General features: G+C 62.5%; 54 protein-coding genes (1 of these 54 cut by a window edge). 19 read left to right on the forward strand and 35 right to left on the reverse strand.

What is annotated here, in order from left to right:
• Positions 1–149 precede the first annotated feature (149 nt).
• Entirely contained in the window at positions 150–668 is a 519-nt protein-coding gene (locus GGD53_RS09100) for a glycosyl transferase (protein ID WP_184455150.1), read from the reverse strand.
• Between the two features lie 139 nt (positions 669–807).
• Here GGD53_RS09100 and GGD53_RS09105 point away from each other — a divergent pair, with 139 nt between their 5' ends.
• On the forward strand, positions 808–1,965 hold the full coding sequence (locus tag GGD53_RS09105) for a PA0069 family radical SAM protein (protein ID WP_184455152.1): 1,158 nt from the start codon (positions 808–810) through the stop codon (positions 1,963–1,965).
• A 167-nt stretch (positions 1,966–2,132) separates the two neighbouring features.
• On the forward strand, positions 2,133–2,822 hold the full coding sequence (locus GGD53_RS09110; RefSeq protein ID WP_184455153.1) for a ribonuclease HII: 690 nt from the start codon (positions 2,133–2,135) through the stop codon (positions 2,820–2,822).
• A gap of 355 nt (positions 2,823–3,177) precedes the next feature.
• Here GGD53_RS09110 and GGD53_RS09115 read toward each other — a convergent pair whose 3' ends face one another.
• From GGD53_RS09115 to GGD53_RS09165, 11 genes are all read right to left on the reverse strand, one after another.
• Positions 3,178–3,669, reverse strand: a complete 492-nt coding sequence (locus GGD53_RS09115; protein ID WP_085777143.1) for a F0F1 ATP synthase subunit B — start codon at positions 3,667–3,669, stop codon at positions 3,178–3,180.
• 3 nt (positions 3,670–3,672) lie between these two features.
• Positions 3,673–4,296, reverse strand: a complete 624-nt coding sequence (locus tag GGD53_RS09120; protein WP_184455155.1) for a F0F1 ATP synthase subunit B — start codon at positions 4,294–4,296, stop codon at positions 3,673–3,675.
• A gap of 77 nt (positions 4,297–4,373) precedes the next feature.
• Positions 4,374–4,601, reverse strand: a complete 228-nt coding sequence (locus tag GGD53_RS09125; RefSeq protein WP_003588243.1) for a F0F1 ATP synthase subunit C — start codon at positions 4,599–4,601, stop codon at positions 4,374–4,376.
• A gap of 68 nt (positions 4,602–4,669) precedes the next feature.
• Positions 4,670–5,422 carry a F0F1 ATP synthase subunit A gene (locus GGD53_RS09130; RefSeq protein WP_064800844.1) on the reverse strand — a complete coding sequence of 251 codons (753 nt, stop codon included), beginning with the start codon at positions 5,420–5,422 and terminating at the stop codon, positions 4,670–4,672.
• A gap of 61 nt (positions 5,423–5,483) precedes the next feature.
• On the reverse strand, positions 5,484–5,819 hold the full coding sequence (locus GGD53_RS09135) for an AtpZ/AtpI family protein (protein ID WP_184455156.1): 336 nt from the start codon (positions 5,817–5,819) through the stop codon (positions 5,484–5,486).
• 272 nt (positions 5,820–6,091) lie between these two features.
• Positions 6,092–7,303, reverse strand: coding sequence for a cell wall hydrolase (locus GGD53_RS09140; RefSeq protein ID WP_184455157.1), 1,212 nt, complete (start codon positions 7,301–7,303; stop codon positions 6,092–6,094).
• 283 nt (positions 7,304–7,586) lie between these two features.
• Positions 7,587–9,488, reverse strand: a complete 1,902-nt coding sequence (locus GGD53_RS09145; RefSeq protein ID WP_184455158.1) for a potassium transporter Kup — start codon at positions 9,486–9,488, stop codon at positions 7,587–7,589.
• 18 nt (positions 9,489–9,506) lie between these two features.
• Positions 9,507–10,481 carry a CorA family divalent cation transporter gene (locus GGD53_RS09150; protein ID WP_184455159.1) on the reverse strand — a complete coding sequence of 325 codons (975 nt, stop codon included), beginning with the start codon at positions 10,479–10,481 and terminating at the stop codon, positions 9,507–9,509.
• 450 nt (positions 10,482–10,931) lie between these two features.
• Entirely contained in the window at positions 10,932–12,116 is a 1,185-nt protein-coding gene (locus GGD53_RS09155) for an Mrp/NBP35 family ATP-binding protein (RefSeq protein WP_184455160.1), read from the reverse strand.
• A gap of 614 nt (positions 12,117–12,730) precedes the next feature.
• The gene (locus GGD53_RS09160) at positions 12,731–13,465 is read right to left on the reverse strand and encodes a LuxR family transcriptional regulator (protein ID WP_184455675.1); all 735 of its coding nucleotides are present in this window, start codon (positions 13,463–13,465) and stop codon (positions 12,731–12,733) included.
• Positions 13,466–13,683: 218 nt separating this feature from the next.
• Complete coding sequence (locus GGD53_RS09165) at positions 13,684–14,478, reverse strand: IclR family transcriptional regulator (protein WP_184455161.1); 795 nt, start codon at positions 14,476–14,478, stop codon at positions 13,684–13,686.
• A gap of 104 nt (positions 14,479–14,582) precedes the next feature.
• Between GGD53_RS09165 and GGD53_RS09170 the strand changes: the two genes are divergently transcribed.
• From GGD53_RS09170 to GGD53_RS09190, 5 genes are all read left to right on the forward strand, one after another.
• Positions 14,583–15,380: an SDR family NAD(P)-dependent oxidoreductase gene (locus tag GGD53_RS09170; RefSeq protein ID WP_184455163.1), complete on the forward strand. Its 798-nt coding sequence runs from the start codon at positions 14,583–14,585 to the stop codon at positions 15,378–15,380.
• Positions 15,380–16,297, forward strand: coding sequence for a 2-dehydro-3-deoxygalactonokinase (locus GGD53_RS09175; RefSeq protein ID WP_184455164.1), 918 nt, complete (start codon positions 15,380–15,382; stop codon positions 16,295–16,297). Before GGD53_RS09170 ends, GGD53_RS09175 begins: the two co-directional genes overlap by 1 nt.
• Positions 16,298–16,310: 13 nt before the next feature.
• The gene (locus GGD53_RS09180; RefSeq protein WP_184455165.1) at positions 16,311–16,943 is read left to right on the forward strand and encodes a 2-dehydro-3-deoxy-6-phosphogalactonate aldolase; all 633 of its coding nucleotides are present in this window, start codon (positions 16,311–16,313) and stop codon (positions 16,941–16,943) included.
• Between the two features lie 4 nt (positions 16,944–16,947).
• On the forward strand, positions 16,948–17,835 hold the full coding sequence (locus GGD53_RS09185) for an SMP-30/gluconolactonase/LRE family protein (RefSeq protein ID WP_184455166.1): 888 nt from the start codon (positions 16,948–16,950) through the stop codon (positions 17,833–17,835).
• Positions 17,836–18,054: 219 nt separating this feature from the next.
• Positions 18,055–18,660 carry a PRC-barrel domain-containing protein gene (locus tag GGD53_RS09190; RefSeq protein WP_184455167.1) on the forward strand — a complete coding sequence of 202 codons (606 nt, stop codon included), beginning with the start codon at positions 18,055–18,057 and terminating at the stop codon, positions 18,658–18,660.
• A gap of 78 nt (positions 18,661–18,738) precedes the next feature.
• Here the strand turns inward: GGD53_RS09190 and GGD53_RS09195 are convergent, their stop codons facing one another.
• Positions 18,739–20,103, reverse strand: coding sequence for a putative bifunctional diguanylate cyclase/phosphodiesterase (locus tag GGD53_RS09195; RefSeq protein WP_184455168.1), 1,365 nt, complete (start codon positions 20,101–20,103; stop codon positions 18,739–18,741).
• Between the two features lie 145 nt (positions 20,104–20,248).
• Positions 20,249–21,976 carry a response regulator gene (locus GGD53_RS09200; RefSeq protein ID WP_184455169.1) on the reverse strand — a complete coding sequence of 576 codons (1,728 nt, stop codon included), beginning with the start codon at positions 21,974–21,976 and terminating at the stop codon, positions 20,249–20,251.
• Between the two features lie 182 nt (positions 21,977–22,158).
• Here GGD53_RS09200 and mutL point away from each other — a divergent pair, with 182 nt between their 5' ends.
• Entirely contained in the window at positions 22,159–23,991 is a 1,833-nt protein-coding gene (mutL, locus tag GGD53_RS09205) for a DNA mismatch repair endonuclease MutL (RefSeq protein ID WP_184455171.1), read from the forward strand.
• Positions 23,992–24,058: 67 nt separating this feature from the next.
• Positions 24,059–24,289, forward strand: coding sequence for a DUF2093 domain-containing protein (locus GGD53_RS09210; protein WP_010010632.1), 231 nt, complete (start codon positions 24,059–24,061; stop codon positions 24,287–24,289).
• A gap of 190 nt (positions 24,290–24,479) precedes the next feature.
• On the opposite strand, the gene GGD53_RS09215 is transcribed toward GGD53_RS09210, so the two are convergent.
• The 3 genes from GGD53_RS09215 to GGD53_RS09225 all read right to left on the reverse strand — a co-directional run bounded on the left by GGD53_RS09215 (position 24,480) and on the right by GGD53_RS09225 (position 27,295).
• Positions 24,480–25,397, reverse strand: a complete 918-nt coding sequence (locus GGD53_RS09215) for a sugar ABC transporter substrate-binding protein (RefSeq protein WP_184455172.1) — start codon at positions 25,395–25,397, stop codon at positions 24,480–24,482.
• Positions 25,398–25,475: 78 nt separating this feature from the next.
• A complete protein-coding gene (locus GGD53_RS09220) occupies positions 25,476–26,240 on the reverse strand; it encodes an ATP-binding cassette domain-containing protein (RefSeq protein WP_184455173.1) in 765 nt (254 codons plus the stop codon).
• Entirely contained in the window at positions 26,237–27,295 is a 1,059-nt protein-coding gene (locus GGD53_RS09225) for an ABC transporter permease (RefSeq protein ID WP_184455174.1), read from the reverse strand. The genes GGD53_RS09220 and GGD53_RS09225 overlap by 4 nt, the downstream gene beginning before the upstream one ends.
• A 98-nt stretch (positions 27,296–27,393) precedes the next feature.
• On the opposite strand from GGD53_RS09225, the gene GGD53_RS09230 reads away from it, so the two are divergent.
• On the forward strand, positions 27,394–28,278 hold the full coding sequence (locus GGD53_RS09230; RefSeq protein WP_184455175.1) for a GntR family transcriptional regulator: 885 nt from the start codon (positions 27,394–27,396) through the stop codon (positions 28,276–28,278).
• A gap of 48 nt (positions 28,279–28,326) precedes the next feature.
• Here the strand turns inward: GGD53_RS09230 and lpxK are convergent, their stop codons facing one another.
• The 6 genes from lpxK to GGD53_RS09260 form a co-directional block, all read right to left on the reverse strand.
• A complete protein-coding gene (gene lpxK / locus GGD53_RS09235; RefSeq protein ID WP_184455176.1) occupies positions 28,327–29,400 on the reverse strand; it encodes a tetraacyldisaccharide 4'-kinase in 1,074 nt (357 codons plus the stop codon).
• An 89-nt stretch (positions 29,401–29,489) separates the two neighbouring features.
• On the reverse strand, positions 29,490–30,212 hold the full coding sequence (locus tag GGD53_RS09240; protein WP_184455177.1) for an HAD family hydrolase: 723 nt from the start codon (positions 30,210–30,212) through the stop codon (positions 29,490–29,492).
• Between the two features lie 9 nt (positions 30,213–30,221).
• A complete protein-coding gene (waaA, locus tag GGD53_RS09245; RefSeq protein WP_184455178.1) occupies positions 30,222–31,541 on the reverse strand; it encodes a lipid IV(A) 3-deoxy-D-manno-octulosonic acid transferase in 1,320 nt (439 codons plus the stop codon).
• Positions 31,542–31,700: 159 nt separating this feature from the next.
• On the reverse strand, positions 31,701–31,949 hold the full coding sequence (locus tag GGD53_RS09250; RefSeq protein WP_184455179.1) for a DUF4170 domain-containing protein: 249 nt from the start codon (positions 31,947–31,949) through the stop codon (positions 31,701–31,703).
• A 62-nt stretch (positions 31,950–32,011) separates the two neighbouring features.
• Positions 32,012–32,821: a 3'(2'),5'-bisphosphate nucleotidase CysQ gene (locus tag GGD53_RS09255; RefSeq protein ID WP_184455181.1), complete on the reverse strand. Its 810-nt coding sequence runs from the start codon at positions 32,819–32,821 to the stop codon at positions 32,012–32,014.
• Between the two features lie 42 nt (positions 32,822–32,863).
• The gene (locus tag GGD53_RS09260; protein ID WP_184455182.1) at positions 32,864–34,210 is read right to left on the reverse strand and encodes a TldD/PmbA family protein; all 1,347 of its coding nucleotides are present in this window, start codon (positions 34,208–34,210) and stop codon (positions 32,864–32,866) included.
• A 119-nt stretch (positions 34,211–34,329) separates the two neighbouring features.
• Here GGD53_RS09260 and GGD53_RS09265 point away from each other — a divergent pair, with 119 nt between their 5' ends.
• The 3 genes from GGD53_RS09265 (at position 34,330) to GGD53_RS09275 (ending at position 37,120) form a co-directional block, all read left to right on the forward strand.
• Positions 34,330–36,144: a monovalent cation:proton antiporter-2 (CPA2) family protein gene (locus GGD53_RS09265; RefSeq protein WP_184455184.1), complete on the forward strand. Its 1,815-nt coding sequence runs from the start codon at positions 34,330–34,332 to the stop codon at positions 36,142–36,144.
• Positions 36,145–36,266: 122 nt separating this feature from the next.
• The gene (locus GGD53_RS09270; protein ID WP_184455186.1) at positions 36,267–36,638 is read left to right on the forward strand and encodes a VOC family protein; all 372 of its coding nucleotides are present in this window, start codon (positions 36,267–36,269) and stop codon (positions 36,636–36,638) included.
• Between the two features lie 2 nt (positions 36,639–36,640).
• Positions 36,641–37,120: an EVE domain-containing protein gene (locus GGD53_RS09275; protein WP_184455187.1), complete on the forward strand. Its 480-nt coding sequence runs from the start codon at positions 36,641–36,643 to the stop codon at positions 37,118–37,120.
• On the opposite strand, the gene GGD53_RS09280 is transcribed toward GGD53_RS09275, so the two are convergent.
• From GGD53_RS09280 to GGD53_RS09290, 3 genes are read right to left on the reverse strand one after another with little or no spacing between them, the layout of a single operon-like run.
• Complete coding sequence (locus GGD53_RS09280) at positions 37,109–37,990, reverse strand: patatin-like phospholipase family protein (RefSeq protein WP_184455189.1); 882 nt, start codon at positions 37,988–37,990, stop codon at positions 37,109–37,111. The two genes, GGD53_RS09275 and GGD53_RS09280, sit on opposite strands and share 12 nt — an antisense overlap.
• A gap of 15 nt (positions 37,991–38,005) precedes the next feature.
• Entirely contained in the window at positions 38,006–38,566 is a 561-nt protein-coding gene (rsmD, locus tag GGD53_RS09285) for a 16S rRNA (guanine(966)-N(2))-methyltransferase RsmD (protein ID WP_088396576.1), read from the reverse strand.
• Positions 38,547–40,481: a pseudouridine synthase gene (locus GGD53_RS09290; protein WP_184455191.1), complete on the reverse strand. Its 1,935-nt coding sequence runs from the start codon at positions 40,479–40,481 to the stop codon at positions 38,547–38,549. The genes rsmD and GGD53_RS09290 overlap by 20 nt, the downstream gene beginning before the upstream one ends.
• Positions 40,482–40,571: 90 nt before the next feature.
• On the opposite strand from GGD53_RS09290, the gene GGD53_RS09295 reads away from it, so the two are divergent.
• Positions 40,572–41,009 (forward strand): nucleoside deaminase, encoded by a 438-nt coding sequence (locus GGD53_RS09295; RefSeq protein WP_184455677.1) that lies wholly within the window; start codon positions 40,572–40,574, stop codon positions 41,007–41,009.
• A 274-nt stretch (positions 41,010–41,283) separates the two neighbouring features.
• Here GGD53_RS09295 and GGD53_RS09300 read toward each other — a convergent pair whose 3' ends face one another.
• From GGD53_RS09300 to GGD53_RS09315, 4 genes are all read right to left on the reverse strand, one after another.
• The gene (locus GGD53_RS09300) at positions 41,284–41,913 is read right to left on the reverse strand and encodes a hypothetical protein (protein ID WP_064800815.1); all 630 of its coding nucleotides are present in this window, start codon (positions 41,911–41,913) and stop codon (positions 41,284–41,286) included.
• Between the two features lie 131 nt (positions 41,914–42,044).
• The gene (gene ileS / locus GGD53_RS09305) at positions 42,045–44,951 is read right to left on the reverse strand and encodes an isoleucine--tRNA ligase (protein ID WP_184455193.1); all 2,907 of its coding nucleotides are present in this window, start codon (positions 44,949–44,951) and stop codon (positions 42,045–42,047) included.
• A 284-nt stretch (positions 44,952–45,235) separates the two neighbouring features.
• Positions 45,236–46,219, reverse strand: coding sequence for a bifunctional riboflavin kinase/FAD synthetase (locus GGD53_RS09310; protein WP_184455195.1), 984 nt, complete (start codon positions 46,217–46,219; stop codon positions 45,236–45,238).
• A gap of 14 nt (positions 46,220–46,233) precedes the next feature.
• Positions 46,234–47,082, reverse strand: a complete 849-nt coding sequence (locus GGD53_RS09315; protein ID WP_184455197.1) for a TIGR01459 family HAD-type hydrolase — start codon at positions 47,080–47,082, stop codon at positions 46,234–46,236.
• A gap of 349 nt (positions 47,083–47,431) precedes the next feature.
• Here GGD53_RS09315 and groES point away from each other — a divergent pair, with 349 nt between their 5' ends.
• On the forward strand, positions 47,432–47,728 hold the full coding sequence (groES, locus tag GGD53_RS09320) for a co-chaperone GroES (protein WP_004675403.1): 297 nt from the start codon (positions 47,432–47,434) through the stop codon (positions 47,726–47,728).
• A gap of 70 nt (positions 47,729–47,798) precedes the next feature.
• Positions 47,799–49,436 (forward strand): chaperonin GroEL, encoded by a 1,638-nt coding sequence (groL, locus tag GGD53_RS09325; protein ID WP_184455199.1) that lies wholly within the window; start codon positions 47,799–47,801, stop codon positions 49,434–49,436.
• Positions 49,437–49,596: 160 nt separating this feature from the next.
• On the opposite strand, the gene GGD53_RS09330 is transcribed toward groL, so the two are convergent.
• A complete protein-coding gene (locus GGD53_RS09330; RefSeq protein WP_184455713.1) occupies positions 49,597–50,097 on the reverse strand; it encodes a hypothetical protein in 501 nt (166 codons plus the stop codon).
• On the opposite strand from GGD53_RS09330, the gene GGD53_RS09335 reads away from it, so the two are divergent.
• Positions 50,036–50,482: a hypothetical protein gene (locus GGD53_RS09335; protein ID WP_184455201.1), complete on the forward strand. Its 447-nt coding sequence runs from the start codon at positions 50,036–50,038 to the stop codon at positions 50,480–50,482. The two genes, GGD53_RS09330 and GGD53_RS09335, sit on opposite strands and share 62 nt — an antisense overlap.
• Before the next feature lie 267 nt (positions 50,483–50,749).
• Here the strand turns inward: GGD53_RS09335 and GGD53_RS09340 are convergent, their stop codons facing one another.
• The gene (locus GGD53_RS09340; RefSeq protein ID WP_184455203.1) at positions 50,750–51,460 is read right to left on the reverse strand and encodes a glutathione binding-like protein; all 711 of its coding nucleotides are present in this window, start codon (positions 51,458–51,460) and stop codon (positions 50,750–50,752) included.
• A 202-nt stretch (positions 51,461–51,662) separates the two neighbouring features.
• On the opposite strand from GGD53_RS09340, the gene GGD53_RS09345 reads away from it, so the two are divergent.
• Entirely contained in the window at positions 51,663–52,082 is a 420-nt protein-coding gene (locus GGD53_RS09345) for a DoxX family protein (protein WP_184455205.1), read from the forward strand.
• Between the two features lie 77 nt (positions 52,083–52,159).
• On the opposite strand, the gene hisG is transcribed toward GGD53_RS09345, so the two are convergent.
• The 3 genes from hisG to hisS all read right to left on the reverse strand — a co-directional run bounded on the left by hisG (position 52,160) and on the right by hisS (position 55,671).
• Complete coding sequence (hisG, locus tag GGD53_RS09350; RefSeq protein ID WP_184455207.1) at positions 52,160–52,855, reverse strand: ATP phosphoribosyltransferase; 696 nt, start codon at positions 52,853–52,855, stop codon at positions 52,160–52,162.
• The gene (locus tag GGD53_RS09355) at positions 52,852–53,973 is read right to left on the reverse strand and encodes an ATP phosphoribosyltransferase regulatory subunit (protein WP_184455209.1); all 1,122 of its coding nucleotides are present in this window, start codon (positions 53,971–53,973) and stop codon (positions 52,852–52,854) included. The genes hisG and GGD53_RS09355 overlap by 4 nt, the downstream gene beginning before the upstream one ends.
• 174 nt (positions 53,974–54,147) lie before the next feature.
• The gene (gene hisS, locus GGD53_RS09360; protein ID WP_184455212.1) at positions 54,148–55,671 is read right to left on the reverse strand and encodes a histidine--tRNA ligase; all 1,524 of its coding nucleotides are present in this window, start codon (positions 55,669–55,671) and stop codon (positions 54,148–54,150) included.
• A gap of 130 nt (positions 55,672–55,801) precedes the next feature.
• On the opposite strand from hisS, the gene GGD53_RS09365 reads away from it, so the two are divergent.
• A protein-coding gene (locus GGD53_RS09365; protein ID WP_184455214.1) for a hypothetical protein crosses the window boundary here: on the forward strand, positions 55,802–56,251 show its 5' portion. The gene runs 315 nt beyond the window's last position; 450 of the gene's 765 nt are visible here — the first part of the coding sequence; its start codon is at positions 55,802–55,804; its stop codon lies beyond the right edge, outside the window.

Raw genomic sequence — 56,251 nt, forward strand, 5'->3', positions numbered from 1 at the left:
CGGGCCGATGAGGCCTAAAGCAGCACACACGACAGAATGAAAACTGTCAGGTATCATCCCGGTCCAAAATGTCGACCATCAACCCGGTCGTTCACGGGTCTGCACCGGACAGCCATGAACCATCCAGACATCATGAAGCGTAGAACGGCTCAGCGCGCAGCGCGCGCCACCCAGGAGGGAATCAATTCACTTGCGAGCTTGCGCGGCTTCTGGCCCTTGGCGAAGTCGGCAACAGGCATCCCGCTTCTGGCGGCGGCGAGCGCCAGGTTCTTCGGCATCAACAGCCCGAGCTCCAGCGGCGGCCGGGCGCGAGCGACGCGCTGGAAGAAGGGGCGTCGATAGCCGCGCGACGCGGTAAAACGGGCCGGCGCCTTGTTCAGCGCCATATACTCGGCGATCTCATCGATCCACCCGGCCTGCGGCCTTGACCCCGGCTCGACGAAGAGCAGCCATTCGCCGCGGGCGGAGCGGACAATGTCCTTGATATCCCATTGCGAATGGAAACGGCAGCCGGCGGCGTCGGCGACCCGCGAGGTGCCGTCGCGTGAGCCGTGATCGAGCACGATCACATCGCTGACGAGCCCTTCCACCGCGCCTGCCACCAATACCGATAAGGTCTGAGCCAGTTCGGATTCCTGATCCTGGCATTCGAGAACAACCGTCAACATCGATTATTCATAATGCGCCGCACAATTTTTTGCCAGCACCCTTTTCCGCATTTTGTTCTTGCATTGTTCTCATTTTGCCGATAGGAATTTAATCATCAAAACGGGCGGAGGCAATGGCTTTCCGCCGCGGGAGAATCCGATGAGAGAGCAGTCCCTGGCAGGGCAGGCCGCATTCGCGCCTGCCAATACGGCAGATATTGCCGATGCGATGATCGTGTCCTCAGGTCTCAGGGTCGAGGGCGACCGGCGGCGCGGGCGCGGAGCCGGACTGAACCCGACAGGGCGGTTCGAAGCGCTGCAACGGGAGACCTTCGACGACGGCTGGCAGACCCTGGAAGAGCTGCCGCCGTTCAAGACCGAGGTGCAGATCGAAAAGCCGCGCACCGCGATTACCCGCAACGAATCGCCGGATCTTTCCTTCGACCGCTCGATCAATCCCTATCGTGGCTGTGAGCACGGCTGCATCTATTGTTTCGCCCGCCCGACGCACGCCTATATGGGGCTTTCGGCGGGACTCGATTTCGAGACGAAGCTCTTCGCCAAGCCCGATGCGGCGAAGCTCCTGGAGCGGGAGCTCGCCAAGCCGGGCTACAAGGTGCGGGTGATCGCGATCGGCACCAATACCGACCCCTATCAGCCGATCGAGAAGGAATGGCGCATCATGCGCGGCATCCTCGAGGTGCTGAACAAGGCGAACCATCCGGTGTCGATCGTCACCAAGTCGGCGATGATCCTGCGCGATCTCGACATTCTGCAAGAGATGGCCCGCAAGAACCTGGTGCGCGTCGGCATCTCGGTCACCACGCTCGACCGCAAGCTTGCCCGGGCGATGGAGCCGCGCGCCGCCACGCCGCCGCGACGGCTGGAGACCATTCATGCGCTCTCGGAGGCAGGCATCCAGACTGCCGTCATGGCCGCTCCGCTGATCCCGGCGCTGAACGATCACGAGTTGGAACGCATCCTCGAATCGGCAAAGGCTGCCGGCGCCGCCGAGGCGAGTTATGTCATTCTCAGGCTGCCGCTCGAAGTCAGCCCGCTCTTTCGCGACTGGCTGCTGCAGCACTATCCCGATCGTTACCGGCATGTGATGTCGCTGGTGCGCTCGATGCGCGGCGGCAAGGATTACGACGCCGAATTCGGCAAGCGCATGAAGGGCGCCGGCCCCTATGCCTGGCAGATCGCCCGGCGTTTCGAAATGGCGGCGAAACGCTTCGAGCTGACGCGGCGCAGCGTGCCGCTGCGCGACGATCTGTTCGTGCCACCGGATGGTAGCGGCGTGCAGCTGTCGCTGCTCTGATTTTTCAAGTTTGCGCATCGGCTGCTCAGAAAAACCGCCCTGTTTTCGAGCCCCGAGCGCAATTCCCGCGGATGGCCCTGACCGCCACCATCCGCCGGGCCGTCCCCGGCCGCCGCCCTGATCCGGGGACTTGCGGGAAATCGGGTTGGCGTGCGAGGTTCAGCCGCATGAAACGTCGCACGCCACCCGATTCTCCCCTGCTTTTCGACACGGTCCCTCTCGTGCCAGATTTCAAGCTCGAGCTCAAAGCCCGCAAGGCCGGCCACTGGCCGGTCGCCGGCGCCGACGAGGCAGGCCGCGGGCCGCTGGCCGGGCCTGTGGTGGCTGCCGCCGTCATCCTCGATCCGAAGCGCATCCCTGAAGGCCTCAACGATTCCAAGCAGCTCTCGGCGCAGCGGCGCGAGGAACTCTTCGTGCAGATCCTGGCGACCGCGACGGTTTCCATCGCCTCCTCCAGCTCGACCCGCATCGACGAAACTGACATTCGCAAGGCGAGCCTGGACGCGATGCGGCGCGCCATCTGCAGCCTCGCCATTCCCGCAAGTTACGTGCTGACGGATGGGCTTGATGTCCCGCCCGGCCTCGATTGCCCCGGACAAGCGGTTGTCAAGGGCGATGCCCGCTCGGTCTCGATCGCCGCCGCCTCGATCGTCGCCAAGGTGACGCGCGACCGGATGATGGCGCGGGCGCATAATGTTTTTCCGGATTACGGGTTTGCCGCCCATGTCGGCTACGGCACGGCGCAGCACCGCGCCGGCATCGAGAAGCACGGTCCCTGTTCGCTGCACCGGATGAGCTTTAGACCGCTGCGCAAGGGCGAGGACGGGCCTGAGATGGACGAGCTGATTTCCGAGTAGCGTAATTCAACGGAAAAAGTGGCAATGCCAAACCCGGCAGCAGAAAGCCGGTGCGGCGGCTTGCTCCCTCTTCTCCCAGCGGGGAGAAGGTGGCCCGAAGGGTCGGATGAGGGGGCCACACGACACACCGATCATTTTGCCCTTCGCTTGCACTCCGTGCATTCGCGGCTTTGCCGCTCGCCCCCTCATCTGCCTGCCGGCATCTTCTCCCCGCTGGGGAGAAGGGATTCGTCGCAGCGTCGCGCCTCATTCTCAGTCGTTTCCGAGTTTGACGTAGAGACTGCATAAAGAGTGAGGTCACCAAAAGAAAAAGGCCGGGACATGCCCAGCCTTTCCCTCATTCATTCGATACCGCTCAGTTGAGCCGTGTCTTGACCTGACCGACGGCGTTGCCGAAGAGCTCCGACTGGACCTTACCATCGGCCTTCTTGGCGAGCACCGTTTCGGCGGCTGCGATGGCCAGATCGACGGCGGCGGAACGCACCGCCTTCATCGCATCGGCCTCGGCCTGCTTGATCTTCTGCTCGGAGAGCGCCGTGCGGTTGGCGACGAATTCTTCCGTCTTCTTCTTCGCCTCGGCGGTCAGCATCTCGGCTTCGCGCTCAGCGGCGGCAACGATGTGGGCAGCTTCCGCTTCCGCTTCCTTGCGCTTGCGCTGGTATTCGGCGAGCAGATGCTGGGCTTCCTCGCGCAGGCGCTTGGCTTCGGCCAGCTCGTTGCGGATCTGGTCGGCGCGGTCGTCGAGCGAGCGTGCCATCATGCCGGGAACCTTGAGGTAAACAACCAGCGCCAGGAAGAGGACGAGGCCGACAAAGGCGAAGAAAGTCGCGTCGAAATGAAATTCCATCGATCAAGCCTCCTTCTTGGCGGCCGCGACGGCGGCGGCGACGTCTGCCTGCGCAGCGGTGCTGCCGATCAGCTGTTCGACGACCGCGGCTGCCGTCTCCTCGGCAATGGTGCCGACGTCAGCGAAAGCCTTGGCCTTGATGTCGGCGATCCGCGCTTCGGCAGCCTTGATCTTTTCCGACAGGCTCGTTTCGACGGTGCGGCGATCCTCTTCGGCCTTGACCTTGGCGGCGTCGCGGGCGGCGGAGCCGATCGCGTGGGATTTGGCGCGGGCAGAGGCCAGTTCGCCTTCATAGGTCTGGACGGCGGCGTCGGCTTCCGCCTTCAGGCGGCCTGCTTCTTCCAGATCCTGAGAGATGCGCGTGTGGCGCTGGTCGAGGATCGCCCCGATGCGCGGTGCGATGACCTTTTGCATAAGGAGGTAGAAGACGCCGAACGTAATCACCAGCCAGAGTAGCTGGGACGCGTAGGTCGTCGAATCGAAAGGCGGGAACGGGCCGCGGGCGTGTTCGCCTTCGGCAACACCGGTCTCGGTATGGACCTCGCCTGCGGCCGGAGCGGCATGCGCATCCGTGCCGGTCGCTGCCGCCGGTGCTTCTTCAGCGTAAGCCGGGGTCACAAAAAACATGCTCACCTCCAGGTGGACTGCAAATGCAAAGGATCACGGCTTGCGGTCGCAGGCCGTGATCCATCTATTCGCCGATATCAGACAGCGAAGAGGAGGAGGAGAGCGACGAGCAGCGAGAAGATGCCCAGAGCTTCCGTAACGGCGAAGCCGAATACCAGACGGCCGAACTGGCTGTCAGCGGCAGACGGATTGCGCAGAGCGCCGGAGAGGTAGCTGCCGAAGATATTGCCGAGGCCGAGAGCCGTACCGGCCATACCAAAGCAAGCCAGGCCTGCACCGATGAACTTTGCTGCTTCCGCTTCCATGTTGAACTCCTTTGAAATGGTTGTTGCGGCGAATGACTGACGCCCCGGAGACGTCGTTGTCGTTATCCTTAGTGCCCGCCCGGATGGATTGCGTCGTTGAGGTACATGCAAGTCAGCACCGCGAAGACGTAAGCCTGAAGGAAGGCGACGAGGAACTCGAGACCGGTCAGGGCGACGGTCATGATGAGGGGAAGAACGGCGCCGCCGATACCGACTGCACCAAGGGTTCCAAGCGAGGCGACGAAGCCTGCGAACACCTTCAGCGTGATGTGACCGGCGAGCATGTTGGCAAAAAGACGAACGGAGAGCGAAATCGGACGGGACAGGAAGGAAATGATTTCGATCGCGACGACCAGCGGCAGCAATATGCCCGGCACGCCCGAAGGCACGAAGACATTCAGGAAGTGGAAACCGTGCTTATAGAAGCCGTAGATCAGAACCGTGCTGATGACGAGGATCGCCAGCGCGAAGGTGACGATAATCTGGCTGGTGATCGTGAAGAAATAGGGGAACATGCCGAGCAGATTCGCCGTCAGCACGAACATGAAGAGCGAGAAGACCAGCGGGAAGAACTTCAGCCCCTGCTTGCCCGCGCCTTCCTTGAGCATGTTGGCGATAAATTCATAGGACATTTCCGCGACCGACTGCGAACGGCCGGGCACGATGGCGCGGTTCGAGGTCGAGAAATAAAGGAACCCTGCGGCAACAGCTGCAGAAGCGACCATGAAGAGCGATGCGTTGGTGAACGAAAAATCAATTCCGCCGATTTCGATCGGGACAATCTTCTGGATCAGGAACTGATGAGTCGGATCGTTAGACACCGCTTGTTCTCTCTCTTTGGCCCGCAGGACGCGGGGTCATTGCACTGGACCGGGACCGGCCCTATTTCTTGTCCTGGTCGTCCAGCGGATGGGCAACCACCCCCGCAGAACGCAGCACGTTCAGAACGCCGGCACAGAATCCGAGAAGCAGAAGAACAATCAACCCCCAAGGCGCCGTGCCAACAAAACGGTCGAGAAGATAGCCAAGGACGGCACCGACGACGATTGCGGCAATGAACTCGCTGGAAAGCTTCATCGCCTGGGCATAACCTTTGCGGCTTACCTCAGCTTGGGCCTCGCTTGCTTGTTCCACTCCCGCCTCAGCGCGCTTGGTCGCGAGTTCCGCTCCCAGTTGCGCACGGCGCTTCTCAAGACTTTCCTCGCGGTCGTCCGCCATGGATCTCTCCTCGCCTGCCCGTCGCCCGCACTCCCGCTACCCCGGTCATTCGGACCCCGGACGCGAAGGTTGAGACCCTTCCGGCCCGTTCTGAAGTCGCGCGCAACATAGTTTTAGGGATTGGTATAGTCAAGGCGTAGACGGCTTCTGTCCAGCCAGAAAATAAATTCGGGAAATCAAAGGGATAAGTCGATTTTCGGCCGCGCGCGCAAATTCGACGGAAAGAATCCGCTTTTAGGGGCAGAAAATCGGCCTGACCCCAGCGCTTTATCTCAGCTCCAGCCGCCGCCATAGGTGCGGTAGAAGACGTGGAGACCGATGCGCCCGACCTTTTCCATGGTCTTTGCCCATTTCGGGCGGACATAAACGGCATGGTAGTGCGTTGCCGACCCGACCTGCGGCAGCCAGATCTTGCCTGATGTCACCGCCATGGCCACGTCGCGGGCCACCCGCCAGTGATATTGCGAATTCACCCGGTCCTTGATGCTGTCGCAGGCGAAGGAAAACTGGCAGCGGTTGCGCCAATCCTCGTTCTGGTAAACGACGCCGCAGATGCTCTTGGGATAGGCGGGGTTACGAACACGGTTGAGGATGACCTGGGCGACGGCCGCCTGGCCCTTCACCGATTCCCCGCGCGCCTCGAAATAAATTCCGGAGGCAAGGCATTGCTGCTCGCGGGCGGAGAAGACGCTCGGCGGCAGCACGCTTGCGGCCCAGGCGTGGTCGCCCGGACCGATCTGGGGAACGAAGCGGCCGCTTTCCGGTTCGGTCAGGATCGAATCGAAGGGCGACTGGCGGGCATAATCCGGTGACGCCGGCGCATAGGCGGTGGCAAGCACGTCGGCCTTGTTGCTGGTGACGAGGCTTGCGAGCATCGCCGGCACGCCGACCTGCGGCATCACCGGCTGCTTCTTATAGAAAGAGGTGGCGATCTCGATTTCCCTGCCCTGGATCTTCGGCTTGACGAAAGCCGACCGGTCCTTGAGATCGAAATTCGGTGTGAAGAGCATCTTGGTGCGCTCGAGAATCGAGCCGGCGGAAAAGTCCTTCGGCGGCTGCATCTTCTCGACGGCGACAACGCGGCCTTTCTTCGTGCCGCGAATGACGCGGTCCTCGTCCGGCGTGTCTTCGTGACCCTTGTCCTTGGCCGTAAAAGCCACCTTGCGGCCATCGGGCAGCACCATGCCGGCGCCTGAGGCGATCGAGCCGGTCGCGGCCGGATCGGCGAAGGCGAGCTCGGCCTGATGGATGGAGCCGGCCGGCGAATTGGTCAGCACCATGCGCCAGCTCTCCCCTTCACCGTCGAGACCGGCGAGCATGGTGGCGAGATCGGCGTGGGAGGCAACGCTTGGGAAGATCAGCCAGACGGCAAGCCCGAAGATGGCGGGCGAGACCCAGTTCTCGGGGAGAAGACGCAGCTTGCTACGGGAAGGGCTCTTTCGACGCAACACGAACTCCGGGCATGGAACGCGGGAACATGCCATCGAAAATCTCTCATTAACCTTGACGTCCGGTTAACGAAGCGTGCCGGAAAGTAGCAGCGGGAGTTTTTGGATGTTCTAATATGGCTGATAAGTTCATGGGACGAGGTGTGTGTCGCAGCCTTGTGAAAGACCCCGCCCCAACCCCTCCCCACAAGGGGGAGGGACTAACCCGGGGGTTCCGCCTCGCTCCTCCGACACGTTGCAGATATGGTAAGCCGGCGCGGCAAGTTAAGCCCCTCCCCCTTGTGGGGAGGGGTTTGGGGCGGGGTCTTTGCCCCACGCATCAAATAATAACGTGCGAGCCCAGCTCCACCACGCGGTTGGCCGGCAGGCGGAAGTAGTCCGAGGGGTTGGCGGCGGCGTTGGCCAGCGCGATGTACAGCCGGTCCTGCCAGTAGGGCATGCCCGACTTGGCATCCGGCACCAGTTTGCGGCGGCCGAGATAGAAGGAGGTCGACATGATGTCGAACTTCAGTCCGGTCTTGCGCAGCGTTGCCAGCGCCTGCGAGACGTTCTGCGATTCCATGAAGCCGAAGAGCAGCTCGACGCGCGAGAAGCGTTCGGAAATCGGCTCGACCTTGTAGCGGTCGTGGCTCGGCACACGCGGCTTGTTCACCGTACGGATCGTCAGAATGACGTTGCGATCGTGAAGCACGTGGTTGTGCTTGAGATTGTGCAGCAGGGCGGCGGGGGCCGATTCCGGATCGCTGGTCAGGAAGATCGCCGTGCCGGGAACCTGCGCCGGCGAATGCTCGCTCTTGCGCTCGATGGAACTGACGAAGGAGGCGAGCGGAATATCGGTGTGCCGGGTCTTCTCCATCAAGATCGCGGTGCCGCGGCGCCAGGTCCACATGACGACGGTAAAGGCGGTGGCGATCAGGATCGGGATATAGCCGCCATCATGGATCTTCAGAAGGTTGGCGCCGAGGAAGATCATTTCGAGGACGACGAGCGGCGCGAGCGCGATCACCGCGACCGGCAGCGACCAGTTCCAGCGGGCCCGGACGAATTCGAAGGCCATGATCGAGGTGACGACCATGGCGCCGGTGACGGAGATGCCGTAGGCGGTGGCCAATGCGTCCGACGTCTTGAAGCTCAGCACCAGGAAGATGACGCCGAAGAATAGCACGGCGTTGACCGACGGCAAGAAGATCTGTCCGGTATTGGTTTCCGAGGTGAAGAGGATTTCCATGCGCGGCAGGAAGCCGAGGTTGATGCCCTGGCGCACCAGCGAAAAGGCCCCCGTTATGACGGCCTGGCTGGCGATGATTGTTGCGGCGGTGGCGAGGATGACGACCGGCAGCAGCGCCCATTGCGGAAACATCAGATAGAAGGGATCGGACATCGTCTCCGGTCTGCCGAGCACGAGCGCGCCCTGCCCGAGATAGTTCAGCGTCAACGCCGGAAACACCAGCGCGAACCAGGCCCATTGGATCGGGCGACGGCCGAAATGGCCGAGATCGGCATAAAGCGCCTCGGCGCCCGTCACCGTCAGGAAGACGGCACCAAGCACGACGACACCATAAAAACCCTCATGCAGCAGGAAGCTGACGGCATAATAGGGGTTGAAGGCGGCCAGAATGCCGAAATCGTCGGAGATATGGGAAATGCCGGCGGCGGCGATGACGAGGAACCAGACGGCGGTGATCGGGCCGAAGAATTTGGCGACGGCGCCGGTGCCGCGCGACTGCACGACGAAGAGCAGCACCAGGATCGCCACCGAGATCGGCACGATATATTCCGCCAGGCTGGGCGTGACGAGCTTCAGACCCTCGACGGCCGACAGCACCGAAAGCGCCGGCGTGATCATCGCATCGCCGAGGAACAGGGCAGCGCCCATCAGTCCGAGCAGCATCAGCATTGCGGTATGGCCGTTGGCGGTCTTCATCAGAAGGGCGAGCAGCGACAGCGTGCCGCCCTCCCCGTCGTTGTCGGCGCGCAGCAGGAAGAGAACGTATTTGATGGTGACGATGATGGTCAGCGCCCAGATCATCAGCGAAATCAGACTGATGACCTCGAAACGGGTGACGCCGTCATGGGCGACGGGCTTCAGCGCCTCGCGAAAAGCGTAGAGCGGGCTCGTGCCGATATCGCCGTAGACGACACCGACGGAACCGAGCGCGAGATAGAACAGCTTGCGCGGCGTCATATGGCGATCGTGCGGAGGATGGCTCTCTTCGGACATGAAATTTCAACAAGCTCCTCAGAGCCAGCCTTTCCAGCGAAAAAAGAAAAATGGAATGACGGCCGATATTACCATCAAGGCCAGCGAATAGGGATAACCCGCGGTCCAGGCCAATTCCGGCATGACCTGAAAATTCATGCCATAGATGGAGGCGACCAATGTCGGCGGCAGGAACACGACCGAGGCGATCGAGAAAATCTTGATGATCGAGTTCTGCTCGATGTTGATGAGGCCGAGCGAGGCATCGAGCAGGAAGGTGATGTTGGCGGCGACGAAGGAGGCATGCTCCGACAGCGACTGAATGTCGCGCGAGACGGTGCGGCAGAGCTCCTTCGCCTCGTGGTCCTGCTGGATCGCCGGGACCGTGTAAAAGAATGTCAGAAGCCGGGAAAGCGAGCCGAGACTGTCTCGCAGCTTGCTGATCATGCGGTGATGACCGGCGATATCGCGCAATTTCTGCTCGAGGTAGTTCGAAGGCTTGCGGACCTTTTTCGCCCTGCCGAAGACATGCGTCGACAAGATGTCGATGCGCGAGACGGAGGTTTCGAGGATTTCGGCGGTCCGGTCGACGATCGTCTCCAGCAGCTTGGCGAGAAGGGCCGCGCCGCTGCGCCAGTTTTCCGGCAGCCGGTGAAGGGCGGCGATGAACAGCGCAAAGGATTTCGGTTGGGCGTAGCGGATGGTGACCAGGCGGTTTCCGGCCAGGATGAAGGCGACGTCGGTCAGCGTCGGCGCGTCGGTATCGGCCTTCCAGACCAGCGAAGCGGTCATGAAGACGGCGTCGTTTTCGATATAAAGGCGAGCCGACGGTTCGATGTCCTTGAGATCGTCACGGGTCGGAACCTCGATGCCGAGAACCTTCTCGACATAAAGCTCCTCCTCGCGGCTCGGCTCGATCATGTCGATCCAGACGACATCCTCGGGAAAGGATGCCGGCTGCGCGAGATCGCGGATTTCGACCGATTTGCAATTGGAACGGTAAGCGGTGATCACCGGCAGCGTCTCCGATGCTCACGACACTTCGTGGTCATCATCTTCATTGCAAGCCTTTCCATCCGTCCGCCATCGCGGCAATGCGAGGGTGGCTCGTTCCAGGCCCAAACGGAAGCGGATCAAGAAAGTTCATACAACTCCGGCTGCACCCGGCCGCAAAAGCCAGCATGCCCATTGTGCTCCACCGCATCGCAGTACCCATCCTTCGACCTTGCAGGCGGGCCGGACCTTCGAAACGAAGACGGCCGTCGTTGAGCATCTGCAGCAATGCCATCATGGCGCCGCGGCATATGAAGCAAAGCCGTGAAATAATCAAGACATCTTCCGTGAAGCGCGGCTTTTCACCACATTTCCCGCACAATTCGGGGTGATCGCAACGGTGATTCGGCGGCTCAGCGCTCTGCTGTCATGCGCGCCCTGGCCCGGAAGTCCTGCCCATAAACGGAGACGTCATTCAAAGACGATCGCCGGCGCCGGGCGCTGGGGCTGGCCGCCGAGCTGCTGCCATACCTTGGCGGCGATACCGCGATAGATGCCGGCGACGACGCCGTTCGGATCGGAGGCAACGAGCGGCGTGCCGGCGTCGGAGGTTTCGCGGATGTTCATCGTCAGCGGCACTTCGCCGAGGAAGGGCACGCCGATGCGCTCGGCCTCCTTGCGGGCGCCGCCATGGCCGAAGATGTCGTAGCGGGTGCCGGTATCGGGGGCGATGAAATAGCTCATATTCTCGACGATACCGAGCACTGGCACCTCGACCTTGCGGAACATGTTGAGGCCCTTGCGGGCATCGATCAGGGCGAGATCCTGCGGTGTCGAGACGATGACGGCGCCGGCAAGCGGCACCTGCTGGGCCATCGTCAACTGCGCATCGCCGGTGCCGGGCGGCATGTCGACGACGAGGACGTCGAGCTCGCCCCAGGCCACTTCGCGCAGCATCTGCATCAGGGCCGACTGGACCATCGGTCCGCGCCAGATCATCGCCGTCTCCTCGTCAACGAGGAAACCCATCGACATGACCTTGAGGCCGTAATTCTCCATCGGATTGATGATGCGGCCATCGATCTGCGTCGGGCGGCCGGAGATCTTCAAGAGCCGCGGCATCGAGGGGCCGTAAATATCGGCATCGAGAATACCGACGCGAAGACCGTTGGCGAGCAGGCCGAGCGCCAGGTTGACGGCGGTGGTGGACTTGCCGACCCCGCCCTTGCCGGAGGCGACGGCAATGATGGCGCCGATACCGGGGACGCCGATCTTGCCGGTTCGGGGCGGCTGTTGCTGCGGCGCATGCCCGTGATGCCCATGATCATGACCCCCATGATCGTGGCCGGCGTGACCGTGGGGCGGATTCGACGCCGGGCGGGCAGCGGGCGCGGCGGCGGCCGCCTTCTTGTCCGCCGTCAGTGTGACGAGCGCACCCTTGACACCCGGCATCTCCTTGATGACGCGCTCGGCGGCGAGCCGCATCGGCTCCAGCTCCTTGGCGCGCTCGGCCGGAACGGTGATGGAAAAATAGACCTTGCCGTCGGAGATGAAGACATCGGAGACCATGCCGAGCGCGACGATGTCGTGCTCGAGATCCGGTCCGCGCACGGTCTTCAGCGTTTCGAGAACCTTTTCCTTCGTGACGTCGGTCATTCCACCCTCATTGCTTCTTCCCGCAGACTACGGCGCCGCGCGTCTTTCAAGACGCACGCATGATTTTAGTCTTGGCCGATTCCGACCAAGGCACGAAATCATGCGGTAGAGATAGTGGAGCCGCACGCCTTCGCCAAACAAAATCATCGGGAGGAAAATCGATTTGCCGGCTTCAAAAACGCCGGCGGGGACCCCGCGAAGCCGTTGCGGCCATCAAGTCCGCCGGGCTTTTCGCCCTGATGGCCGCAACGGTCTCTCTCCCCGAGAACCGGCGCAATGCGGGGCGAACTAGCGCAAGCCAAAAAAAAGGCCAGAGAAAAGTGACCGGGGAGAGGAATTCGTGAACAGCTGCGGAAGAAGCGGTGCCAAAAGGCAACAACCGCCACCGACGCCGAGGGCCGGGAGAGAGGCGGCGTCGGCGTCGGTCAGCGGTGTGTCGGCCGCGCCATTTCCTGGCGCTGGTCATCAAAGTCCCCTCTGGACCTCTGGCAAAGGAAATGCAGAAAGCGTGCCAGATGAAAAAATTGGGAAAAGCGCTGAGAAGTGCCGGCGGCGCATCCCGGTTCTGCCTAAGCACTGAGCGACCGCCCGCAGCGCGCCGCCATCTTTGCGACTTATTTGATCAGGCCGATCCGCAGCGCCTTGGCGACCGCCTGGGTGCGGTTGACCGTGTCGAGCTTCTTGGTGGCGCGGTTGAGGTAATGATTGATCGTATGCTCGGACAGCGCCAGGATTTCGGCGATTTCGGCGCTGGTCTTGCCGGCAGCCGTCCAGTTGAGGCAGTCGATCTCGCGGTCGGTCAGCGAGTCCGTCATGCGCGTATCGAGGTTGCGGATTTCGGCAAGCCTGTCGAAGACATGGATGGCGATATAGCAAAGCTCGCGCATCTCGGCGGCGCTGAAGGGTTCACGGTCGCCGGAGAAGGAGACGGCACCGCGCAGGCCTGAGGCCTCATGCGTTGGGAAGTAGGCACCCCGGATCATCCTGAAACGCTCGAACAACCCCGTGACCAGGGCGGACTTGCCGTCGTCACGTGACCAGGCCTCGCGCGACATGTCGTAGAAAAAAGGCCGTGTCGATGTTCTCAGCCGCCTCAGAACCGGGCTGTTCACCATCAGCGCTTCCTGGTCGTAGAGCGCCAGAAGCTCGGCCGGCCAACTGGTGATGACGGTGTTGCCCTGCAGGTCGAGAGAGGTGATCGGCGGCAGGTTGAGAACCATGAAAGCGCGGCTGCGATAGGTTTCGGTGACGCGTTTCAAGAAGCGAAAAATATCGAACTGCGTCTTCAGGCCGGCAATTTCGCTGATGTAATCGTCTTCTTCCGTGGATGTTTGCGACAAGGGTACCATCACAGTTTTCATCTTCGGCGCCGCGGCCGGTTCGGTTGCATCGAGGCGTGAGGAGCGTGAGTTAGATCACATGGAGCCGGCCTCGGCAGACAGGCTTCGGCCGATGCGTGGTTGCAGATTTCGCGGGCCATTCCACTTGGCGTGATTCGCCCGTAAATCTCAATATCGCGCTCATCATAAGCATGCTCAGCAAGCGGGTCCGGCAAAGGCGGTAACCGTTAACGGCGCGGGCCGAGGCGGACGCGCATGCCCTCCATAATCCTTGCAGCCGCCAGCTGTACGGGAACGGCCCACTGACGCAGAAGTTCCATCGACAGCCGATAGGCCGGGCCGGTGACCGAAATGCCGCCGATGAAGGTGCGATCCTCCGACCAGACCGGTGCGGCGACGCAGCGGATGCCGGCCTCGTGCTCCTCGCGGTCGAAAGCATAGCCCTGTTCGGCAATCTCGCGGATTTCGGCGGCAAGCGTCTCGGCCGAAGCATGGGTCGAGGCGGTAAAGCTGGTGAAGCTCAGGCCGGCGAGGAGGTCGACAAGAGTTTCCGGCGGAAGCAGCGAAAGAGCGGCCTTGCCGACGCCGGTGCAGTAGCAGGGCGACGCGTTGCCGATCTGCGAATACATGCGCACCGGCTGACGGCCTTCGACCTTGTCGAGATAGATGATCGACTGTCCCCGGAGAACGCCGAGATGCACCGTCTCGCCGGTCGCCTGCTGGAGTTCGCTCAGGTGCGGTTCGGCAACCAGGCGGAATTCGTTGCGCGCCCAGCTGCGCGCGGCAAAATCGAGCAGGCGCAGGCCCGGCGCATAACGGCCGTCGCCATCAAGCTCGAGCAGCCCCTCCTCCACCAGGTGGCTGAGCTGGCGATGCAGCGTGCCGCGCGGCTGGCGGGCGCGCGCCAGGATATCGGTGAAGCGCAATGGCGTATCCGCATGGGTGACGAGATCGAGGAGAACCATCAATTTGCCGAGGGTGCCGGTCTCGCGTGTCTGGGACATGCCGTCACTTGAAGTCATTGTCTATGTGCCATTAGATCGGTCCGCGCTTGCAAAGCCTGCGCCCTTGACAGAAAGGCCAGCATAATCGGATAATTCCACATAGTCAAATTAAGTTCCAAATAATGGAACGTGAGAGATCGGAGGAGACGGTGAGCGCAGTGGCAGCACAATTTCCCGAGTTCAAGGATCGCGCCGTGCTCGTGACCGGCGGCGGATCCGGCATCGGCGCGGCGATCGTCGAAGGTTTCGCACGCCAGGGCGCCAAGGTCTCCTTCATCGACATTGCCGAGACGGCCGGCAGCGAACTCGCCGAAAGACTGTCGCGGGAAACGGCGCATCCGGTGCTCTTCTACCATGCCGATCTGCGCGACATCGAGGCGATCCGGCGCACGGTCGATGCCGTCGTTACCAAGTCCGGGCCGGTCCGCGTGCTCGTCAACAACGCGGCCTGGGACGACCGCCATGAATTTGATGATGTGACCGAGGCCTATTGGGACAATAATCAGGCGGTCAATCTGCGGCACGTGTTCTTCACCTCGCAGGCAGTGGCGCCGTCGATGCGGTCGGCCGGCGGCGGCGCGATCGTCAATATGTCGTCGATCGCCTTCAAGCTGAACATGGGCGGATTTCCCGCCTATGCGGCAGCGAAGGCGGCGGTCGTCGGACTGACGAAGAGCATGGCCGGCCGGCTCGGGCCGGAGAACATCCGGGTCAACTGCATCCTGCCCGGCATGGTCGTCACCGAGCGGCAGATGCAGCTCTGGCTCACCGAGGAAAGCATCGCGCGCTCGGTCGAGCAGCAATGCCTGAAATTCCCGCTCAAGGCGGAAGCCATCGTCGGTCCCTGCCTGTTTCTTGCATCCGACTGCGCGGCTGGTATGACCGCCCAGTCCCTGATCGTCGATGGAGGCGTTTTGTAATGGCTAATCCCGCTTATGTCGCGGTGGACTGGGGCACCAGCAGTTTCCGGCTCTGGCTGATCGGCAGGGACGGCGGCATCCTTGCCGAACGCCGCAGCGGCGAAGGCATGACGAGCGCGGCTAAGATCGGCTTTTCCACCGTGCTGTCAGGCCATCTCGCCGCTGTCGAAGCGCCGGAAGGCCTGCCGGTGATCGTCTGCGGCATGGCCGGCGCAAGGCAGGGCTGGGTCGAGGCTGGTTATATCGACGTGCCCGCGCCGCTCGCCTCGATCCTCACCGCGGCGGTCCGCGTGCCGGGTGAAAGCCGTGACATCCGCATCCTGCCGGGCCTTGCCCAGCGGGACGTGGCGAGGCCCGATGTCATGCGCGGCGAGGAAACCCAGCTTCTCGGCGCACTCGGCCGCGCGAATTCGGAGGCGCAGGCAGTCTGCATGCCCGGCACGCATTCGAAATGGGTGCATGTCGTGGATGGCAAGGTCGCCGGCTTTTCGACTTTCATGACCGGCGAGCTTTTCGACGCGATCAGTAAAAACACGATCCTATCGCATGCCGTGTCGGGTGCCGAACAACAGCCGGCGGATGCGGCTGCCTTCGAGGCGGCCGTATCGGCGGCCTTTGCGCATCCCGCACTTGCCTCCAATCTGCTGTTTACCGCCCGTTCGGGCCAGCTGCTGCACGGGATTTCCGCCGCATCAGCGCAGGCCCGGCTTTCCGGCACACTGATCGGCCTCGAAATTGCCGGCGCGCTGCAGGATGCCGCCAACGGCACTGGCATCACCCTCGTCGCCTCCGGACGCCTGCAGGCGCTCTACGAACAGGCCTTCAACACCCTCTCCCTTGCCTTCACCCCCATCGACGCCGACGCGGCCGTGCGCCGCGGCCTATCGGCAGCCGCCGAAGCCATCTGGCCGAATTGAGAAAGCTGACACGATGAACCGTATCCCCTTCCCCGACATGAAGCGCCCGCTGATCGCCATCCTGCGCGGCATCCGGCCCGACGAGACCGAGAGCATCGTCGGCGCCTTGATCGAAAACGGCCTGACGGCGATCGAGATCCCGCTCAATTCGCCGGAGCCATTCAAATCCATCGAGATTGCCGCAAAGATGGCGCCGGCCGAGGTGCTGATCGGCGCCGGCACGGTGCTGACGGTCGAGGCTGTCGACAGCCTGAATGCGGCCGGCGGCAAGCTGCTCGTCACACCCAATGTCGAGCCGGAGGTGATCATCCGGGCGCACGACTACGGTATGGTGACGATGCCGGGCGTCTTTACGCCGACGGAGGCACTGGCGGCAGCGCGCGCCGGCGCCACAGGCCTCAAATTCTTTCCGGCGAGCGTGCTTGGTCCGTCGGGCATCACGGCGATCCGGGCGATCCTGCCGCCGGAGCTGACGATTGCCGCCGTCGGCGGCGTATCGGACAAGAATTTCGCCGATTACACCAAAGCCGGCATCTCAGCCTTCGGCCTCGGCACCAGCCTCTACAAGCCCGGAATGACCGCGGCAGAGGTTGCCGAGCGCGCCAAGGCGACCATTTACGCCTATGATGGAGCCATGGGAGCGTGAACGTATGACCGACATTTACGAGTTCGAAGGCAAGACCCTTTGCAACACCAATTCCGTTCTCGGCGAAGGACCAACCTATGATCCGGACAGCAATACGGTCTGGTGGTTCAATATCCTCGGCAAGGAGCTGCACGAGCTCAGACTCGCAACGGCGGAGAAAAAGGTCCATCCGCTGCCGGTGATGGCAAGCGTGCTGGCCCGCATCGATGCCGGACGGCAGCTGATCGCGACGGAAGAAGGGCTTTTCGTGCGCGATGTGGCGAGCGGCAATCTCACCTTCTATGCCGCGCTCGAAAACGACAGGCCGGAAAACCGCTCGAACGACGGCCGCACCCATCCCTCCGGGGCGCTCTGGATCGGCACGATGAGCAAGAGGGCGGAAAACCAGGCCGGCGCCATCTATCATGTCGCCGGCGGCAAGGTGACGAAGATCTTCAACGGCATCAGCATTCCGAATTCGATCTGCTTTTCCCCCGATGGCACGATCGGCTACTACACGGATTCCCGCATCAACCGGCTGATGCGCGTCATGGTCGATCCGCAGACCGGCCTGCCCATCGGGGAGCCGATCGTGCTCGTCGACAGCATGGACGAACCCGGCAGTATCGACGGTTCGGTGGTCGATGCCGACGGCTATATCTGGAATGCCCGCTGGGGCGCCGGCGTCGTCGATCGCTACAATCCCGATGGCTTGCGTATCTCGCGCTACAAGGTTCCCGCCGTCCAGCCCTCCTGCCCGGCCTTCATCAGCGCCAATGCCGACCGGCTGGCGGTGACGACGGCCTGGGAAGGGCTTGACGAGGATGCCCGTTCGGCCCAGCCGAGCGCCGGCGCGCTGCTGGAACTCGGCATTGAGGTCAAGGGCGTGTTCGATCCCATCTATGTGCTCTGACCGGGGTTTCGGTCAGCCGCCATTCAAGGCGCTCCCAAGTGGGCGCCTTTTTTCGTTTCGGGCCGCTCGCCAATAAAAGTTCCGTGATAATCGAGAAATTTTCCGTGTTTTCAACCGGAACCAATCGGCGCACCGCTCATTTTCCCTTCGAACCGGCGCGGCAAGGATGATGCATTGCCGAGTCAGCGATCACTCTAGGGAAATGAAAGTAGGTTCGAAATGACACGCAAACTTTTGACGACCGTTGCCGCTGGCGCGCTGTTTGCCACGGCTTTCGCACCGGCGGCATTCTCGCAGACGGCGCCGCAGCCTGCCGATCCCGCCGCGACCAATCAGGCAGCGCCGGCCGATCCGGCTGCCCCCAAGCCGGTCACCCCTGATGTCACCAAGCCTGCAGGCGACGCAGCACAGGCTCCGGCTGCAAAACCGAGCACGGATGTAGCTCAAGGTACCTATCTGACGGAGCAGGCTCCGGACCAGGTGAGCGCCAACACCTATATCGGTCAGTCGGTCTACAACGCCAACAATGAAAGCATCGGTAGCATCAACGACCTGATCATGAAGAAGGATGGCGGCATCGTTGCTGCGATCGTCGGCGTCGGCGGCTTCCTCGGCATCGGCGAAAAGGACGTCGCAGTTCCGATGGAAAAAATCACCATCGCCCAGAACACCCAGGATGGCAGTCTCAAGCTGACAACCAGCGAGACCGCTGAATCGCTGAAGGCTGCGCCCGAGTTCAAGACGCTAGCAATGCAGTCTGCAGAGAAGGCCCCGGCCGCGACCGGCACCGATACGACGGCAACCGGTTCGACCACGCCTAAGTAAACCGCGCGTGGTAGTATAGCGTAGGTGATGGCGCTCCTAGGGGCGCCATCGCTTTTTCTGATTGCATGTTGGGATTGCTTATGCGCTGACGCGCTCGGCGGGCGCCATATCGTAATAGTTCTCGTGCAGGAAGCGCAGCGTGGCGATGCCATCGGCCGGGCGGCCGAAATGGTAGCCCTGGCCCATGCCGCAGCCGAGCGTGCGCAGCTTCACCGCCTCGGCATAATCCTCGATGCCTTCGGCCACGACTTCCAGCTCCAAGCCTTCGCACATGGAAAGGATCGCCTTGATGATGTGTTCGGAGGCGCGATCGGAATTGATGCGCGAGACGAAGGCACGGTCGATCTTGATCTTGTCGAAGATGAAGTCACGCAGACGCCCTAGGCTCGACTGGCCCGTGCCGAAATCGTCGAGCGAGATGCGAACGCCGGCGGCGCGCAGATCGGCGATGATGCGGTGGGCGGTATCGGCCGAACCCATCACCGCCGTCTCGGTGATTTCCAGTTCCAGGCGATGCGGATCGAAGCCGACCCGGCCGAGGATCGACAGGATGCTGCCGCTCGTGCCGGGATCCATCAGCTGCGCCGAAGAGAGATTGAACGACAGAAAGAGTTCGCGCGGCCAGGATAGGGCTGCTTCAGCGGCCTTGCGAAGCAGGGCCTCCGACAGCGCGTCGATGAAACCGCGCTCTTCGGCGAGCGGCACGAAGACGCCGGGGGACACGAAACCGAGATCGGGATCGTTCCAGCGGGCGAGCGCCTCGAAGCCGACGACCTGATTGTTGGCGAGCGAGACGATCGGCTGGAAATGAACATCGATGGCGTCGGAGATAATGGCGTTTCTGAGCGCCTGCTCCAGCTGTGTCGCGCGCTTCATCTCCTGGGCGATTTCACGCGAATAGACGGTGATCTGGCCGCGGCCGCGGCGTTTGGAACGATAGAGGGCGGTTTCGGCGCTCTTCAACAGTTCTTCGCAGTCCTCTCCGGCGAAGGGATAGATGGCGAAGCCGAGGGAGGCAGACAGACGCACATTGCGGTCGCCGAGGTCATAGGGCGCCGACAGCACCTCGCGGATCATCTGGCCGAATTTTTCGGCGCTCGCCCGCTCGAAGATTAACGGCAGCACGAAGGCGAATTCGTCACCGTCGTGACGGGTGACCAGCGCCCCGTCCGGAATGCAGGCCCTGAGCCGATGGGCGACCTGGCAAAGGATCTCATCGCCGGCGGAGGAGCCAAAGAGATCGTTGATCGGCTTGAAGCTGTCGAGATTGGCGATGCCGATGGTGAACGGAGCGGGATCGCTGGCGCGCTCGGCGGAGATCTGCAGCACCTTGTCGCGCATGCGATTGCGGTTTCCCAACCCGGTCAGCGGATCGGTATAAGCCATCGCCTGAAGCTCATTGTGACTCACGGTCAAGGAAGCTGTTTCCGCCGATTTCATCATCCAAACCCGAGCTTCCCTCCGCAGCCGGGGAGAGAATGACCGGCATTTCTTAACAATTCGCTAGTAAATCAGCTGCCTTGACGGGCTGATCTACCCCAGATTTGGGAGATTGCGGTATACGGGAGACGGCGACCGGACTTCCGTCTCATCCGTTCGCTCGAACCGGCGCAGCCCCTTCTGTCAAGAATTTCTGAAATATCGTCTCCAGCATGTCGGGACTGACGGGCTTCATGATGACGTCGTCCATGCCGGATTTGGCGCATTCGGCGCGATCGCGCTCGAAGGCCTGGGTCAGCACGCCGATGATCGGAGTGCGGGCTGCGCCGCCGGCTTCTTCCATCTGGCGGATCAGGCGCGCCGCCTCGAAGCCGTTGAAGCCCGGCAGCGAAATGTCCATCAGGACCACGCCGGGCCGGTGTTCGGCCCAGAGGCGCACGACTTCGTCGCCGGTCGCAGCGATCATATGACGATAGCCGAGGCCCTCGAGGATCTGTGAAAACACGATCTGATTGATATCGTTGTCTTCGGCGACGAGAACCTGCAGGCCGGCCGTATCGTCGGAAGTGCTGATTTCCCAATCCGCGTCCGCCCCGCCGCCGCTGTTGCGACTGTTGCGATTGAAATGGCGGGCGATCTGAAAGGTCAGCTCGTTGGCGATCTGGAAACCGTCCATGACGAGCGCCGGAATTCCGTATTGCTCGGAAAGCTCGAGGCAGCGCATGCCCATCTGATTGTCGATGATCAGCAGATCGAGCGAAATGCCCGAGGAGGTGGCGATTTCCAGAAACCGCTCCTCTTCATCCTCGCCGCGCACCGAGCAGGATTCGAAACCGTATTTCGTCAGCGTCCGCAGAGCGGCGGTCTCGGCGGCGAGGTCGGCGGTGACGACGAGAATCTTGCGGCCGGAGAAATTCTCCGGAACGATCGCCTCCATCGCCGCCGGCTCGCGGCGCTCCACCGCGCTCGGCACCGGCACATAGGCGCGGCGATAACTCTGGTTGGTGGAGGCGGTGATCGCCGAGGCGCGGTCGAACTCCTCGAGATCGGCGCCGTCGCGCGGCAGGTCCTGCATGGTCGACACCAGGAAATAGCGGCCGGGCTTGCCGATGCGGTGCTTGCGGCTGACGATGTCGCGCTCGATGCCGTCGCGGGAGATCTGCCGCTGGCGGGAGATCGACATCTCGCCGGTTTCCAGCACGTGACGATCGCTTTCTTCGAAGCGCTTGGCGATCTCGGGTGAGAAGAGATCACCGCTCTTGCGCCCGAGCACCTCGTCGGCGCTCCTCTGGTATTTCTCGCAAAAGGCGAGGTTCACCGCGACATAGGTGAGGTTGCGATCCTTGACGAAAAGCGGGAACGGCAGGTTGTCGAGAATGTCTTCGGTGAGCTGCACCCGCTCCATGTCCGAGCGCCACTGCTCCTCGCGCTTCTTGTCCTCGGAAATGTCGGAGACGACGGTGACGCCGTAACCGCCCGGCAGCCTGCGCTTGACGAAGCGGACCCAGCTGTCGGCGCCATGTCGCTCGACGGATTCGAAGCGTTCGCGCCAATGCGAGGCGATTTTCTGCGACAGCCAGTCCTCGCGGCTGAGCGAGCCGCTCTGCCTGATATATTGCTGACGAACGCCGGTATCGTAGATCGCGCCCAGGAAATCGCGCAGCCGGATGCCTGGCTTCAGCATCTCGGACGGCAGGGGGAAGAATTCGAGAATCTGGCGGCTTGCGAAGATCAGATGATCGTTCTTGTCGTAGATGATGAACGCTGCCGAAAGGCTGTCGCACACCGCATCGAAGAGCGCCGTCTGCAGATCGGCCCCGGCGAGAGTCCCGTCGGTCTCTGATGATGTGTCCGCCTTTTCGAAGCCGGCACTCATTCCATTTCGTCCCACATCTGTTCGATTTCGCGGCTTCCGGAGGTGTGTGATTAGAAATGCCATTTTTCTGTTAAAACCGGCTTAACACTACCGATCCCCGAATTCGCGGGAGCCGCGGATCATAGTTCGCCAAGCGATCGGAAACCCCTTCCCTCCAGCCCGCGAATCCCCGAAAATAGCCCATGGCCATCAGACAGCTTTCCGAAACGCTCATCAACCAGATCGCCGCCGGCGAAGTCATCGAACGGCCGGCGAGCGCTGCCAAGGAATTGATCGAAAACGCCCTCGATGCCGGGGCGACGCGCATCGAGATCGCCACGGCAGGCGGCGGCAAGGCGCTGCTGCGGGTCAGCGACAACGGCTCCGGCATGGACGCCGCCGATCTGGAACTGGCAATCAGGCGCCACTGCACCTCGAAGATCTCCGAGACGCTCGAGGATATTAGAACGCTCGGCTTCCGCGGCGAGGCGCTGCCTTCGATCGGGTCCGTGGCTAGGCTCAGCATCGCAAGCCGCAAGCGCGACAGCGCCGGCGGCCACGAGGTCGCCGTTGCCGGCGGCAAGGTCCTGCATCTGCGGCCGGCCGCCGCCAATCCCGGCACGATCGTCGAAGTCCGCGACCTGTTCTTCGCCACGCCGGCGCGGCTTAAATTCCTGAAGACGGAAAGGGCCGAAGCCGGCGCCATTACCGAGATCGTCAAACGTATGGCGATCGCTTTCCCCGCCGTGCGCTTCGTGCTGTCCGGCTCGGACCGCGCGACGCTGGAATTTCCGGCAACGGGCGACGATCATCTGGCGCGCATGGCGCAGGTGCTCGGCAAGGACTTCAGCGACAACGCCATTGCGCTCGACGCCGTGCGCGAGGAGATCTCGCTGACCGGCTTTGCCGGCGTGCCGACCTTCAATCGCGGCAACTCCGCCCATCAATATGCCTTCGTCAACGGCCGCCCGGTGCAGGACAAGCTGATCCTCTCGGCGATTCGCGGCGCTTATGCCGAGACGATCCCGTCCGGGCGCTATCCGGTGGCGGTGTTGTCGATCGCTCTCGATCCGGCCCTCGTCGACGTCAACGTGCATCCGGCCAAATCCGACGTGCGCTTCCGAGACCCAGGCCTGGTGCGCGGCCTGATCGTCGGCGCCATTCGCGAGGCGCTCGCGCGCGACGGCAGCCGGGCGGCAACGACCGGCGCGAGCGATATGCTGCGCGCCTTCCGCCCCGGTTTCCAGCCCTATGGGCAGCGGCCACAGGCGCCATGGTCGGCAGAGACCTCCCCTTCCCGCCCCTACCAGCCGGCGCCGGCTTTTTCCGAACGGCCGCAGGCATACTTCGACGGCCTGTCGATGCCGACCGCGCGGGCCGAGCCGCAATTTTCTCCCGACCCCGTGTCTCCCGGCCCGGCCTCTCCTCGCCCGGCCGCCCCGGAAACCATCGGACGTTATCCGCTCGGCGCGGCACGGGCGCAGATCCACGCCAATTACATCGTCGCCCAGACAGAGGACGGGCTCGTCATCGTCGACCAGCATGCGGCGCATGAGCGGCTGGTGTTCGAGGCGATGCGCAAGGCGCTGCATGCGAAACGGCTGGCCTCGCAGGTGCTGCTCATCCCCGAGATCGTCGACATTCCGGAAGAGGATTGCGACCGGCTGATGCTGCATGCGGCAGAGTTTGCCGAACTCGGTCTGGCGATCGAGCGCTTCGGCCCCGGTGCGATCGCGGTGCGCGAAACGCCGGCCATGCTCGGCGAGGTCGACGCCCACGGCCTGATCCGCCAGCTTGCCGACGAGATTGCCGAATGGGATACGGCGTCCGGCCTGTCGGCCAAGCTCGAATATGTGGCGGCGACCATGGCCTGCCATGGATCGGTTCGCTCCGGCCGGCGGCTGCGGCCGGAGGAAATGAACGCGCTGCTGAGGGAAATGGAAGTGACGCCCGGCTCCGGCCAGTGCAATCACGGCCGACCTACCTATATCGAATTGAAGCTCAGCGATATCGAGCGGCTTTTCGGCAGAAGCTGAAAAAGCTGGCAAAGCCGTTCATGCGGGAGTATGGCAGACGGATGACAGACTGTAGGGAACGGAGCGCATGAATTTGTTCGAAGGGCACGGAAACCGCGAGGCGAAGATCCGCTATCTCGACGGCGATTTCCAGATTCTCTCGCCCGGCTCCTACGTCGTCTGCGCGATGACCGGAAAAAACATCCCGCTCGACGAGCTGCGCTACTGGAGCGTCGCTCGCCAGGAGCCTTATGCAGACGTGATCTCGGCGATCGAAGCCGACAAACGCGCCGGCGTGCTGCCGAACCAGCGGCGTTAAGTGCCGGGCGCACGCTCCGATTGGCGTTCGCGACGGTTGGGACTGAAGATCGTGCTCGGCCATTAATCGCATCCTGAGTCCGACAACGAGCAGCACGTTCGGCTCGCCCGGCGAAGGACGAGCCGCTTGCATGATCCGATGTGCGCAAGGCAAGGATGAGTTTGTAGCAAATTCCCCGAGAAGGAATAGCTCACTTAAATTTTGCCATGTTCTCCGGCGTCACGAGCGCCGCGCCGGAATCAATCAAAGACTCCACCTTCTCTCCACGAATTGACTTTACAAGCGCGTCCACACCGAGTTCGGCCATCTTGGTAGGAAACTGCGCCACCGACGCATCCTCGATTCCACTCTTCAGCGCTTCCTCTTCGCCGCAGCAGAAATCGAAACCGACCAGCACAATCTTGTCATTGGCAGTGCCAGCGTTCTTGATTGCGCGTGCCGCGCCAGCAGCCGGCGGGCCGCAAGCGGCATAAATCGCCTTCAGGTCTGGGTTTTTCGTCAACAGATCCTCGGCGACGCTGATCCCGAGTTCCTCGGTGCAGTTGGTCGCGCCTTTGCCGACGATCTTGACGTCAACCCCCTTCAGGCCTTCCAGCATACCCTTCACACGGTCATCAAGCGCTGGCACACCCGGCACGCCCTCAAGTATCCCAAGCGTGTCGCCGTCACGAAGAACGGTCTTGAGATATTCCCCGGCGATCTTGCCGGCGGCGAAGTTGTTGGTCGTGGCAAGCGCTGTCCTGCCGTTCCAATCCGGAATGTTGTTATCCATCAGCACGACCTTGATACCGGCCGCCACCGCCTTGTCCAGGGCCGTGGCCACGGTGGGATCGACGGGCGTGATGGCAATGCCCTGCACGCCTCGTGTCACCATCGACTCGATCTGCGCGATTTGGCCCTCGATGTCGGTTGCGGACGTACCTTGGCCGTAAATGATCTCGACTCCCGGATTTTTCTTGGCATAATCTTTCGCTGCGTTCTCCATTGTTGCGAAGAACGGTACAGGGAATTTGGTTATAAAGCCGAGCTTCACTGGCTCCTGCGCCAGTGACGGAACGACAGCGACGACCAGGATCGCAACGGCTCCCAGCACGGATTGCGGTTTCATGATTACACCTCCCATATCTCGACCACCCTCCTCTAGAGCGATCTCATTGTCCGCTGCCCGAACGAAGCAGCGATCTCGTTAAGCCTCTGCGCCGACGATCATCGCGACAATGTCCTGCTTGTTCGCTTCCGTTGGCTTCACTTCACCCACCTTGCGACCTTGCCGGAGGACAACCGCCCGGTCGGCGATTTCCACGACGTGCTCCATGTTGTGGGTAATGATGATCACGGCATTGCCGTCGGCTTTGAGCTGATTGATAATGTCAAGAACCTGGCGAGACTCGCGAAGGCCGAGAGCCGCGGTTGGCTCGTCAAGGATCACCAGTTTGCGCGCAAAAACAATGGCGCGTGCGACCGCGATCGCCTGCCGCTGTCCCCCAGACATCAGTGCGACCGGTGAGTCGAATTTCGGCAACTTAACCTTCAGGCGATCGATGACGCTCGCTGCTTCCCGCTTCATTTCGCCCGTGCTCAGAAAGCGCAGCGGACGCGGCAACCAGGAGGGGAAAGAGATTTCCCGACCGCAATAGAAATTCTGCACGGGGGTCAGATTGTCGAAAAGCGCCAGGTCCTGATAGACGGTTTCAATCCCGGCGCGGCGGGCGGCCGCCGTTGAATGAAGCGATACCGGAGCACCATCCACAAGGATCTCTCCTTCGTCGAGACTATGAAGCCCGCTGATGCATTTGACGAGTGTCGACTTGCCGGCGCCGTTGTCGCCCAGGAGAGCCGTTACCTCACCTGAATAAGCATCGAAACTTACATTTTTTAGGGCATGGATGGCACCAAAGCGCTTCTGGGCATTTCGAACCGAAAGTGCCGGTGTGGTGGATGCCGGGTTCATTGCACTGCCGCCGATTGCAGCACGCGTGCGCGCGACTCGAGATGGTTACGAAGCACGTCAGCTTCGACGGCGATGACGATGACGAACCCAATCGCGATCATCTGAAAGAACACGTCGACGCCGAGAAGGTTAAGGGCATTGCGGATGACGCCGATCAACACGGCGCCGATCAGCGCGTGACCGAGATGGCCTCGTCCGCCAAGGAAGCTGGCGCCGCCGATAATCACCGCAGCAATCGTGTCGAGTTCCAGGAGATTGCCGTAGATCGGCGAGGCGGCGCCGGTCCGGCCGGCGAGCAGCACCGCGCCGACACCGGCACAAAAGCCGGAAACGATGTAGGTCGAGAGCAGAACGCCCATGACCGGTATACCCATGCTTCTTGCGGCGCTCGGCGAGCCGCCGACCGCATAGATCCACCGGCCGCAGACCATCGATTTCGTCAGGATCAAGAATAGAAACCCGAACATCCCGACGACGAGAAAGGAGTTGGGCACACCAAGAGTCGTAGCGCCACCGATTGCGGTCACGGCATCAGGCATCCCGCGTATGGTCGTGTGGCCGGGCGCCAATTCGAGTGCCAGACCGCGGCAAATGCTCAAGGTCGCAAGTGTAATGATAAAGGGGTGCGGCAGCCGGCCATAGACAAACACGAAACCGTTTACCGCTCCGACAGCAGCTCCTGTCAGCAGCATGGCCGCAATGACGAGGAATGAGGAGTCAACCTGTTGGTAGACAAGTCCGCCGACGACCGTCGCCAGCGCAAGATTCGAACCGACAGACAGGTCGATGCCGCGCGTCAGGATGACCAGTTGCTGGCCCATTGCCACGACGGCGATCACTGCGGTCTGCGCCAGTATGTTTCCCAGGTTGGTGGGCTTTAGAAAAGCCGGGGTGACCAAGCTGACGACGGCGATGAGCATGATGAGGATCAGCAGTGGACCCAGGCTCAATAGCTTCAATCCGAGCGCGATGCCGGAGCGTCTCGGATGGAAGGTTGCATCCTGCGAACCACCAGGCCGGGACGAATTCTGTGACAGAATCCTGGAGTCTTCCAAATTCCCCTAGCCTCCCCCGTTTTTTATACATAAGAAACATACGATACACGTACGTCAACTTGTTTTTTATGGATAATGATCAGACCACGAGGAGCGTCATGCGAACGGATACGACTTTCAAGAGGGCGTTCAATGATATGATCGATATCCTCCGGACGCTCGATCCTGGAGAGGAATTGCCCTCCGAAAACGCGCTACGCGCCCAACTGGGCGTGAGCAGGACAACGGTGCGGAAGGTGCTGGCAGGGATGTCCGCGCGCGGCATCATCATATCTGACGTGCACAGGCGGATCGTACATGAGCAGCCATCGCAGATCGATCGCTATCCGCAGGAAGAGACCCTGGCAATTTCGGAACAGGTCGAGACAAGCTTCATGGAATGGATGCTTCGGGGCGGTGCTTGCCCGGGCACAGAAATCAACGAGACGGAGTTAGGTCGGAAGTTCGGGGTCGCAACGACGATTATCCGTGAGTTTCTCAATCGATTTCAGAAATACGGGCTGATCGAGAAGCGTCCGAATGCAGGCTGGGTCTTCAAAGGGTTCACCGCCAGTTTCGCGCTCGAATTGTTCGAGATCAGAGAGATGTTCGAAATGCGCTCTGCGCGGCTGTTCGCTGGCCTGCCCGACAGTTCGCCCGTCTGGAAGCAGATCCAATCCATGCGAGCTGCACATTTGGAGCTGCTCGCCGATATCGACAGCCGGTTTCAGGATTTCTCGGAATTGGACAGCCGATTCCACCGGCTGATTGGGGCAGTCGCCCCAAATCGGTTTATCGAAAGCTTTCAAGACGTGATCGCCATGGTCTTCCACTATCACTATCAGTGGAACAAGCGCGATGAACGCGCGCGCAACGAGGTCGCAATCGGGGAACATCTTGCGCTGATCGAAGCCCTCGAAAGTCGCGATATTGCGTTGATCGATCGCGCATGTCGATTGCATCTGACCTCCGCTCGCGAGACCTTGCTTCACTCGATCGCATGATCGCCTTGCAGGCAGATTTAGGCCGCCGAGATGTTTCGCAGCAGCCAGTTACAGCCGATCGGCCTTTCCTGAAATTGCTTTAGCCCCAACCTTCGATTCCTTGAGGCGCCGCTCACGGCATGCGACGATAGCCCGGTCAATGATAAGGCTCGCGGCGAGATGATCCTCAAAGACCATATCGACCTCGATGATCTGAGCCTTCTGCGCCAGTTGCTCCGCCTTGCCGTGATGGCCGGAGAGGCGAACGAAATCCTTTGACGTGGTGACGATCAGAAGGTCCTGGCGCTCGGCGGTCGTCAGGATATCGTCGATCTCCTCCTCGGTCAGGTGCTCGTGGTCGCCGAAGGTCTTGGCGACCGCGATTTCGGCGCCGCGCGATTCGACGGTGCGGAAGAATTTGGCGGGATCGGCGATACCGGCGAAGGCGAGCACCTTGATGCCGGCAAGCCTGTTGTCACCGCGCACCTTCAGCGAGGCGGTGAAATAGGGCTTTGCCGCGCGTGCCGCCATGCGGACGATGCCGTCGGCGGCATTGCCGCCGCCGACCTTCAGCAGCGCCGTCGCCGAACGCAGCTGCTGGCGGATCGGCGCGCGAACCGGGCCGGCCGGCACGATATGGCCGTTGCCAAGGCCGCGCGTCGCGTCGATGACGAGCAGCGCATAGTCGATCGCCAGCCGGGCGCTCTGAAACCCATCATCCATGATGATGAGATCGGCGCCTTCCGCCACCAGGCGCCGAGCACCATCGACGCGCCGGCGGGAAATCACCGTCAGCGCCTCTTGGGCGAGCAAAAGCGGTTCATCGCCGACGGCGACCGCCCGGTGATGATGGGGATCGACCACCGTCGTCACGTCGAGCGAGCCGCCGTAACCTCGGCTGAGAAAGCCGGGCTTCAGGCCTTTCGCCTTGGCGGCGCGGGCAAGCGTCAGCGCCGTCGGCGTCTTGCCGGCGCCGCCGACGGTGAAATTGCCGACACAGATGACGGGAACGGAAACCGAGGCGCGGCGCGCATGGGCCATGCGATGGCCGGCGATACGGCCGTAAAGAAAGGACAGCGGCGCCAGCAGCCAGGCCCGCCAATCGGCTTTCCTCCACCAGAACGGCGGCGCTTCTGAAATCATTTTGCCGTCCCGCTCCCCGCCGGCCAGAGAATTTCGTTTCCCGGCCGGATTGAGAGGTTAAAATCGATGAAAATGCAAGCCTTTACCGATCAGGCCGGCTGCAGATCGGGCAGCAGCGTCTCAAGGGCGGTGATATTATCGAGCACATGATCGGCGGCCGCGGCAAGTGAATCGCGCGAGCCGGTTCCCGTCAACACGGCGATCCTCAGTCCCGTGCCGGCATTCAGGCCCATGTGCAGATCGTGATTGTTGTCGCCGACGATCGCGACCTCTTCAGGCAAAAGCCCGGTCGCAGCGCAGAAGCCGAGCACCATGCCCGGCTCCGGCTTGACGCCGAAGCCGCTGTCGTAGCCGGCGATATAATCGACGTAGCGGGCGAAACCAAAGCGCTCCGCCGTCTGGCGGATGGAGCGCTCATTGTCGCTGGAGGCGACACCGAGCTTGAAACCGCGCCGATGCAGCCTTGCGAAAAAGCCGGCAAGGTCGGTCACCGGCACGGAAAATTCAGCGGCGCCGGAAAAGAGGTCGTCGAGACGGATCGTCAATTCGTCGATGTCGACCATCGACCCGGCGGCGACGAGTCCCTCGGCGATCTGCCTTGTATTGCCGGCGGCGAGCAGGCTGTCGGGGACGATATGGCCGCTCACCGGATCCATGCCGCAGGCGGACAGCAGCCGGTCGGCCAAAAGCGGATCGCCCTCAGCGGCGATGCGGGCAAGCTCGCGATTGACCGGCAGCCAGCTCTCATCATAGTCGAGCAGAGTGCCGTCCTTGTCGAAGAGGATGCCTTTAATATGCGCCGGGCCCGACATCGCGTCTCCTCAGACCTGGGCCGCGGCCCTGGGCAACAAACGCGCCTTGACCGTCAGCGGATTGATATAGGGTTCAAGCCCCTTCACCGTCGCCGACAGTGCGCCGCGCATTTCGTGCACGGTGGCGACGCCGGCCTCGATCATGTTCCGGCGGGCTTCATCGTTGGTCAGCAGGTAATGCACGCCCTTGGCCAGCATTTCGGTATCGCGCACCATGCGGGCGCTGCCGCTGCGGGCGAGCTTCTGATAGGCTTCGCGAAAATTCTGCACATTGCCGCCGGAGAGGATGGCGCATCCGAGCATGGCAGGCTCCAGCGGGTTTTGACCGCCCTCGGCAAAGAGCGAGCGGCCGACGAAAGCGATTTCGGTCAGACGGAGATAAAGCCCCATTTCGCCGATCGTATCGCCGAGGAAGATATCGACATCGGCGGAGAGGACATCGTCGCGGGTGCGGCGGGCGACTTTCAGCCCCTGCTTGACGAGCGCCGCTTCGATCTCGTCGCTGCGCTCGGGATGGCGGGGCACGATGATCGTCAATTGACGATCGCGCTCCTTCAGGGCGCGATGGACGATGCCGGCGGCATTCTCCTCGCCGTCGAAGGTGGAGATCGCCGCCCAGGTTTTGCGATCGCCGATCTGCTTCTTGTAGCGGGCGAAGACAGCGCTGTCATAAGGCGGCGCGTCGGTATCGACCTTCAGATTGCCCGAGGTGATGACGGGAACGGCACCGAGATCGCGGAACCGCTCGGCATCGACATCGGATTGGGCGATGACGAGAGCGAGGTTCTCGAACAAGGCCTCCGCAATCGACGGGCGGCGGCGCCAGCGGGCAAAGGAGCGGTCCGACATGCGGGCATTGACCAGGATCTGCGGGATGCGGCGACGGCCGAGCTCCAGCACGGTGGCCGGCCAGATCTCGGATTCGGCGATGATGGCGCAATCGGGCTGCCAATAATCGAGGAAACGGCTGACGGCGGGCTTCAGATCCAACGGCACATATTGATGGATCGCCTCCTGGCCGAGGCGCTCGGCGGCAAGCCTGGCGGAGGTGATGGTGCCGGTGGTCAGAACGACGTGAATATCACGGCGGCGGAGTTCGCGGATCAGCGGAATGACGGCATTGGTTTCGCCAACACTTGCGGCATGGAACCAGACGAGCGGGCCCTGTGGCCGATTGGCGCTCGGATAGCCGAAGCGTTCCAGGCGGCGCGCCCGGTCTTCCTTGCCCTTGGCCGTGCGGTAGGTCAGATAGAGGCCGACGACCGGAGAAGCCACGGTTCCCGCCAGACGGTATGTGCTCAGACCGAGCCGCGCCATCCGGGAGCTCATCGCGCCAGCCTCCGACCCAAGACGATCGACATCAAACCCATTCCCTTATTATCGTTGCGGCCGGAATGGCCGATCAATTTGTTCAGAATGCGTCAAACGATCCGGATCGACGGGCGCCCGATGCACGAAGGCCCGTTCGGCTGGCGGCGGCTGCCGAGGTCAGTTGCCCCCAGCCTTTTGTTGCGGATCGAGCAGACGGTGCATGTGGACGATAAAATAGCGCATATGCGCATTGTCGACCGTCTGCTGCGCCTTCGCCTTCCAGGCCGTCAGCGCCGAGGCATAGTCGGGAAAAATGCCGACGATATCGAGACCGTTCAGATCACGGAACTGGACATCCTCGAGGCTTTCCAGTTCGCCGCCAAAAACGAGGTGCAAAAGCTGCTTCTTGTCACCGGAGTCAGTCATTTTCTTGTTCTCTTTCTGCCGAGTTCCTCCGCCACCTCATCTGCGGGATTTTGACGGAAACGTCAACCGTCTCCTCGCCCGGCAAAAGCCGTTAGAAACTCATCGATCCGGGCCGTCGGCGCCGCACAGAGCACCTTATGGGTGACGTCCGCCCTGTTATAGACGATCGGCTTGCCGTCGAGGTCGACGAGGCCGCCGCCGGCGCAGGCCAGAACGAGATCGGCGGCAGCAAGGTCCCAGTCATGCGAATTGCCCTTGACGAAGGTGCCTTCGAGACGGCCGTCCGCCACCATGGCAATGCGATAGGCAAGCGAGGGGACATATTTCTCGCGTCTCACGCGGTCACGGAACGCCGGCTGAAAGGTCTTCAACAGGTCCTCGCCGATCGCAAGCCGGCTCATTTCGTCCGGCCCGGCGGCGGAAACGGTGAGGGGCACACCATTCTTCAGCGCCACGCCGCCATCGACGGCCTCGTAGAATTCTTCGAGCGCCGGTGCATAGAGCACGCCGGCGACGGGGCGGCCGCGATGCACGACCGCGACGCTGACGCACCAGACCTGCTGCCCGCCGAGGAAGGCGCGGGTGCCGTCGATCGGATCGACGATGAACAGCGTCTCGCGCGAGAGGCGGCCTTCATCATCCTCGGTTTCCTCCGACAGCCAGCCATATTCCGGCCGCGCCTTGCGCAGGATCGTTTCAAGCGTCTTGTTGGCGGCGAAATCGGCGGCGCTGACCGGAGAGCGGTCCCCGTTCTTCCACCAGACCTCGGGAGACTGGTTGAAGAAGCCGTAAGCGACCGCGCCGGCCTCCTTCGCAGCATCGGCGATCAAGGCGAGATCGCTCTGCCAGCGGAGCTTTTCCCTATCGCTCATCCGTCAATCCATTTTCTGCCGCCCGTTTCCTCTGGCCGTTTCTCATTGGCCGGCGAGCGTCATGCCTTCGATCGCGAAGGTCGGAGCCGCGACGCCGAACTTGCGGTCGATGTCGTTTGCCGGCGTCAGGCGCATGAACATGTCCTTGAGATTCGAGGCGATCGTCACCTCGGACACCGGGAAAGTGAGTTCGCCGTTCTCGATCCAGAAGCCGGTGGCGCCGCGGCTATATTCGCCGGTGATCATGTTGACGCCGTGGCCGATCAATTCGGTGACGTAAAAACCGTTGCCGATGCTGTGGATCAGCTCCTCCGGCGAGATCTCGCCCGGCTCCAGGGCAAGATTGGTGGAAGACGGCGTGACGGCGCTGCCGCCACGCACGCCGCGGCCATTGGTCTCGAGGCCGAGTTCGCGGGCCGTCGAGGTCGAGAGGAACCAGTGCTTCAGGACACCGTCTTCGATCATGACAAGCCGCTCGCCGGACACGCCCTCACCATCGAAGGGACGCGAGGAAGGCCCGCGCACGATCAGCGGATCGTCGGTGATCGACAGGCCCGACTTCAGCACCTGCTGACCCATCCTGTCACGCAGGAAGCTGGTCTTTCGGGCGACGGCGGCACCGTTGATCGCCCCGGCGATATGGCCGACAAAACCGCGGGCGACGCGCGGATCGAAGACGACGGTGACGTTCTTGCCGGTCGGCACCTGGCGCGGATTGACGCGCTTGACCACCCGCTCGCCGGCGCGGCGGCCGATTTCGGCGGGATCGTCGAGCTCGGCGTAATAAAGCCGGCTGTCGAAATCATAGTCGCGCTCCATGCCGGTGCCTTCGCCTGCGATGACGCTGACGGAGTTGCCGAAACGGGAGGCCATGTAGCTGCCTTCGAAACCGTGCGACGTGGCGAGAACGAGGCCGCCCATGCCGGCCGACGCGCCGGCGCCGGAGGAATTGGTGACGCCCTTAACCGCTAGGGCGGCCGTTTCGGCGGCAAGAGCCGCCTCGCGCAGCATCTCGGAGGAAACCTCCGTGGTATCGAGCAATTGCAGGTCGGGATAGGACTTGGCAAGGTTCACCTCGTCCGCCAGGCACGCGTACGGGTCTTCCGGGGAAACCTTGGCCATGGCGACGGCACGTTCGGCCAGCGCCTGGAGATCGAAGCCCGGATTGGCCGAAACGCTGGCGACGCGTTTGCCGATGAAGACGCGCAGCGAAAAATCATCGCTTTCCGACGATTCCGTTCCCTCGACCTTGCCAAGCCGGACGCTGACCGATTGCGAGCGAGAGCGGACGACGACGGCGTCGGCAGCGTCGGCTCCTGCCTTCCTTGCCAGATCGATCAATTGACTTGCGCGGGAAAGAAGTGTCGAGGAATCGATTTCAGAAGACATGATTTGGCCTTTCCTTCGGCTTCCATTTATTGTGCACTCTCCCTGGCATCAAGGCCGCCGCCGCCGATTCTTTGTTAGGGCTGCCCGGATGTTTCCCGCCGTCGAGAGAAATTGCCAGCATGTCAGCGCCCAACGACCTTTTTTCTGAAACGGTCCTGCTGCTCGGCGGCGCGGTGGTCGCCGCTCCGATCTTCAAGAAGCTCGGGCTCGGCACGGTGCTCGGTTACCTCGCCGCCGGCATCGTCATCGGCCCGGTCTTCCACGGCATCACCGATGGCGAACAGATCCTTGCCGTCGCCGAGCTCGGCGTCGTCTTCCTGCTCTTCATCATCGGGCTGGAGCTGAAGCCAAGCCGGCTCTGGCAGATGCGCCGCGACATCTTCGGCCTCGGCACGGCGCAGGTGGTGGTGACAGGGCTGGCGCTGACGGCGCTCGCCTGGTTTTCCGAAGTTCTCGATTGGCGCGGCAGCATCGTCGCCGGCTTCGGCCTGGCGCTGTCCTCGACCGCCTTCGCCATGCAGATCCTCGAAGGCGACGGCGATGTCAATACGAGATACGGGCAGCGTTCCTTCTCGATGCTGCTGTTCCAGGACTTGGCGATCGTGCCGCTCTTGGCGCTGATCACCGTTCTTGACGGCAGCGGCAAGGGCAGCAATATGCCGCTCACCGATTTTGCCGTGGCCGTCGGCGCCGTGGCGGCGATGATCGTCATGGGGCGCTATCTGCTGACGCCGCTCTTCCAGATCATCGCCCGCACCGGCGCGCGCGAGGCGATGATCGCGGCGGCGCTCTTCGTCGTGATGGGATCGGCAAGCCTGATGCAGCTTGCCGGACTGTCGATGGCGATGGGCGCCTTCCTGTCCGGGGTGATGCTGGCCGAATCCTCCTACCGGCATGAGCTGGAGGCCGATATCGAGCCTTTCCGCGGCGTGCTGCTCGCCATCTTCTTCATCGCCGTCGGCCTGTCGCTGCAGCTCGGCGTCCTCATCGACAACGCGCTTTTCGTCATCGTCATCGTGCCGATCGTCATGGCCGTCAAGGCGATCATTATCTACGGGCTCTGCCGGATGTCAGGATCGCCGCACAATGACGCGATCCGCATCGCCTTCCTGTTGCCGCAGGGCGGCGAATTCGGCTTCGTACTCTTTACCACCGCGGGCGCCGTCGGATTGATGTCGACGAGCACCGCATCGCTGCTGGTGGCGATCGTCACGCTGTCCATGGCGCTGACGCCGATCGGCGCGGCGCTGTCGAAGCGGCTGCTCAATGGCGATGAACAGGAGGAACTGGACGAGGATTTCGAGGGTGCCGGCGCCGACGTGCTGATGGTCGGCTTCTCGCGCTTCGGCCAGATCGCCGCCCAGATCCTGCTTGCCGGCGGGCGCAGCGTCACCGTCATCGACTTTTCCGCCGACCGCATCCGCCAGGCCTCCTCCTTCGGCTTCCGCATCTATTTCGGCGACGGCACCCGCAAGGACGTGCTGCGCTCGGCCGGCATTGACCGGACGAAGATCGTGCTCGTCTGCACGCAGAAGAAGGAGATCACCGACAAGGTGGTCGAACTGGTGCAGGCCGACTATCCGCACACGCGCCTCTACGTACGCTCCTATGACCGCATCCATTCGATCGAACTGCGCAACAAGGGGATTGATTACGAGCTGCGCGAAACGCTGGAATCGGGCCTGCTGTTCGGACGGCGGACGCTGGAGGCGCTCGGCGTCTCGGAGGTCGATGCCTATGAAATCGGCGAGGATATCCGCAAGCGCGACGAGGCGCGGCTGGTGCTGCAGGTTTCCGAGGGGCTGCAGGCGGGGCGCGACATGCTGTTTTCCCATCCGGTGCGTCCCGAACCGCTAGTCAAGCCGAAGCGTGCCGCCGATCCTTTCGAGGATGATCCGCTGGCGGGAATCGCCGATGCGACGGCGGACGCATAAATCAGTTTCTGCAAGCGCGACGCTCGAGCGGGTCGCCGAGCGTAAGGGCGCAGAGGCTACTGCCAGAATCTGTCAGCATGCCTCTCTAAGGTCCTCCTGACCGACACACACAGGAGGCTAACATGATCGACAGCAACAGCATTCTGCTTTTCGTAACCGACGCGCAGAAGAGCGCCAGCTTTTATGCGCGGCTGCTCGGGCAGGATCCCGTGGAGGCCAGCCCGACCTTCGCAATGTTCATTCTGCCTTCGGGCCTGGCGCTCGGACTGTGGGGCAAGGCGGGCGTCGAGCCGGCGCCGGCTGCTGCGGGCGGCGGCTGCGAGGTCGGTTTCAAGGTCGCGACAGCAGACATGGTCGATAGGCTCCACGCCGAATGGCAGGGCAAGAGCGCGGCGATCCTCCTGCCGCCGACCGACCTCGATTTCGGCCGTAGCTTTGTTGCTGCCGATCCCGACGGCCATCGCTTGCGCGTCTACAATGTGGCGGAGGACTGAATATGTCCCGCAGCTGGATCGCTGTCGCATCAGCAAACCATGTCCGTATCGGACGCGCATCCGGGTTCATGCAAGTCTGTCACGGCAAGGCCGCTCCACTCAGGCGCAGCGCGCCAGGCGACCGCGTGATTTACTATTCGCCGACCGAAACCTTTGGCGGCAAGGATCGCCTGCAGGCGTTCACGGCCATTGGCATGATCGAGGAAACGGCGGCATATCAGGTGGAGGCTCACCCCGGCTTCCGCCCCTGGAGGCGGGATGTCGCGTGGTGGCGGGCGACGGAAACGCCGATCCGGCCACTGCTCGGTCGCCTGTCGTTCACAAACGATCGGGGCGGCTGGGGCTATCGACTGCGCTTCGGTCTCTTCGAAATCGACAATGACGATGCCGAACTCGTTGCTGAGGCGATGATGGCCGAACCCCTCATGCACGTCGCCCGGACCTGTGCAGCGGTTCCGGTGCAAGGGACGTTAGCGCTTTAGCCGCGCTTCGATTTCGCGGTCGAGAGCGAATTTCAGGTCGTCCTTGACGCCGACCGACATCGCCAGCACTTCGCGAGCCTTGAGGAAGTCCATGACCCCGGTGCGGCCGACCGTCGGGCGTAGGAAGATGTGCGGCTGGCAAAGCTTTAGCTTCAGCGAGATCGCCGTCTGCATCATCAGTTGACCGGAACCGAAGATGCTTTCCATGCGGTTCGGGATATGGGTGCCGTCGCCTTCCGGGGCGCCGACGACGTCGATGCCGACGACGATGTCGGCAAGATCCATCAGGCATTCATAAGGCACCGGATTGCTGATGCCGCCATCGATCATCACGCGGCCGCGCAGGCGCACCGGCATGAAAACGGCGGGGATGGAGGAAGAGGCGGCGAGTGCCGGAAACAGCTCGCCCTCTTCGATGATGACCTCGTTCTGGCCGTAATAATCTGTGGTGATCACCTTCATTGGCACCAGCAGATCGCCAAAGCGGGCGGGCAGTTCGGACGGCAGGAAGGCTTTGAGGATCCGTTCCAGATTGAACTGGCCGATGCGAATGCCTTTAGCCACGGCATCGCGCACCGTTGTCGGCCTCATCCCCCAGATGCGGGCGACGACGGCCGTCTTGTTGCCGACGGTTGCCAGCGCATGTTCGCGGATTTCGGCGCCGGACATGCCGGCGGCCATGCCGGCTCCCATGATGGCGCCGATCGACGAACCCGCAATCGCCACAGGGCGGATGCCGAGTTCGTCGAGGGTTTCGATGATATGGATATGGGACAGGCCGCGCGCGCCGCCGCCGCCGAAGGCGACAGCGACCGTCGGCAAATCGCTGATCGCAGGCAGTTTCGGGCTGATGATCTCTGCCTGCTGCACGCCCCGCCCCTGCGCCTATTGCGGCTGATATCGGAAGAAATGCACCCTCGTATCGCCAAAGATGCGGCTTTCGAGGAAAACATAGGAAGGGTGGACCGAAACGACAATATCGGCGCGTTCTTCGAGCACCGCGATCGCGCCCGGCCGCAGCCAGCCGCCAACCGCAGCCGCCGCCATCGCCTTTTCGCCGAGGCCCTTGCCATAGGGCGGGTCGGCAAAGAGCACATCGAAAGGCTCGAGATTGCCGACGCTGCCGAGATCGGTCGCATCGCGGCGCAGGATGCGGGTGCGGCCGTGCAGGCCGAGCGCATCGATGTTTTCCCAGAGCAGCGCCCTGCCCTCGACGCTGTTTTCGACGAAGAGCGCATGACGACAGCCGCGCGAGACAGCTTCGAGGCCGACGGCGCCGGTTCCGGCAAAAAGATCAAGGATCCGGGTGCCGTCGACGCATTCCGGATAGGCGTGGCTCAATATATTGAACAGGCTCTCGCGCGTCCGGTCGGCAGTCGGCCGGATGTCGTTGGATTTTGGCACGGCGAGAGGCCGTCCGCGAAACTCACCGCCGACGATCCGCACCGCGCGTCATTCCCTTTCCTCTCGCACCACCTCTGGACGGGCCGCCAGCGGGCCTATCGCCGCCCGGCCTGTCACCGCCCGGCTTGCCACTCTTCGGTTTGCCGGAAAAATTCTTGGGCCCACCGGGCTTGGCGCCAAAGCTCTTGCCGCGCGGCTTCTCGCCCGGGGCCTTGTCGCCGAACGACCGTTCGCCGCGCGGGCGGTCGCTGCGCCCCTCGCCGGCAAAGCTTCTGGCTGTCCGCGGGCGCTCGTCACCCTCCTCACGCGGCTTGCGATCGCCACGCGGCTTGCCGGCGAAAGGTCGATCGCCACGCGACGGACGATCGCCGAACGGGCGGTCGCTGCGCGGACGCTCAGAACGGCCCTCGCCGGTGGAGGCTCTGGCGGCGCGAGGACGCTCATCACCATCGGCACGCGGCCTGCGGTCGCCGCGCGGCTTGTCGCCGAAAGGCCGGTCGCCACGCGAACGCTCCGCACGGCCTTCGCCACGCGCCGGGCGGTCGCCATAACCGCGGTCTTCGCGGGCCGGGCGATCGCCGAACGAGCGCTTGTGGCCGCGGCTTTCGCCCTCATCCTTGCGGTGGGGCTGCTCGCTCGAGCGGATCCATTCGCCGTCCTCCTCGCGCACACGATTGATCTGCGTGCGCGGGCGATCCTCGATATGGTGAAAACCGGTGCCCTTTGCCGGCGTCTGCTCGCCGCGCCGGCGCGCGGTCTGCTCATTCTTGGCGGCTTTCGCCGCAGCCTTTTCGCCGAGCGGCCGGGCGCCCGGCGCCATCCAGACATTGGCGCTGCGGCGCGGGCCGAGCGGCTGGGGACGTTTCGGCTTGTCATCGTCGAAGCGGCGGCCATCGCGGCGGTCATCATCTCTACGCCCGCCACCGCGACGATCGTCGCGCTTGGTGTCAAGGCGGCTCAGCGCCCGTTCGCGCTTGTCCTCGTCGCGGCGTGGACGCTGTTCGCGCTTTTCCGGGGCTGCGGGTTCAGCTTCTTCCTCGGCGGCAACGGCGGGCGCATTGTAAATCGGCGCGTCGAAATTCGCCTTGGCTTCCTCGATCAGGCGCGGCCCGAGCTGGTCGCGAAGCGTGCGGCCGCGCACTTCGATGACATGGCCTTCCGGCAAGTCGCCGAGCTGGAACGGGCCGTAGGATATGCGGATCAGACGGTTGACGTCGAGGCCGAGAGCGCCGAGCACGTTCTTGATTTCTCGGTTCTTGCCTTCGCGAAGGCCCATGGTGATCCAGACGTTCGAGCCCTGCGTGCGGTCGAGCGTCGCCTCGATCGAACCGTAGAGCACGCCGTCGACGGCAATGCCGTCCTTCAGCTTGTCGAGCGCTTCCTGGTCGATCTCACCATGGGCGCGGACGCGGTAGCGCCGGAGCCAACCGGTCGCCGGCAGTTCGAGGGCGCGGGCGAGACCGCCGTCATTGGTGAGCAGCAGCAGGCCTTCGGTGTTGATGTCGAGACGGCCGATCGACATAACGCGCGGTAGCTCTTCCGGCAGATTGTCGAAGACGGTCGCACGGCCTTCCGGATCGGCATTGGTGGTCACCAGGCCTGCCGGCTTGTGATAGAGCCAGAGCCTGGTGCGCTCGATGCCGCGGATCGGCACGCCGTCGACCTCGATACGGTCGGCAAGCGTGACGTTGACGACGGGGGTTTCGAGAACCGTGCCGTTCAGCGTCACACGGCCTTCCATGATCATGCGCTCGATGTCGCGGCGGGAGGCGACGCCTGCGCGCGCCATCACCTTGGAAATGCGTTCGGCCTTGGTGTCGCTGTCGGTTTCGGCCGCCGGACGCGCGGCTGCAGCCTTCGCCGGCTTCGCGCCGCCCGCCTTCGGACCGGCCTTCGGCCTGATATCCCGTGAAAGGGGCTTCGCGCCCGGGCGTTTTGGCTTGTCTTTGGGTGTCATTTGCTGTTTGCCTGCCTTTTGGGCCTGTCTATCAGGTCACGCATCTGCGGTTAAGTGGAAATTCGTGCGATCGTGAAGACAAATCGTTTCATGGAGATGGCGCTTGAAGAAGCGCGCGCCGCCGGAGAACGCGGCGAAGTGCCGATCGGCGCGGTCATCGTTGTCGACGATATTGCCGTTTCACGCTCGGGAAATCGCACGCGCGAGCTCAAAGACGTCACCGCGCACGCCGAAATCGCCGCAATCCGGCTGGCCTGCGAGGCGCTTGGGCAGGAACGCCTTGTCGGCGCTGATCTCTATGTGACGCTCGAGCCTTGCACCATGTGCGCGGCAGCCATCTCGTTTGCGCGCATCCGCCGGCTCTATTACGGCGCCGAGGATCCGAAGGGCGGCGCCGTCGACCACGGCGTGCGATTCTATACGCAACCGACCTGCCATCACGCGCCCGAGGTCTATTCCGGCATCAACGAGGTGCAGTCGGCCGAGATTTTGCGAAGGTTCTTTGCGGTACGGAGAGAGGCGCCGTAGTCCCCACGTCCGTGTATGCCGTTATCATTGGTCGCGCGCTGGTACTGTCCGGCTGATGAGCAACAGATTCAATGTAATCTTGAGATATCCCGGCAGGAGATCGCCGATACAAGCCCCTCATCCGGCTGCCGCCACCTTCTCCCCGCGCGCGGGGCGAAGGGGATATGCCGCACCGGCTTCCTCAATCCTGACGCTCCGTTTGCCTCGTCCCCTCGCCCCGCGAGCGGGGAGAGGGTTAGGGTGAGGGGGCAAATCCGCGTGGCGAGAACGACCGCTACTGCAGGAAGTTCCACCATTGCTTGCCGGAATTGGCGATCGCCGCATCCTTCTTGCGCTTCTTCTGCTTCTTGAGCTCGGGCTCGCCGACGTCGTCGAGCTTTGCCGGGTCGTCGACGGTGCGGTAACCGGGCGGCGGATCGGAAATATAGCGGCGCTGATCGACATAGGAGCCCTTCTGCAGGGCGCGGGCCTCGCGATAGGCCTGGGTCTGGGCTTCGGTCGTGCGCCGGCCGCCTTCGATGGCGGAGCTTGCCAGCGGCGAGCGGTAATTCGGATTGTCCGAATTGGCGTCAGCCTCGGAAACGAGGCGGGCGCGCGTCTCCTCGGGCGATTCAAGCCATTGCGGATTGTCCTTGTTGGCCACCGTCGGCTGCGGCGCGATGAGGGTTTCGCGCTGGCCCTCGGCCGGCAGCACCAGCGTCGGACGCGGCGTATATTTGACGCCCTTATTCTTCGGTTCCGGTCCGGTCAGCGATACGGACTGGCCGAGATCGTCGGTCAGCTGCTCCATGGCTGTCTTGTCGGTGCCGTAGGTCGGGCTGCTGGCGCAGCCGGACACAAGGGAGCATCCCGCCATGACAACAGACAGGCAGGCGCCTACACGGAACCAATGCGTTGCGAACATGAAAACCCTTCCAGCCACCGGTGCAATCGTCGCCCTACCGGACAACCGTCCCCCTGACGCAAAAATCCGGCCATTTTCAGGCAGCTTTTACCGGATGAACGCCGCAATGGCAATTCACCCGGCAAATATCTTCAGGCGCGGATGCCGAGTTCGCGCAAGGCGGCGGCGTCGCGCGCCGAGACGTCGGGATAATCCGGATCGGAACCGACATCGGTGGTGATGCGCCAGGAACGGGCGCATTTGACGCCTTCGGCAAGCTTCGGCACGACGGCGACGTCAGGCACCTCGGCCAGGCGGAAGGCATCGGCCGGGCCGGCATCCGTCTTGATCGTGATGCCAGAGGTGATGCAGACTTCGCTGAAATCCTGGCCCTCGAGCGCCTTGCGAAGCGCCGCATCGGCGACATGCACGACCGGAGCCGCCTCGAGCGAGGAACCGATGCGCTTGTCCTTGCGCTCGATTTCAAGCGCGCCGGTGACGACGCTGCGGATCGCGCGGATCTTCCTCCACTTTTCGGCCAGCGCATCGTTGCGCCATTCCTTTGCGACCGGGGCGAACTGCTCCAGATGCACCGAGACGGCCGAGGGATTGCGCGAGAGCCATGCCTCTTCCGTCGTAAACGGCAGCATCGGCGCAAGCCAGGTCACCACGCAATCGAAGATCATGCGGATGACATAGAGCGCCGAGCGGCGGCGCATGCTGGAGGGCGCATCGCAATAGAGCGCATCCTTGCGAACGTCGAAGTAGAAGGCCGAGAGCTCGATATTGGCAAAGTCGATCAATGCGCGGGCGATCTTCTTGAAGTCGAAGGCGTCATAATTTTCGCGCACGAGCTGATCGAGCTCGGAGAGACGGTGCAGCATCAGCTGCTCCAGCTCCGGCAGATCGGCAAGCGCAATGACCTCGCCCTTGTCGTGGGCGAGCGTTCCGAGCATCCAGCGGATCGTGTTGCGCAGCTTGCGATAGGCGTCGACATTGGTCTGGATGATCGTCTTGCCGACGCGGAGATCATCGGCATAGTCCGAAGTCATGACCCAGAGACGCAGGATATCGGCGCCGGCATCCTTCATCACTTCCTGCGGGGCGGTGACGTTGCCCTTCGACTTCGACATCTTCTCGCCCTTCTCGTCCATGGTGAAACCATGGGTGAGGACGGCGTTATAAGGCGCGCGGCCGCGGGTGGCGGCCGATTCCAACAGCGAGGAATGGAACCAGCCGCGATGCTGATCGGATCCTTCGAGATAAAGGTCGGCCGGCCATTTCAGGTCGGGGCGATCTTCCAGCGTGAAGGTGTGCGTCGAGCCCGAGTCGAACCAGACGTCGAGGATATCCATGACCTGCGTCCACTTGGCCGGGTCGTGCTCGTTGCCGAGGAAACGCTCCTTGGCGCCTTCAGCAAACCAGGCGTCTGCGCCCTCGACGTCGAAGGCATTGAGGATGCGCTGGTTGACGGCCTCGTCCTTCAGGACCTCGCCCTGCTCATCCACAAAGACGCAGATCGGCACACCCCATGCTCTTTGGCGCGAGAGAACCCAGTCCGGGCGCTGCTCGATCATCGCACGCAGACGGTTCTGGCCGGCGGCCGGCACGAAGCGGGTGTCGTCGATCGCGCCGAGGGCCCGGCTGCGCAGCGTCGTCCCATCCGGCAGGGTCTTGTCCATATAGACGAACCACTGCGGGGTATTGCGGAAGATCACCGGCTTCTTCGAACGCCAGGAATGCGGATACTGATGCTTCAGACGGCCGCGGGCAAAGAGTGCGTTAAGTTCGATCAGCGCCTTGATGACGCGATCATTGGCATCGCCCTTCTTGCCATTATCGTCGATAACGCGTGCGCCTTCCAGGCCGGGAGCGTCAGCGGTGTAGAAGCCGCCGTCATCGACCGGGAACGGGATCTTGGTCTCGATGCCGCGCGCCTCGATCCCACGGGCATGCGCCGTCCAGACGTCAAAGTCTTCGCGGCCGTGGCTGGGTGCGGTGTGCACGAAACCGGTACCGGCATCGTCAGTGACATGGTCGCCTTCGAGCAGCGGCACGACAAATTCGTAACCGCCTTCCAGGCCCTTGAGCGGATGTGCGCAGGCCATGCCGGCGAGATCGGCAGCCGTGACATCGGCTAGGCGCCGGTACTGCAGCTTCGCCTTGGCAAAGGATTCCTCAGCCAACTTGTCGGCGAAAACAAGCTTCTCGCCCGGACGCGGGCCAAAATCATTCTCGGCAGCCGTGACTTCGTAAAGGCCATAGGCTACGCGTGAGGAATAGGCGATCGCGCGGTTGCCGGGGATCGTCCATGGCGTAGTCGTCCAGATGACGACGAAGGCGTCCTTGACGCCGTCAGGCCCTTTCGCGACCGGGAATTTCACCCAGATCGTGTCGCTCTCATAGTCGTGGTACTCGACCTCGGCTTCGGCAAGCGCGGTGCGCTCGACGACCGACCACATGATCGGCTTGGAGCCGCGGTAGAGCTGGCCGCTTGCAGCGATCTTCAGGAGTTCACCGGCGATGCGGCTTTCCGCATGGAAGTTCATCGTCAGATACGGGTTTTCGAAGTCGCCGACGATGCCGAGGCGCTGGAACTCGTCGCCCTGGACCTTGATCCACTTCTCGGCATAAGCGCGGCATTCGCGGCGAAATTCGATCATCGCCGACGGCTCGGTCAGATCAGGCTTGGCCTTGCCCTTGGCGCGGTAGTTCTCCTCCTCGATCTTCCATTCGATCGGCAGGCCGTGGCAATCCCAGCCGGGCACATAATTGGCGTCATAGCCGCGCATCTGGAACGAACGGTTGATGACGTCCTTGAGGATCTTGTTCAGCGCATGGCCGATATGGATGTTGCCATTGGCATAGGGCGGGCCGTCATGCAGGACGAATTTCTCGCGGCCGGCGGCTGAGGCGCGCAGTTTCTTGTAGAGGTCCATCTTCTGCCAGCGGGCAACGAGCTCCGGCTCCTTCTGCGGCAGACCGGCGCGCATCGGGAAATCGGTTTCAGGCAGATAGAGGGTCTTCGAGTAATCGATCTTTTCGGCTGTTTCGGTCATGTGTGACAATCGTTTTTGGCGGCCCAGAAAGGGGCGCAACGGACGTGAAAATAGGTGGCGGCGGAAGCGCCTGCTCGCAAGCGCCGAAAACCCGGACCTCCCGGCCGCTTAGCGCGCGCGGAAGGCCGGGCCGATAATTCGTATCGTGATCGCCAGCCGAAATTTCGTCATAGCGCCGGTTCATAGGCGTTTTTGCCGGGAAAAGGAAGAGAAGAAATCGCAGGCCGGGCAATCCAGGTCAGGGCCGATTCCGCCTATGCGGAATATCCCGAGCTGTGACGAACTCAGGCGAAACACAGTTTCCGATCGAGTTCGCCGAGCGGCACGACGCCCGCCAACAGCGCCCTCGCCTCTGCCTCGTCGCGCTTGATCTGGGCGACGAGCGGATCGAGGCCGTCGAATTTCAGTTCAGGCCTGATATAGCCGAAGAAGGAGACGGCGCAGAGCTGGCCGTAGAGATCGCCGTGAAAATCGAATAGATAGGTTTCGAGCAGCGGCGCGCCGTTTTCGGTGACGGTCGGCCGGCGGCCGTAGCTGGCGACGGCATCATGGAGCGTTCCGTCCTGGCGGCGGAAGCGGACCGCGTAGATGCCGGCGGCGAGTTCGGCCTCGGGCGGCAGGCGCATGTTGGCGGTGGGAAAACCGAGCTGGCGGCCGAGCTTTTCGCCGTCGATCACCTCGGCTTCGACGGTATAGCGGTAGCCCAGCATGCCGGCGGCTTCGCTGACATTACCGTCCTTCAGCAGCGCCCGGATGTGGCTCGAAGAGACGACGTCGGCGTTCTCGTCGCGGAAGGCGTCGATCAGGGTGACGCCGAAACCATAGGTCTGGCCGGCATTCATCAGGAAGGCAGGACCGCCTTCGCGACCGCGACCGAAATGGAAATCGAAGCCGGTGACGACTTCGGAGGCGGCGAGCCAATCCTTCAGGATCGAATCGATGAAATCGTCGGCCGAGCGCTGCGAAAATTCATAGTCGAAGGGATATTCGATGACCGCATTGAAACCGAGGGTTTCCAGGATGCGGGCCTTGAGCGGCGCGGGCGTCAGGCGGAAGACCGGCGTCTGCGGCCGGAACACCGTGCGCGGATGCGGCTCGAAGGTCAGCACCAGGGCAGGAATGCCGCGCGCCTTGGCGATCTCGAGCGCGCGGTTCAGCACCGACTGATGGCCGCGATGCACGCCGTCGAAATTGCCGATGGCAATGACCCCGCCCTTCAGATGGGCGGGCAAGGGTTCGCGGGTTTCATTGCGGTGGAAAACGGTCATCGGCTGGCTTCTCTTCATGCAAGGCGCGGCATCCACCACTTCGGCGTGGCCTTCTCCCGATCGAGATAGGCGTTGAGGATCGCCTCGTCGGTTTCGCCGTTCAAGGTGTATTCCTTAGCGTGGATACCGCCGCTGATGTAGAGAAGATCGAGGCCATAATTCAAGGCGCCGCGCACATCGGTCGGCATGCCGTCGCCGATCGCCAGCACGCGGTCGATGGAAAAATCGCCGCGAAGCTCGCGGGCGGCCGAAAGTGTCGCTTCGTAGATCGGCCGGTGCGGCTTGCCGGCGATGCGGGTCTTGCCGCCGAGCTGCTCGTAATAGGCGGCCATGGCGCCTGCGCAGGGGATGATGCGATGGCCGCGTTCGACGACGAGGTCGGGATTGGCGCAGATCATCGGCACGTCGCGCGCCTGGAAATCGAGGAGCATGTCGGTGTAATCCTCCGGCTTTTCGGTCTCGTCGTCGAAAAAGCCGGTGCAGACGAGCGATTGCGCTTCGCCCGCCGGCCGGCGCTCGACGCCGATGCCTTCGAGAAGCGCCTTGTCGCGCTCGGGACCGAGCAGAAAGACCGTCTTCGGCCCTTCGGAAATCAGCCCGCGGGTGACGTCCCCTGAGGTGACGATCCTGTCATAGGCGCCGTCGGGCACGCCGATATGACGTAGCTGCTCGATCACCTGCCAGGAAAGGCGCGGCGAATTGGTGATGAGGACGACGGCAAGGCCGCTCTCGCGCGCAGCCTGAAGGGCGGCAGCGGCCTTCGGAAACGGATCGACGCCGTTGTGAACGACGCCCCAGACATCGCAGAGCACCACGTCATAGTGAGCTGATATCTGCGAGAAATTTTCTATCTGCCTGGCCATTCCGATTTCCCGATTTGCTTCAGTCACCGGTGACATTGCAAAGGCGCAAGGCGATGGCAAGGCATTTTCTTCACCTTGGCAGACAAGATCGCCGGCAATCCCGGCCAGAGCGAACGGCAAGGTCCGGCTACGTTGCCAAACGCAACGACGAGACAAGATTTCGGCGGCAATCTCCCATAATTCGCCGCCTCTTCACAATTCCGGCACAAAAATTCGTGATTGCTCTCATTGACTCCTCTCGGAGCCATCCCTAAATGCTCAAGCGCTAGCACTCACCATTGAGGAGTGCTAACACTTATCCATGCGGACCGCTCGGTCCGCGAATGTCATTCGATCGAGGGATTAGACAATGGCAAGCACCAATTTCCGTCCGCTTCACGACCGCGTCGTCGTTCGTCGCGTCGAGTCCGAAGAGAAGACCAAGGGCGGGATCATCATTCCTGACACCGCTAAGGAAAAGCCGCAGGAAGGCGAAATCGTCGCCGTCGGTTCCGGCGCTCGTGACGAGTCCGGCAAGGTCGTGGCTCTCGACGTCAAGGCCGGCGACCGCGTCCTGTTCGGCAAGTGGTCCGGCACTGAAGTCAAGATCAACGGCGAAGACCTTCTGATCATGAAGGAAGCCGACATCATGGGCATCATCGGCTGATTGCCGACCCGCTTTCCCGAAATGACTGACGGGCTTTTGCCCGAACAAATCGAATTCAGGAGTCACAAACATGGCAGCTAAAGAAATCAAGTTTGGCCGCACCGCGCGCGAAAAGATGCTGCGCGGCGTCGACATTCTCGCCGATGCAGTGAAGGTCACGCTCGGCCCGAAGGGCCGTAACGTCATCATCGACAAGTCCTTCGGCGCGCCGCGCATCACCAAGGACGGCGTGTCGGTCGCCAAGGAAATCGAACTCGAAGACAAGTTCGAAAACATGGGCGCCCAGATGGTCCGCGAAGTTGCTTCGAAGACCAACGATATCGCCGGCGACGGCACCACGACGGCAACCGTCCTTGCCCAGGCGATCGTTCGCGAAGGCGCCAAGGCCGTTGCTGCCGGCATGAACCCGATGGACCTGAAGCGCGGCATCGATCTCGCCGTTGCCGAAGTCGTCAAGGATCTCCAGGCCAAGGCCAAGAAGATCAACACCTCGGAAGAAGTCGCCCAGGTCGGCACGATCTCCGCAAACGGCGAACGTCAGGTCGGTCTCGACATTGCAGAAGCCATGCAGAAGGTCGGCAACGAAGGCGTCATCACGGTTGAAGAAGCCAAGACCGCCGAAACCGAACTCGAAGTCGTCGAAGGCATGCAGTTCGACCGCGGCTACCTCAGCCCCTACTTCGTGACCAACCCGGAAAAGATGATCGCCGACCTCGAAGACGTCTTCATTCTCCTCCACGAGAAGAAGCTGTCGAACCTGCAGTCGATGCTGCCGGTTCTCGAAGCCGTCGTCCAGACCGGCAAGCCGCTCCTCATCATCGCTGAAGACGTCGAAGGCGAAGCCCTTGCGACCCTCGTCGTCAACAAGCTGCGTGGCGGCCTCAAGATCGCTGCCGTCAAGGCGCCTGGTTTCGGCGACCGCCGCAAGGCCATGCTCGAAGACATCGCCATTCTGACCGGCGGCACCGTCATCTCCGAAGACCTCGGCATCAAGCTCGAGAGCGTCACGCTCGACATGCTCGGCCGTGCCAAGAAGGTCTCGATCTCCAAGGAAAACACCACGATCGTCGACGGTTCGGGCGCCAAGTCCGACATCGAAGGCCGTGTTGCCCAGATCAAGGCCCAGATCGAAGAAACCACCTCCGACTACGACCGCGAGAAGCTGCAGGAACGTCTTGCCAAGCTCGCTGGCGGCGTTGCCGTCATCCGCGTCGGTGGTTCGACGGAAGTCGAAGTGAAGGAAAAGAAGGACCGCATCGACGACGCCCTCAACGCGACGCGCGCTGCCGTTCAGGAAGGCATCGTACCGGGCGGCGGCGTTGCCCTGCTCCGTTCTTCCGTCAAGATCACCGCCAAGGGCGTCAACGACGACCAGGAAGCCGGCATCAACATCGTTCGCCGCGCTCTGCAGTCTCCGGCCCGCCAGATCGCTGAAAACGCTGGCGACGAAGCCTCGATCGTCATCGGCAAGATCCTCGACAAGGATCAGGACAACTGGGGTTACAACGCCCAGACCGGCGAATACGGCGACATGATCGGCATGGGCATCATCGACCCGGTCAAGGTCGTTCGTACCGCCCTGCAGGATGCCGCTTCCGTCGCGTCGCTGCTGATCACCACCGAAGCCATGATCGCCGAGCTTCCGAAGAAGGACGCTCCGGCTATGCCGGGCGGCATGGGCGGCATGGGCGGTATGGACATGATGTGATAGGCGAAAGCCGTCACTGACATCCATTCCGGCACATCCGGAAACAGGAAGGGCGGCCCTCGGGTCGCCCTTTTCTTTTGCCGCTGCGATTCGTTCCGTTGCGCACTATTTTATCCCGTGCAGCGCGTCAGCCGACCTCGAAGCTTTCGTCAGGCTTGCGTCACCGCTTATTTTCAATCCCACGAAAGGGGTGGAGGAGGTCGGTATCCTGGCGTCGTCTGCTGTGCAGCATCGGGTGAAGAAGTGCCAAAAACAGCGATTTTTGCTGCTTTTCTGACGAAACGGTCAGGGGAATGCGGGAGCCTCTAGAAAATAGCGGCCGAACCGTCTCTGAAAAAGGCGTTGCCGTTTGTTTAAAAGCTCCTATAAATCCGCGCAGCAATTGACGTGCGCCCCGGCGATAATTTTCGCCCAAACGAGGCCGGAGCGCGAAAAAGCGACGCCAGAACGTTCGGTTTGAAGGCCCCGTTTCGGGGGCCCGATGGCTGTGGCGATGAGCGGCGAATGCCGGCGCGGACATAATGTCCGCTGCTACATGATCCTGTTTCTTGTGTTTGACGTGTGTGCGGCGGAGGGCCGCATCCGAACTGGGGAACGCCTTGTTTAAAATCGCCAAAGCCAATGCAGCCGTATCCTTGATGACCGGCTCGCTGAACGACAACCATCAAAATCACCAGATGCTGGCGCAGTTGTCGGTTTCCGAAAGCTGGACCGGAGATTTTTCGAGCGGGCTTATCCGTCTCGGCAAATGGAGCGCGATGCTGCACGGCCTCACCGCCGAGGAATGCGGGCTGCTGAACCTGATCCGCTGCTACGATAGCAAGGATCGCGCCCGCGTGCTGGAACTGTTCGAGCAGGCGGCGACGCACTGCTCCTCCTTCTGCTTTTCAACGACGATCATCATGCCGAATGGCTTGCGCCAGCCGCTGTTCTGCATGGGCGAGTCGAACGGGCTCGAGGAGAAATACAGCGGCAGCATGACCGGCGTCTTCATCTTTCCCCGCTTCAAGCTCGAAGGCGCAAGGCAGATTACACGCCGGCAATAAGACCGCCAGTATAAGATGAAAAGGCCGCTCCCGAGGGCGGATCAGCCCCTCCTCCGGCTGCCGCCACCGACCGGGGTCGAGCCACTCGTCTCGACCCGTCCTTCGGACCCCGTTTGCGGGGCGAAGGGACCATGCCGCGGCCTCTCGTTTCCCACCAACACCTCGTGCTGCACACATCCCCTCGCCCCGTTTACGGGGAGAGGGCTAGGGTGAGGGGCAGCCTCACGGCAGCCGTGGCCTGCGGCAAGGGCGGCTTTGTGCTTTCCGTTACTCCGGCTTAACCGGAATATTCAGCCCCCTTTCGCTTGCCGGACGGGCGATGCAGCGCTCCAGCCAATCGGAGACGGCGGGGAATTTCGCATATTCGAGAATCTCACGGCCGCCATAGAAGATGTCGGCGCCGCGAATCCAGGTGAAAGTGGTGATGTCGGCGATCGTATATTGATCGCCCATGATCCATTGGCGGCCCTGCAGCCGGCCTTCGAGCACGCCGAGCAGCCGTTTGGATTCATCGCGGTAGCGCTCCACCGGATAGGAATTATTGGCGACCTTGTCGGCGGCGAATTTGTAGAAATGGCCGAATTGACCGAGCATCGGGCCAATGCCAGCCATCTGGAAAAACACCCATTGGATGCATTCATAGCGGCCGGCAGCATCGGCAGGGATGAGCTTGCCGGTCTTTTCCGCAAGATAGAGCAGGATGGCACCGGATTCGAACAGGCCGATCGGCTTTCCCCCAGGCCCGTTCGGATCGATGATCGCCGGAATGCGGCCGTTCGGATTGAGGGATTCGAATTCCGGCGACTTCTGCTCGTTGGCGGCAAACGAAATATAGTGCGGCTCGTAGGGGAGCCCGAGCTCTTCGAGGGCGACCGATACCTTCACCCCGTTCGGCGTCTGCAGGGAATAAAGCTGGATGATGTCGGGGTTTTTCGCCGGCCAGCGCGTAGTGATCGGAAATGCGGAAAGATCTGCCATAAGAGACTCCATGTTATCAGCCGACCATAGGAGACCAGACTCCGGAAAAGCAAGCGAGGGCGTCGTTCCATATTATTGAACGAACTGTCCCCTTCTGTTTATCTTTCCATTACAGAAGAAATAGGCGAGATAGGGATATCAGAGATCCACAGCGTGCCGGGGCACCAAGATCTCCAGAGCCCTTCAAACGGAGACAATATCCATGTCGAACGCCATCATCCTGATTGCCCGCATTCTTCTGTCTTTCATGTTCATCCTCTCCGGCTTCATGAAGCTAACCGATCCTGCCGGTACAGCGGGCATGATCGCCGGTGCCGGCCTGCCGGCAGCAACCCTGTTGGCCTATGTCGCAGGCCTCTTCGAACTGCTGGCCGGCCTTGCGGTTCTCACAGGCTTCCAGGTCCGCATCGCCGGCTGGCTGCTCGCCGCCTTCTGTGTCTTCACGGGCATTGCCTTCCACCTGCCCTACGCAAGCGGCACGGAACTCGTGAACATTCTGAACCAGATCATGGTCATGAAGAACATCACGCTGGCCGGCGCCTACATCCTTCTCGCCACCGTCGGTGCCGGTGCCTATTCGATCGACGCACGCCGTGGTCTGCAGGCCGTCGCTGCCCGTTAATTCCATCTCCTCCCAAGCATGCAAAACCCGCCGTCATTGAACTGACGGCGGGTTTTCTTACGCGTTGATGGCGGAGATCAGAGTGCGGCGCGCACCGCGTCGACGATCGCCTGCACCACGGCTTCATCCGCGTGGCTCTCCTTGCGGGCGCGCACGAGGCAAGCCTCTGAATGCAGGATGACGCCATCCTGGAGCACCTTCAGATGATTGGCGCGCAGCGTCGAGCCGGTGGAGGTGATATCGACGATGATATCGGCCGAGCCGGAGGCGGGAGCGCCCTCGGTGGCGCCGAGGCTTTCGACGATGCGATAAAGCTGAATGCCGTGCTGGCTCGAAAAGAACTGCTGGGTCAGGCGCCAATATTTGGTGGCAATCGCCAGGCGCCGGCCGTGACGGGCGCGAAAATCGGCGGCGACATCGCCGAGATCGGCCATAGTGTCGACATCGAGCCAGATCTCGGGCACCGCGACGACAACATCGGCGTGGCCGAAGCCGAGACGGGCGCAGAATTCGACACGCTTGTCGACCTCGGCAAAACCTTCCCGCATCAGATCCTCGCCGGTGACGCCGAAATCGACGGTGCCGTTGCCGAGCTCGCGGGAGATTTCGGAGGCCGACAGGAAGGCAACCTCGACATCGTCCCAGCCTTCGACGCGGCCGCGATAGGAGCGGTCGTTGCCGACAGCCGATATCGGCATGCCGGCCCGCTCGAAGATTGCCGAAGCGTCGTCCTTCATCCGGCCCTTGGAGGGAAGCGCGATGGTGATGGTCATGCGGCTGCCCTTTCGGTTTCGATGCGGTCGAGCCAGAAGGAGAAGCCGACGGCCGGAATGCGATCCGTCGCGCCAAGGAAGGTCAACAGCCGGTCGAAGCGGCCGCCGCCGGCCAGAACCGCGCTCGAGCCTTCCACCGTCACCTCGAAGACAAGGCCGGTGTAATAGTCGAGTGGACGCCCGAAAGCGGCGCGGTAGTCCAGGCAGGACAGATCGACGCCGGCATCGGCAAGGGCGGCGACGCGGCCATTGAAGCGCGACAGCGCATTACCGAGCTTCAGGCCGGCAGCGTCGGCAAAGCCGGCAAGGGCTGCGGACGCATTGACGAGCGGCACATGCAGCGACAGGAACTCTTCCAGCACATGGAAGGCGGCATCGTCGAGACGCGTCTCGGACAGGATGAGCTTTTCCCTGAGGCGCCGGGCGATCTCCAGCGGCGAGCGGCTGGCATTTGTGGAATAACCGGTCGCCTGCATCTCGTGCTCGATATGGGCGACCAGCGCCTGCTCGTCGCCTGAGGCGACAAGCCTGGCGATATCGTCGTCGAGGCCGGTAACGAATTGCGGGCTGACGAGGCCGGCCAGCAGCGCCTCCAGCTGCGTCATATTGCCGAAGGCGTGGATCAGCCGCTTCTGCCAGCCGAGCGGCAGGCCGAGCGCCTGAACGACCGCCTCGAACACCGCCTGATCGCCCAACGTCACGGCTAAGCGCCGGCCCGGCAGCAGGCGGGTGAGAATGCCGGTGGCGTCGCCGATGGCGCGTGCATCGGCGCCCGGTATGTTGATGTCGCCGAGATCCTCGATGCCGGCCTGATAGAATTCATTGGCGCCGTCGCGGCGCTGGCGGAAGACCTCGCCGAGATAGGCGTAACGCTTCGGCGTGCCGGTCGCCGTCTCGATGTGGCGCAGGCAGACAGGGATGGTGAATTCCGGGCGCAGGCAGAGGCTGGCGCCGGTTTCGCTCTCGGTCATGAAGATGCGGCGGCGCAGATCCTCACCGGCAATGTCGAGGAACGGCTCGGCCGGCTGAATGACAGGCGTGTCGATGCGCTCGGCATTACGTGCAGTGAATTCGGCAAGAAGTTCACCGGCGAAGTCGGGGAGATTGATCAGGGGCATTGGGTTGCTCCTGGGAAAAATCCCCTCCCCAACCCCTCCCCACAAGGGGGAGGGACTAACTCGCGGCGACCGCTGGAACAAATCAGAAGCGGCGCCGGTAAAGCGAAGGTCGAGTTGGGCAAAGCGGCGCGACTTGAAGCCCCTCCCCCCTGTGGGGAGGGGTTGGGGAGGGGTCTACTGCGCATTGTCAGCCCTCTTCCGATCCTCCGCCTGCGCGGCAAGGATTTCCCTCACCTTGGCGACGAGATCGGCTTCCGGCACCGTCTCCTGCGCCACGCGGGCTTCGCGCCAGCTGGCATTGTCCTCGATCTCGCCGGAAAGCCGCTTGCCCTCGACCAGATCCTTGATCTGCACTACGCCTTGGGCGCGCTCGTCGCCGCCCTGGATGATGGCGATGGGGCAGCCGCGGCGGTCGGCATATTTCAGCTGATTGCCGAATTTCTTCCAGTTGCCCTGGAACATCTCGGCGCGGATACCGGCGGCGCGCAGCTGCTGGGTCATCTTCTGGTAGCGGCCCATCGCCTCGACGTCGCCGTCCATCACCGTCACCAGCACCGGCTCGATCACCGCGCTCGCCCCGAGCTTGCCGAGGTTCTTCAATGCCGTCATCAGCCTGGAAACACCGATCGAAAAGCCCGTCGCCGGCACCGGCTGGCCCATGAAGCGGGAGACCAGGCCATCATAACGGCCGCCGCCGCCGACCGAGCCGAAGACGACCTTCTCGCCCTTCTCGTTGGTGACGTCGAAGAGAAGCTCGGCCTCATAGACCGGGCCGGTATAATATTCGAGGCCGCGTACGACGGAGGGGTCGATCTTGATGCGGTCGGAGCCATAACCGGCGCTCGTGACGAGCGCGCCGATGAAATTCAGCTCCTCGACGCCTTCGGCGCCCTTCGACGTTCCGGCGACGAGTTCGGCGAGGCGGCCGGCACTTTCGGCGTAATCCCTGATGCCGACGAAGAACAGAACCTTGTCGATCTGCTTCTGGTCGAGCCCGGCGCCCTTGGTGAAGTCGCCGGATTCATCCTTGCGGCCGGGACCGAGCAGCAGCGAGACACCTTCCGGGCCGAACTTGTCGAGCTTATCGATAGCGCGCAGCACATTGAGCCGCTGACCGGCCTTGTCGTCGCCGCCGAGGCTGATCGCTTCCAGCACGCCGTCCAGGACCTTGCGGTTGTTGACGCGGATGACATAGTCGCCGCGCTTGATGCCGAGGGCTTCGAGCGTATCGGCCATCATCATGCACATTTCGGCATCGGCCTGGACGCCCGGCGCGCCGACGGTATCGGCATCGAACTGCATGAACTGGCGGAAACGGCCGGGGCCCGGCTTCTCGTTGCGGAAGACGTAACCGGCGCGATAGGTGCGGTAGGGAAGCTGGATCTCGTTGAAGTTCTCGGCGACATGGCGGGCGAGCGGCGCCGTCAGGTCATAGCGCAGCGACATCCACTGGTCGTCATCGTCCTGCAGCGAGAAGACACCTTCGTTCGGCCGGTCGCTGTCGGGCAGGAATTTGCCGAGCGCATCGGTATATTCGAAGAGCGGCGTTTCGACAGGATCGAAACCATAATGCTCATAGACTTCCCGGATCTTTGCAGTCATTTCGTTGACGGCGCGGATATCGTCGGCCGCACGGTCGACGAAGCCGCGCGGCAGGCGGGCCTTGAGCTTTTGCGGTTTCTTCTGCTTGTCGTTCATTTTCCGGGAATTCCGCTGACTGTGACAGTGGCGGTGTCCTAGCGGATTGGGCGGGGAGCGGCAAGGGCGAAGGGGCTTGATGGCGCTGCCGGAATCGATTGAACGATGAGCCATTGTTCAGAATGCGGATATGCTCATGATCACCGAGGCGCTCCTCTATGCCGCGACGTTGCCGCTGACCGGCAAGTCCTATCGAAAATTCATCCGCTATTCCGTCAATCTCTGGTCGCGGGCCGGACGTTGCGCCGGGGATTGGGCCGACCACGAGGAGAAGAGCCGCAATGCCATCCGTGCAGCGGTGGCCGACCTCAGGCAGAAGCGGACCGCCGTGGTGCTCGGCTCCGGCCTGTTGCGGGACGTGCCGATCGACGACCTGGCACGCGATTTTGACACGGTCGTGCTCATCGATCTCGTTCATCTCGCCTCGGTGCGGCTGTGGCTTGCGGCCAAGGGCTATCGCAACGTCCGGCTGATCGAGCGCGATCTCTCCGGCTACGACGATTTCTCCGCCGGTCAGGAGCCGGAACCGCTCGGCTTCCTGCGGGGCGTGCCCTATCTCGATTTCGTGGTTTCCGCCAAT

The organism is Rhizobium aethiopicum (genome assembly GCF_014197535.1).
In the GTDB taxonomy this organism is placed as follows: domain Bacteria; phylum Pseudomonadota; class Alphaproteobacteria; order Rhizobiales; family Rhizobiaceae; genus Rhizobium; species Rhizobium aethiopicum_A.

What these genes read in the sequence shown, in the direction of transcription:
- GGD53_RS09100 (WP_184455150.1), bottom strand. Translation starts at nt 668, where the DNA reads ATGTTGACGGTTGTTCTCGAATGCCAGGATCAGGAATCCGAACTGGCT.
- GGD53_RS09105 (WP_184455152.1), top strand. Translation starts at nt 808, where the DNA reads ATGAGAGAGCAGTCCCTGGCAGGGCAGGCCGCATTCGCGCCTGCCAAT.
- GGD53_RS09110 (WP_184455153.1), top strand. Translation starts at nt 2,133, where the DNA reads ATGAAACGTCGCACGCCACCCGATTCTCCCCTGCTTTTCGACACGGTC.
- GGD53_RS09115 (WP_085777143.1), bottom strand. Translation starts at nt 3,669, where the DNA reads ATGGAATTTCATTTCGACGCGACTTTCTTCGCCTTTGTCGGCCTCGTC.
- GGD53_RS09120 (WP_184455155.1), bottom strand. Translation starts at nt 4,296, where the DNA reads ATGTTTTTTGTGACCCCGGCTTACGCTGAAGAAGCACCGGCGGCAGCG.
- GGD53_RS09125 (WP_003588243.1), bottom strand. Translation starts at nt 4,601, where the DNA reads ATGGAAGCGGAAGCAGCAAAGTTCATCGGTGCAGGCCTGGCTTGCTTT.
- GGD53_RS09135 (WP_184455156.1), bottom strand. Translation starts at nt 5,819, where the DNA reads ATGGCGGACGACCGCGAGGAAAGTCTTGAGAAGCGCCGTGCGCAACTG.
- GGD53_RS09140 (WP_184455157.1), bottom strand. Translation starts at nt 7,303, where the DNA reads ATGGCATGTTCCCGCGTTCCATGCCCGGAGTTCGTGTTGCGTCGAAAG.
- GGD53_RS09145 (WP_184455158.1), bottom strand. Translation starts at nt 9,488, where the DNA reads ATGTCCGAAGAGAGCCATCCTCCGCACGATCGCCATATGACGCCGCGC.
- GGD53_RS09155 (WP_184455160.1), bottom strand. Translation starts at nt 12,116, where the DNA reads ATGACCGACGTCACGAAGGAAAAGGTTCTCGAAACGCTGAAGACCGTG.
- GGD53_RS09160 (WP_184455675.1), bottom strand. Translation starts at nt 13,465, where the DNA reads ATGGTACCCTTGTCGCAAACATCCACGGAAGAAGACGATTACATCAGC.
- GGD53_RS09165 (WP_184455161.1), bottom strand. Translation starts at nt 14,478, where the DNA reads ATGACTTCAAGTGACGGCATGTCCCAGACACGCGAGACCGGCACCCTC.
- GGD53_RS09170 (WP_184455163.1), top strand. Translation starts at nt 14,583, where the DNA reads ATGGAACGTGAGAGATCGGAGGAGACGGTGAGCGCAGTGGCAGCACAA.
- GGD53_RS09175 (WP_184455164.1), top strand. Translation starts at nt 15,380, where the DNA reads ATGGCTAATCCCGCTTATGTCGCGGTGGACTGGGGCACCAGCAGTTTC.
- GGD53_RS09180 (WP_184455165.1), top strand. Translation starts at nt 16,311, where the DNA reads ATGAACCGTATCCCCTTCCCCGACATGAAGCGCCCGCTGATCGCCATC.
- GGD53_RS09185 (WP_184455166.1), top strand. Translation starts at nt 16,948, where the DNA reads ATGACCGACATTTACGAGTTCGAAGGCAAGACCCTTTGCAACACCAAT.
- GGD53_RS09190 (WP_184455167.1), top strand. Translation starts at nt 18,055, where the DNA reads ATGACACGCAAACTTTTGACGACCGTTGCCGCTGGCGCGCTGTTTGCC.
- GGD53_RS09195 (WP_184455168.1), bottom strand. Translation starts at nt 20,103, where the DNA reads ATGATGAAATCGGCGGAAACAGCTTCCTTGACCGTGAGTCACAATGAG.
- GGD53_RS09200 (WP_184455169.1), bottom strand. Translation starts at nt 21,976, where the DNA reads ATGAGTGCCGGCTTCGAAAAGGCGGACACATCATCAGAGACCGACGGG.
- mutL (WP_184455171.1), top strand. Translation starts at nt 22,159, where the DNA reads ATGGCCATCAGACAGCTTTCCGAAACGCTCATCAACCAGATCGCCGCC.
- GGD53_RS09210 (WP_010010632.1), top strand. Translation starts at nt 24,059, where the DNA reads ATGAATTTGTTCGAAGGGCACGGAAACCGCGAGGCGAAGATCCGCTAT.
- GGD53_RS09215 (WP_184455172.1), bottom strand. Translation starts at nt 25,397, where the DNA reads ATGAAACCGCAATCCGTGCTGGGAGCCGTTGCGATCCTGGTCGTCGCT.
- GGD53_RS09220 (WP_184455173.1), bottom strand. Translation starts at nt 26,240, where the DNA reads ATGAACCCGGCATCCACCACACCGGCACTTTCGGTTCGAAATGCCCAG.
- GGD53_RS09230 (WP_184455175.1), top strand. Translation starts at nt 27,394, where the DNA reads ATGCGAACGGATACGACTTTCAAGAGGGCGTTCAATGATATGATCGAT.
- lpxK (WP_184455176.1), bottom strand. Translation starts at nt 29,400, where the DNA reads ATGATTTCAGAAGCGCCGCCGTTCTGGTGGAGGAAAGCCGATTGGCGG.
- GGD53_RS09240 (WP_184455177.1), bottom strand. Translation starts at nt 30,212, where the DNA reads ATGTCGGGCCCGGCGCATATTAAAGGCATCCTCTTCGACAAGGACGGC.
- waaA (WP_184455178.1), bottom strand. Translation starts at nt 31,541, where the DNA reads ATGAGCTCCCGGATGGCGCGGCTCGGTCTGAGCACATACCGTCTGGCG.
- GGD53_RS09250 (WP_184455179.1), bottom strand. Translation starts at nt 31,949, where the DNA reads ATGACTGACTCCGGTGACAAGAAGCAGCTTTTGCACCTCGTTTTTGGC.
- GGD53_RS09255 (WP_184455181.1), bottom strand. Translation starts at nt 32,821, where the DNA reads ATGAGCGATAGGGAAAAGCTCCGCTGGCAGAGCGATCTCGCCTTGATC.
- GGD53_RS09260 (WP_184455182.1), bottom strand. Translation starts at nt 34,210, where the DNA reads ATGTCTTCTGAAATCGATTCCTCGACACTTCTTTCCCGCGCAAGTCAA.
- GGD53_RS09265 (WP_184455184.1), top strand. Translation starts at nt 34,330, where the DNA reads ATGTCAGCGCCCAACGACCTTTTTTCTGAAACGGTCCTGCTGCTCGGC.
- GGD53_RS09270 (WP_184455186.1), top strand. Translation starts at nt 36,267, where the DNA reads ATGATCGACAGCAACAGCATTCTGCTTTTCGTAACCGACGCGCAGAAG.
- GGD53_RS09275 (WP_184455187.1), top strand. Translation starts at nt 36,641, where the DNA reads ATGTCCCGCAGCTGGATCGCTGTCGCATCAGCAAACCATGTCCGTATC.
- GGD53_RS09290 (WP_184455191.1), bottom strand. Translation starts at nt 40,481, where the DNA reads ATGACACCCAAAGACAAGCCAAAACGCCCGGGCGCGAAGCCCCTTTCA.
- GGD53_RS09295 (WP_184455677.1), top strand. Translation starts at nt 40,572, where the DNA reads ATGGAGATGGCGCTTGAAGAAGCGCGCGCCGCCGGAGAACGCGGCGAA.
- GGD53_RS09300 (WP_064800815.1), bottom strand. Translation starts at nt 41,913, where the DNA reads ATGTTCGCAACGCATTGGTTCCGTGTAGGCGCCTGCCTGTCTGTTGTC.
- ileS (WP_184455193.1), bottom strand. Translation starts at nt 44,951, where the DNA reads ATGACCGAAACAGCCGAAAAGATCGATTACTCGAAGACCCTCTATCTG.
- GGD53_RS09310 (WP_184455195.1), bottom strand. Translation starts at nt 46,219, where the DNA reads ATGACCGTTTTCCACCGCAATGAAACCCGCGAACCCTTGCCCGCCCAT.
- GGD53_RS09315 (WP_184455197.1), bottom strand. Translation starts at nt 47,082, where the DNA reads ATGGCCAGGCAGATAGAAAATTTCTCGCAGATATCAGCTCACTATGAC.
- groES (WP_004675403.1), top strand. Translation starts at nt 47,432, where the DNA reads ATGGCAAGCACCAATTTCCGTCCGCTTCACGACCGCGTCGTCGTTCGT.
- groL (WP_184455199.1), top strand. Translation starts at nt 47,799, where the DNA reads ATGGCAGCTAAAGAAATCAAGTTTGGCCGCACCGCGCGCGAAAAGATG.
- GGD53_RS09340 (WP_184455203.1), bottom strand. Translation starts at nt 51,460, where the DNA reads ATGGCAGATCTTTCCGCATTTCCGATCACTACGCGCTGGCCGGCGAAA.
- GGD53_RS09345 (WP_184455205.1), top strand. Translation starts at nt 51,663, where the DNA reads ATGTCGAACGCCATCATCCTGATTGCCCGCATTCTTCTGTCTTTCATG.
- hisG (WP_184455207.1), bottom strand. Translation starts at nt 52,855, where the DNA reads ATGACCATCACCATCGCGCTTCCCTCCAAGGGCCGGATGAAGGACGAC.
- GGD53_RS09355 (WP_184455209.1), bottom strand. Translation starts at nt 53,973, where the DNA reads ATGCCCCTGATCAATCTCCCCGACTTCGCCGGTGAACTTCTTGCCGAA.
- hisS (WP_184455212.1), bottom strand. Translation starts at nt 55,671, where the DNA reads ATGAACGACAAGCAGAAGAAACCGCAAAAGCTCAAGGCCCGCCTGCCG.